This is a genomic window from Colwellia sp. MB02u-6, assembly GCF_014077095.1.
Taxonomy (GTDB): Bacteria; Pseudomonadota; Gammaproteobacteria; order Enterobacterales; family Alteromonadaceae; genus Cognaticolwellia.
The window spans coordinates 173,014-223,436 of sequence record NZ_JACGVG010000025.1 but is presented as its reverse complement, the minus strand read 5'-3'; the positions used below and the strand labels follow the sequence as shown (position 1 = coordinate 223,436).

The 50,423-nt window shown below is 39.6% G+C and carries 33 protein-coding genes, 2 pseudogenes and 1 riboswitch (1 of these 36 running past the window's edge); of the genes and pseudogenes, 15 read left to right on the top strand and 20 right to left on the bottom strand.

Going from position 1 to position 50,423, the window contains the following annotated elements; translation table 11 throughout:
- Positions 1-283: 283 nt before the first annotated feature.
- The 8 genes from H4J46_RS02265 to H4J46_RS02230 form a co-directional block, all read right to left on the bottom strand.
- Positions 284-2,992 (bottom strand): M14 metallopeptidase family protein, encoded by a 2,709-nt coding sequence (locus tag H4J46_RS02265; protein WP_182231943.1) that lies wholly within the window; start codon positions 2,990-2,992, stop codon positions 284-286.
- A 311-nt stretch (positions 2,993-3,303) separates the two neighbouring features.
- Positions 3,304-4,902 (bottom strand): glycogen synthase, encoded by a 1,599-nt coding sequence (locus H4J46_RS02260; protein WP_182231942.1) that lies wholly within the window; start codon positions 4,900-4,902, stop codon positions 3,304-3,306.
- A 137-nt stretch (positions 4,903-5,039) separates the two neighbouring features.
- Complete coding sequence (locus tag H4J46_RS02255) at positions 5,040-6,692, bottom strand: alpha-D-glucose phosphate-specific phosphoglucomutase (RefSeq protein ID WP_182231941.1); 1,653 nt, start codon at positions 6,690-6,692, stop codon at positions 5,040-5,042.
- A gap of 262 nt (positions 6,693-6,954) precedes the next feature.
- Complete coding sequence (gene glgB / locus H4J46_RS02250) at positions 6,955-9,198, bottom strand: 1,4-alpha-glucan branching protein GlgB (RefSeq protein WP_182231940.1); 2,244 nt, start codon at positions 9,196-9,198, stop codon at positions 6,955-6,957.
- A 255-nt stretch (positions 9,199-9,453) separates the two neighbouring features.
- Positions 9,454-10,725, bottom strand: a complete 1,272-nt coding sequence (glgC, locus tag H4J46_RS02245) for a glucose-1-phosphate adenylyltransferase (RefSeq protein ID WP_182231939.1) — start codon at positions 10,723-10,725, stop codon at positions 9,454-9,456.
- A gap of 68 nt (positions 10,726-10,793) precedes the next feature.
- Positions 10,794-13,256 carry a glycogen/starch/alpha-glucan phosphorylase gene (locus tag H4J46_RS02240; protein ID WP_182231938.1) on the bottom strand — a complete coding sequence of 821 codons (2,463 nt, stop codon included), beginning with the start codon at positions 13,254-13,256 and terminating at the stop codon, positions 10,794-10,796.
- A gap of 26 nt (positions 13,257-13,282) precedes the next feature.
- Positions 13,283-15,361 (bottom strand): glycogen debranching protein GlgX, encoded by a 2,079-nt coding sequence (gene glgX, locus H4J46_RS02235; protein ID WP_182231937.1) that lies wholly within the window; start codon positions 15,359-15,361, stop codon positions 13,283-13,285.
- Between the two features lie 235 nt (positions 15,362-15,596).
- Positions 15,597-15,893 (bottom strand): isoamylase early set domain-containing protein, encoded by a 297-nt coding sequence (locus H4J46_RS02230; protein WP_182231936.1) that lies wholly within the window; start codon positions 15,891-15,893, stop codon positions 15,597-15,599.
- A 368-nt stretch (positions 15,894-16,261) separates the two neighbouring features.
- On the opposite strand from H4J46_RS02230, the gene malQ reads away from it, so the two are divergent.
- Positions 16,262-18,472: a 4-alpha-glucanotransferase gene (gene malQ / locus H4J46_RS02225; RefSeq protein ID WP_182231935.1), complete on the top strand. Its 2,211-nt coding sequence runs from the start codon at positions 16,262-16,264 to the stop codon at positions 18,470-18,472.
- Between the two features lie 255 nt (positions 18,473-18,727).
- On the opposite strand, the gene H4J46_RS02220 is transcribed toward malQ, so the two are convergent.
- Positions 18,728-19,909 (bottom strand): acyl-CoA dehydrogenase, encoded by a 1,182-nt coding sequence (locus tag H4J46_RS02220; RefSeq protein ID WP_182231934.1) that lies wholly within the window; start codon positions 19,907-19,909, stop codon positions 18,728-18,730.
- 130 nt (positions 19,910-20,039) lie between these two features.
- Between H4J46_RS02220 and H4J46_RS02215 the strand changes: the two genes are divergently transcribed.
- A complete protein-coding gene (locus H4J46_RS02215) occupies positions 20,040-20,921 on the top strand; it encodes a LysR family transcriptional regulator (protein ID WP_182231933.1) in 882 nt (293 codons plus the stop codon).
- A gap of 412 nt (positions 20,922-21,333) precedes the next feature.
- Here the strand turns inward: H4J46_RS02215 and H4J46_RS02210 are convergent, their stop codons facing one another.
- Positions 21,334-21,492 (bottom strand): hypothetical protein, encoded by a 159-nt coding sequence (locus H4J46_RS02210; RefSeq protein WP_182231932.1) that lies wholly within the window; start codon positions 21,490-21,492, stop codon positions 21,334-21,336.
- A gap of 781 nt (positions 21,493-22,273) precedes the next feature.
- Between H4J46_RS02210 and H4J46_RS02205 the strand changes: the two genes are divergently transcribed.
- The gene (locus tag H4J46_RS02205; protein WP_182231931.1) at positions 22,274-22,954 is read left to right on the top strand and encodes a PEP-CTERM sorting domain-containing protein; all 681 of its coding nucleotides are present in this window, start codon (positions 22,274-22,276) and stop codon (positions 22,952-22,954) included.
- Positions 22,955-23,357: 403 nt separating this feature from the next.
- The gene (locus H4J46_RS02200; protein WP_182231930.1) at positions 23,358-23,510 is read left to right on the top strand and encodes a hypothetical protein; all 153 of its coding nucleotides are present in this window, start codon (positions 23,358-23,360) and stop codon (positions 23,508-23,510) included.
- 522 nt (positions 23,511-24,032) lie between these two features.
- Here the strand turns inward: H4J46_RS02200 and H4J46_RS02195 are convergent.
- From H4J46_RS02195 to H4J46_RS16895, 3 genes are all read right to left on the bottom strand, one after another.
- The gene (locus H4J46_RS02195) at positions 24,033-24,350 is read right to left on the bottom strand and encodes a VF530 family DNA-binding protein (RefSeq protein WP_182135439.1); all 318 of its coding nucleotides are present in this window, start codon (positions 24,348-24,350) and stop codon (positions 24,033-24,035) included.
- Positions 24,351-24,704: 354 nt separating this feature from the next.
- Positions 24,705-26,066 (bottom strand): heavy metal translocating P-type ATPase, encoded by a 1,362-nt coding sequence (locus tag H4J46_RS02190; RefSeq protein WP_259365656.1) that lies wholly within the window; start codon positions 26,064-26,066, stop codon positions 24,705-24,707.
- A 20-nt stretch (positions 26,067-26,086) separates the two neighbouring features.
- The gene (locus H4J46_RS16895) at positions 26,087-26,527 is read right to left on the bottom strand and encodes a hypothetical protein (protein ID WP_220462906.1); all 441 of its coding nucleotides are present in this window, start codon (positions 26,525-26,527) and stop codon (positions 26,087-26,089) included.
- Positions 26,528-27,255: 728 nt separating this feature from the next.
- Positions 27,256-27,341: riboswitch (cyclic di-GMP riboswitch) on the top strand.
- 64 nt (positions 27,342-27,405) lie between these two features.
- On the opposite strand from H4J46_RS16895, the gene H4J46_RS02185 reads away from it, so the two are divergent.
- Positions 27,406-28,770, top strand: a complete 1,365-nt coding sequence (locus H4J46_RS02185; protein ID WP_182231929.1) for a hypothetical protein — start codon at positions 27,406-27,408, stop codon at positions 28,768-28,770.
- 218 nt (positions 28,771-28,988) lie between these two features.
- Here the strand turns inward: H4J46_RS02185 and H4J46_RS02180 are convergent, their stop codons facing one another.
- Positions 28,989-30,011 carry a hypothetical protein gene (locus H4J46_RS02180; protein WP_182231928.1) on the bottom strand — a complete coding sequence of 341 codons (1,023 nt, stop codon included), beginning with the start codon at positions 30,009-30,011 and terminating at the stop codon, positions 28,989-28,991.
- 88 nt (positions 30,012-30,099) lie between these two features.
- On the opposite strand from H4J46_RS02180, the gene H4J46_RS02175 reads away from it, so the two are divergent.
- Positions 30,100-30,465 carry a hypothetical protein gene (locus tag H4J46_RS02175; RefSeq protein WP_182231927.1) on the top strand — a complete coding sequence of 122 codons (366 nt, stop codon included), beginning with the start codon at positions 30,100-30,102 and terminating at the stop codon, positions 30,463-30,465.
- Between the two features lie 2 nt (positions 30,466-30,467).
- Positions 30,468-31,046: a hypothetical protein gene (locus tag H4J46_RS02170; protein WP_182231926.1), complete on the top strand. Its 579-nt coding sequence runs from the start codon at positions 30,468-30,470 to the stop codon at positions 31,044-31,046.
- A gap of 1,427 nt (positions 31,047-32,473) precedes the next feature.
- On the opposite strand, the gene H4J46_RS02165 is transcribed toward H4J46_RS02170, so the two are convergent.
- Positions 32,474-33,391, bottom strand: coding sequence for a LysR substrate-binding domain-containing protein (locus tag H4J46_RS02165; protein ID WP_259365655.1), 918 nt, complete (start codon positions 33,389-33,391; stop codon positions 32,474-32,476).
- Positions 33,392-33,512: 121 nt separating this feature from the next.
- On the opposite strand from H4J46_RS02165, the gene H4J46_RS02160 reads away from it, so the two are divergent.
- Both H4J46_RS02160 and H4J46_RS17625 read left to right on the top strand, forming a co-directional pair.
- On the top strand, positions 33,513-34,766 hold the full coding sequence (locus H4J46_RS02160; protein WP_182231924.1) for a D-amino acid dehydrogenase: 1,254 nt from the start codon (positions 33,513-33,515) through the stop codon (positions 34,764-34,766).
- A gap of 585 nt (positions 34,767-35,351) precedes the next feature.
- A pseudogene (locus tag H4J46_RS17625) lies at positions 35,352-35,695 on the top strand (LysR family transcriptional regulator); the annotation flags it as partial.
- A 170-nt stretch (positions 35,696-35,865) separates the two neighbouring features.
- Here the strand turns inward: H4J46_RS17625 and H4J46_RS02150 are convergent.
- On the bottom strand, positions 35,866-36,696 hold the full coding sequence (locus tag H4J46_RS02150) for a mechanosensitive ion channel family protein (protein WP_182231923.1): 831 nt from the start codon (positions 36,694-36,696) through the stop codon (positions 35,866-35,868).
- Between the two features lie 571 nt (positions 36,697-37,267).
- Between H4J46_RS02150 and purT the strand changes: the two genes are divergently transcribed.
- Positions 37,268-38,458 carry a formate-dependent phosphoribosylglycinamide formyltransferase gene (gene purT / locus H4J46_RS02145; protein ID WP_220462905.1) on the top strand — a complete coding sequence of 397 codons (1,191 nt, stop codon included), beginning with the start codon at positions 37,268-37,270 and terminating at the stop codon, positions 38,456-38,458.
- 862 nt (positions 38,459-39,320) lie between these two features.
- On the opposite strand, the gene H4J46_RS02140 is transcribed toward purT, so the two are convergent.
- Both H4J46_RS02140 and H4J46_RS02135 read right to left on the bottom strand, forming a co-directional pair.
- Positions 39,321-41,150, bottom strand: coding sequence for an ABC transporter ATP-binding protein (locus tag H4J46_RS02140; RefSeq protein WP_182231922.1), 1,830 nt, complete (start codon positions 41,148-41,150; stop codon positions 39,321-39,323).
- Positions 41,151-41,600, bottom strand: coding sequence for a hypothetical protein (locus tag H4J46_RS02135; protein ID WP_182231921.1), 450 nt, complete (start codon positions 41,598-41,600; stop codon positions 41,151-41,153).
- A gap of 352 nt (positions 41,601-41,952) precedes the next feature.
- Here H4J46_RS02135 and H4J46_RS02130 point away from each other — a divergent pair, with 352 nt between their 5' ends.
- Positions 41,953-42,765: an alpha/beta fold hydrolase gene (locus tag H4J46_RS02130; RefSeq protein ID WP_182231920.1), complete on the top strand. Its 813-nt coding sequence runs from the start codon at positions 41,953-41,955 to the stop codon at positions 42,763-42,765.
- Positions 42,766-42,768: 3 nt separating this feature from the next.
- On the top strand, positions 42,769-45,240 hold the full coding sequence (locus H4J46_RS02125) for an EAL domain-containing protein (protein WP_310650190.1): 2,472 nt from the start codon (positions 42,769-42,771) through the stop codon (positions 45,238-45,240).
- A 137-nt stretch (positions 45,241-45,377) separates the two neighbouring features.
- On the opposite strand, the gene H4J46_RS02120 is transcribed toward H4J46_RS02125, so the two are convergent.
- Both H4J46_RS02120 and H4J46_RS02115 read right to left on the bottom strand, forming a co-directional pair.
- Positions 45,378-45,854, bottom strand: a complete 477-nt coding sequence (locus H4J46_RS02120; protein WP_259365653.1) for a histidine phosphatase family protein — start codon at positions 45,852-45,854, stop codon at positions 45,378-45,380.
- 196 nt (positions 45,855-46,050) lie between these two features.
- Positions 46,051-47,397 (bottom strand): short-chain fatty acid transporter, encoded by a 1,347-nt coding sequence (locus H4J46_RS02115; protein ID WP_404851643.1) that lies wholly within the window; start codon positions 47,395-47,397, stop codon positions 46,051-46,053.
- 265 nt (positions 47,398-47,662) lie between these two features.
- Between H4J46_RS02115 and H4J46_RS17620 the strand changes: the two are divergent.
- The 3 genes and pseudogenes from H4J46_RS17620 to H4J46_RS02105 form a co-directional block, all read left to right on the top strand.
- Positions 47,663-47,912 (top strand): annotated as a pseudogene (locus H4J46_RS17620) (LysR family transcriptional regulator); the annotation flags it as partial.
- Between the two features lie 332 nt (positions 47,913-48,244).
- The gene (locus tag H4J46_RS02110; RefSeq protein WP_182231917.1) at positions 48,245-49,240 is read left to right on the top strand and encodes a catalase family peroxidase; all 996 of its coding nucleotides are present in this window, start codon (positions 48,245-48,247) and stop codon (positions 49,238-49,240) included.
- Positions 49,241-49,657: 417 nt separating this feature from the next.
- Positions 49,658-50,423 carry the 5' portion of an alkene reductase gene (locus H4J46_RS02105; protein ID WP_182231916.1) on the top strand. Its footprint extends 326 nt past the window's final position, so the window shows 766 of its 1,092 coding nt (coding positions 1-766); its start codon is at positions 49,658-49,660; its stop codon lies beyond the right edge, outside the window.

The following is a 50,423-nucleotide window of genomic DNA, read 5'->3' as shown; positions in this document are numbered from 1 at the left end:
CTGATTACTGATTACTGATTACTGATTACTAATTATGCTGCAGAATAAAGGCCGGCAGTTTCAAGTTTTAAACAAGTATTTATAACTTGAAACTGAGTGACTAACTCAAGTGTATCGCAGGTAATATAACGAAAAAAATCAGGATGAAAAAAAGCGACTTTCGTCGCTTTAATAAAATTTACTTTAATACAGGGCTGTTGATATTTTAATAAGCCCGACTTAACCTCGCTAAGAGGTAAATACATGGCTCTATAGTTGTACTAGCTATAGAGCCATGTAACTGTTATCTCAATGGCCTAGCGTGGGCTGCGGCTCTGAAAATAGTATTCATTAACATAATATTTAGCCCATCTAAATATGCTCTAGTGGTAGGCTCTTGAGTAAAAGCGATCACCATGCCTTGTTCCATAGGTTGATGAATAAGGTAAGGTTTATAAGCCAATTGCTTTTTATTTTCTGCCCATAAATAACCACTTGCTAACACATTTTCTGCATCAGTAAACCAAGCAAGGTTTTTACCTGACGCTAGTTTTATCGGCGCATATATATCGCTGCCATAGGCAATAGCGGTAAGCTTGTTATGCACCCCAGCTGTTAGCCAATGTTCTTGATCAACTTCAATATTAGCCAAAACACCAGCAACAAAGTCAGGTTTTTCTTTTGGATTTTCACTGGCTGTCACTAGCGCATTTTTAGTGCTAAACAACTGCCCGTCAACCATAGACTCGCCTTCAACTTCTTTAACCTCTTTAACTACATTTGATTTATCGTCGTTATTGTCTTTAAACGCGCGTTCTCTTTTGACATCTAACAAGGCAATATCATGCTCTGCAGCAAATTGCGTTGCACTACCCAGTGTGATCAATACGCCACCACGCTTTACCCATTGCTTGATATTTTCAGCGCCACTGATGCCCAGCAACTCTTTATAGTCACCAGAAGGTAAAATAAGCACTTGGTAATTTGATAAGTTGGCACTTTTAAGCGTGTTGGTACGTATCGCCGTTACGGGGTAATTAAACTGACGTTCAATAACGAAGCGAGTATTACCTGCACTTAGCGAACTCACGGGTTCGTCCCATGCCATAGCAATATTGGGTGCTGTCATGGTAATGGTATTGCTACTACCAAAACTGGGGCCTTGAGTAACCCAACTTGAATTAACCCCTTTAACTTGCGCGCCTGAAGCTTTGGCTATTTCCATCACTTTCGTCGCTAAGTCATCGTCATTACTACGCTTTTCGATGATCAAGGTACCGGCATTATATGCTTGTTCAGCTAAAGTAAAAGCTTTATCCGCGCTTTTAACAATAATGTTTTGCTGCAGTGCTGCAGTTAAAAATCGACCAGCGGCCATATCACCCCAAGACACCAAATAGGCAACGCTAGCGTCAGGATTAATCACTTTGCCGATAAGTGGGTCATCACTTTTAACCCTATGGCTTGTGACTTTCACGGTTTTCGAACAGGTGTCAACATCAACATCGAACATAAGCGGTAATGACCAACCCGTAACATCGTAGATTTCATCGGCTAACTTTCTTGCGCGTCGACGCTCTTGCTCTTTAACAAATGCTGGTGCCATATCAACTTGCTTAGTAAAGGTAGTGGTAACAAAGCGACCTTTAGGCTGAGCCGTATCAATAAAATAAGCACCGGCTTGATAGCTTTTACCACACTGTTTAAAGGCATGATCGGCTTGTTTTACTTCAACGCCATGCTGGGCCATCAGTGTTGCAAGGCGATGACCTCCTGCGACATTTCTCCGGTTAGGTAAAATATAGACCCGTTCTTTTTTATTTTTTTTGCCTGCTGCAATCGCGCTGGTTTGATAATTGTAATAGTCATTAAGTAATTTATCGTGATGCTCAGCAACGCCTTCCGCTGTAGAAATTGAAGCAATAAAATGGCGTTGAACGGTATTTTTATAGGTTAAAGTTTCACCGGTCTGCTTTTTAAAGAGCTCACCTCTTGCAGAAGAAACCTCATAGGTTGACGCTGACGCACCATAAAATGTTGGCCAACTATCACCATAACCTGGGTAAAAAGCATCAAAGACTTCACGGGTAAAATAATCAAAACCTAGGCGGTCAAAATGTTTGCCATGGTTTTTACCAATAGCGGTCATGTTATCAATTTGAGTTTGCGTCATGTGTGGGTTAAAAGGCTGTGCAGCAGGTGAAAAGTAATAACTGCTGTCACCACCCATTTCATGTAAGTCAATCACCACTAATGGCCGATAATGATTCATCACACGAATACGGCCTGCGGTTTCAGGTTGCGTTATCGCTAACCAATCTCTGTTCATGTCAAATAGATAATGGTTTGAACGGCCACTTGGCCAAGGTTCGTTATGCTCGGCGCTTAATCTGTCAGCACTGTGTTGCATGCCCACCGTGGCGTAATAGCGACTGGTAAATCGGCTGCGTCCGTCTGGATTTTGTAAAGGATCAATAAAAACAATGGTGTTTTTTAAAATTTTACGATTAGTCGCTTCATTGGGCGCGGCTAATAAATGATAAGCGGTCATCATCGCCGCATCAGTGCTACTAATTTCATTGCCATGAACGCCATAGCCTAACCATACTGAAGCAGGCAGTTGAGCAATTAACTGTTTTGCTGCCTCTTTATCAGTGATACGTGGATCAGAAAGCTTTTGCATTTTATTGGCAAAATCATCTAAATTATCAATAACATCACTTTTACCAATGGCAACATAAATAAGCTTACGGCCTTCCCATGTACGACCGTATTCAAATAATTTAATTTGCTTGGGCGCTGCACGTTCAAGCGCTTCAAAGTAGCGCAGCATATCACCATAATGAGTAATTTTTTCGCCAACGTCATAACCTAAAACGTCGGTAAAAGTCGGTATTGAGTTATCATATTCACTGCCAGGCCACATCTGCTCGGTACTATTGGCTAAAAGTGTAAACGAGCAAACAAAGCTGATCAGGAGTGAAAAAAGTAATGGGGAGCATTTTTTTAGCATATTATTTCTCGTTCATGAGTCTGAATTAAGCTCAGAAGTTAAGTGTGTCGACTTAACGAAAATACTACGCGAAAAATAGCCTAAGTAGCCAATTTATCGATGAAATTTATTAAATATCAGCTGAATGCCCTTCTGACCCCATAACTCGTCGCTAAAACTAAAACCCTTAAAAATTTTTAGCTGACATGAAGTGCTTTAACCTATAGCCACTGAAAGCACTTAGTGAAGTGGCTATGTATATAATATATACCCCCTTCACTATACCGTTTTAGCGCTCAACAAAGAAAACAGATTAAGGTGCAATAACAGGCTTAATTACGGTATAAATGTTTAAGGTAGTCGTATGCAACATCACTCCACAAATATCTTGATTTAAAAGCATTAGTTGATATTTTAGTCCAATTTTTTGGGCTTTTTTGTTTTATTGCTAATACCGACTGAAAACGGCTGAGCATATTTTCAGCTTGTTGTAGCGGATTATCGCCATTGAAGGTAAAACCGTTTACATTATCGGTTATTGTGTCACTCAAGCCACCTACGCTGTGCGCTAAACAGGGTTGCCCTGCTCGCATTGCCAACATTTGACTGATACCACAAGGTTCAAATGAGCTTGGCATTAAGAATAAATCGCCGGAATTATACATACTTATCGATAACGCTTCTGAGTAGCCTTTTAAGAAAATAAAATTACTATGCTTCGAGGCTACCTGGGCTAAAAACGCTTCTAGCTTATTATCGCCACTGCCTAATAAGATAAAAATACCCTGATCAGACAATAGGGTTAATAACTGCTCTAACGCGGTTTCGCCATTGGCCATGACTTGTTGAAAAAGCCGTACCTTTTGATCGGTAATGCGTCCAACTGACGTTAACACTAAAGGCAGTTTTTTATGCTTTTTCGCGGCCAGTTGTTTTAAGCGCGTGATCGCGATTAAATGTGCGTTATCAACTAAAGGCTTATCGGCTAGCCACTTCATAACTTCCTGTTCACAAAGCGTCATTAAATCTTTTGGGTTAAGGCGAACATTGACTTTATCTGGGTATTCGCAACCATTCAATATACCCTGCAAATTTCCTGAGTCAGCGGCATGGCGCAAGTCATTTTCTAAACCTTCACCGCCATAATAGCCATGTTGATCATTACTGGGTAATAATATTTCTTTGGCGTAAGTAGGTGACACTGCATGGACTTTATCTGACAGATTAATGCCAGAGCGCATCGGGTTGTAACAGTTGTGGTATCTAGGATCCTTGATTTGGCTTTCATCGAAAGCTAAATCAGGAAACCAAGCCTTTAATGATGATTCATCGCCATCAAGGGGTCTAATACCTTGCAGTGCTATATTGTGAATGGTGTAAACGGTTTTAATGGCCTTTAAGGCTTGATATTGAGGGTCGTAAGCACGCAATACTGACACCATAGCGGTATGCCAGTCGTGTAAGTGTATTACATCAATTTTACCAAAAACATCACTAATAATCGCTTTAGCCACCGCTGCGCTAAATAAGGCAAACTTGCTGGCGTCAGACGCAAAAGGTCGATTACTGGGGTCGTTACAGTAAATTTCACCAATACCACCAATGGCAAACAAAGGATGTTCAATCACCCATTGCGTCACTTTTTTTGCTGACGTGACTGATAAATTGCCTGACACAGTCGTTGGCGATGGTGTTAATGAAATTTTGAAAATATCAACGGTTTGCGCTTGTCCACCAAACATAACCTCTAATGCCGTCACATGTTGGGCGCCGGCAAGCTTAGAAAAGCTACCATAACCTGGCATGACCACATCAACCTCTTGACCTATTTTGGCTAAAGCGAGTGGAATATCTCGAACTACGTCACCAATACCACCGACTTTTCCGCGTGGTAAAGCGTCATTTTCTGCCGCCGCCATTAATATTTTCATTTCAATACCTTTCATTTGTTCTTATATTGTTGGTTGTTTTTTTCAGTAATATGCTTATAGCTCTATAGTTAAAAAATATGCTAACACACTAACTATAAAGCTAATTTTAGTAGGTAATTGCAAGCACATTATCAACGTTATGTGATCACATCAGGTTTTTCTCTGCCGGTAAATTGTTTAATGCCTGCTACCGTTTCTGCTACTTGAATTAACTTACTAAGGGCTTGCTGTGTTTCTTGTGCTAACAGCGCGGGATCCTGCTGGTAACAATCTAAGTAAACTCTTAAAGTAGCCCCTTGCGTACCTGTACCTGAAAGCCTGAAAACAATACGTCCACCATTTTCTAAATAAAGTCGAACGCCTTGTTCAGTAGTTTTACTCTTATCGACGGGATCAATATATTGAAAGTCATCTGCAGAAGTTATTTTAACACCTGCAAATACCTGACTAGGTAAATCTGCAATTTTGGCCTTAAATTGACGGATCATTTCATGCGCATTGTCACTGTCAACCGCTTCATAATCATGGCGAGTAAAATAATCACGGCCATATTGCAACCAATGATTTTTAACAATTTCACTGACTGGCTGTTTTTTTACTGCGATTAAGTTCAACCAAAACAATACCGCCCATAAACCATCTTTTTCTCTGATATGATCAGAACCCGTACCGAAGCTTTCTTCACCACATAAGGTGATTTTACCCGCATCTAATAAATTACCAAAGAACTTCCAACCGGTTGGTGTTTCATAACAGGGTATATTCATCGCTTTGGCTACTCGATCAACCGCTCTGCTGGTTGGCATTGAACGAGCAACACCTGCAATACCTTCAGCGTAAGCCGGTATTAAATTAGCATTGGCCGTTAATATTGCTAAACTATCGCACGGATTAATATAAAACTGCTTACCCAACACCATATTGCGATCGCCATCACCATCTGAGGCGGCGCCAAAATCAAAGGGGTCATCACCATATAATAAAGCTACAAGCTCATGAGCATGCACTAGGTTAGGATCAGGATGACCACCACCAAAGTCGGTTAATGGCACACCATTAATGACAGAGCCAGCAGGCGCACCTAAACGTTTTTCAAGTATTTCTTTGGCATAAGGGCCGTTAACCGCATGCATGGCATCAAAACATAGACGAAAATCGCCTTGTGTAAGCAAGCGTTTCATAGCTGTAAAATCAAACATCGACTCCATCAAATCGGCATAATCATTAACGGGATCAATAATATCAATTTTACACTGTGCTATTTGCACTGTACCTAGTTGGTCAAGTTCAATATCAGTAGCGTCAATACTCAGGTATTGCTCCATAGATAAGGTTTGTTGAAAAATTGCCTCAGTTAATTTTTCAGGCGCAGGTCCACCATTTTCGCCATTAAATTTAATCCCAAAGTCTTCGTCTGGTCCTCCAGGGTTATGACTAGCGGATAAAATAATACCACCGCAGGCTTGGTTTTTTCTGATCACACAAGAGGCGGCCGGTGTTGATAAAATGCCGCCTTGACCGACCAAGATATGAGTAAATCCATTGGCCACCGCCATGCAGATAATCACTTGTATCGCTTCACGGTTATAAAATCGTCCATCTCCGCCTAATACCAACTTTTTGCCAGTACAAGGCGCAATGGTATTAAAGACCGCTTGCACAAAATTTTCCAAGTAACCTGTTTGCTGGAATTGAGTCACTTTCTTTCTTAAGCCCGAAGTACCAGGTTTTTGATCGGTAAATGCTTGAGTCTTTATTTGCTTGCTTTGCTTTACTTGCTCAGTGGTCATAACTTACCCTTAAAAATAATCTGTCTTTGCCTAGAATCACCTGTAGATTAAACTTTAGTCCATCAGGTTAAATAAAATTTGTCTGCTCTGCTATCAATGCTGGTCGAAAAAAATCGCTATAATTTTTTCGCCCAGCATATTAATGTCCTGCTTAACGGTTGACGGACTGAAGTCCGACCTACAAAACACTTGCCCAAAGCTACATTATCACTCGTCATCACCAGAAAGTAATGATAACAGCCCATCAATTTATGACGGCAACTTAGTCTTTTGCTTGCCATTCAAAAATCATGGTCGCTAAAGGAGGAACAGACATAATAAGTAGGTTTTCTTGACCTGCGTAAGGCTCATTTACTGAGTAGACACCGCCGCCATTGCCGATATTACTACCGCCATAGTTGCTGCTATCAGTGTTTAAACATTCTCGATAAAAACCTGACAAAGGCACACCGACACAAAAGTTTTCGTAACTGCTGGGTGTCAAATTAACAACAACTAAAGCGGGTGCTGTGCCTGCTTGCCCTTTTCTTAAATAAATCAAGATTGATTGTTTATTATTTTGTGAGTCTAGCCATTCAAAACCGTTATTATCGCAGTCAAGCTCATGTAACGCTGAAATATTTCGATAAATGTGATTAAGATCTTTAATCAGCGTTTGTACGCCTTTATGATTAGCATGCTCAAGTAAATGCCAATCTAAACTTTGGTCATGATTCCATTCTTCACGTTGAGCAAATTCACAGCCCATAAACAATAATTTTTTCCCAGGATGGGTCCACATAAAACCGTAATACGCGCGTAAATTGGCAAACTTTTGCCAATCATCGCCCGGCATTTTATTGAGTAGTGAGCCTTTACCATGCACGACTTCATCATGACTAATAGGCAAAACAAAGTTTTCACTAAAACTGTAAACTAAGCCGAAGGTCATTTCGCTGTGATGATGTTGACGATGAATGGGATCACGAGCCATAAATTTTAACGTGTCATTCATCCAACCCATGTTCCATTTAAAGCCAAAGCCTAAACCACCAGCGTCAACCGGTTTAGACACACCGGGCCAAGCAGTTGATTCTTCAGCAACCATCATAACACCAGGATGTTTGGCATAAGAGCGAGTATTAACCTGTTGTAACAATTCAATCGCTTCTAAATTTTCTCGGCCGCCATGAATATTAGGTAACCACTCGCCCGCTTCTCGGCTGTAATCTAAATACAACATAGAGGCAACGGCATCAACGCGTAAGCCATCAATATGAAATTGGTCTAACCAATAAATAGCATTACTGATCAAATAGCTTTGTACTTCTGCGCGACCGTAGTTATAAATAAGGGTCTGCCAATCAGGATGGAAACCTTTGCGAACATCTTCGTGTTCATAAAGACAAGTGCCATCAAACTGACCCGTACCATGCTCATCAGTTGGAAAATGTCCCGGTACCCAATCCAGTAGCAAACCAATACCTGCGCGGTGACAACAATCAACAAAAAATTTAAAGTCATCGCTACTACCAAAACGTGCCGTAGGTGCAAAAAGTCCTATCGGTTGATAACCCCATGAACCATCAAAAGGGTATTCACTTACCGGCATAAGTTGCAGATGGGTAAAGCCCATTTCTACAACATAGGGCACTAATTGCTCAGCTAATTCACGGTAAGTTAAATAATTCGGTGCGTGCGTATGATCAACATTATTTTCTTGGTTTCTTTTCCAAGAGCCTAAATGCACTTCGTAAATAGAAACCGCGCCATTATATTGATTAGATGACGTGTCGCGTTCATTTATCCACTGCTCGTCTTGCCATTGATAGTCACTATTTTGCATAACTTTCGACGCAGTTTCAGGGGCAAGTTGCATAGAAAAAGTATAGGGGTCGGCTTTTAAAGGTTGAATTTGAAAGTTTTGATCGGCTATTTCGTATTTATAACTGGCATTAGCAGCAACATTAGGGAGAAATATTTCCCAAACGCCAGAGCTTAGATGTTTGCGCATGACATGACGTCGACCATCCCAAAAGTTAAAATCGCCCACTACAGAAACACGAGACGCGTTAGGCGCCCACAAAACAAAATGTGTTCCTTGGACATTATCTACTGTAACTTCATGCGAGCCCATCCATTGATAGGTTTGTTCGTCAGTACCTTCACAAAAAAGGTATAAGTCTTGTTGCGTTAATAAAGAGGGATAACGATATGGGTCATCGACAATAATGCTTTCATTTTTATAATAAACGCGTAAACGGTAATCAAATGTATTTCTTCTTCGACCTAATTTTCCTTCAAAAAGTCCAGCTTGATCAACTCTATTTAGTGTTGCCACCAATTTATTATTTTTGCTATCGATTACCTCGACACTGAGTGCCTCAGGTAAAAAAGCTCGCACAATTAATCCGCTCACTGTTGGGTGATTATGCATGCCTAAGACAGAAAAAACATCTTGATGTTGTAGATTAACTATTGCTTTAACCAACTCGTTATCTAACAAGCTTTTTGCTAGGTTATTCATTGTGTCTTCCTAGTATATCGTTAACTCTTTATGTGATTACTTTTACCAACCTAGATTTCATGACTTTAAAATAAATCATTAAAAAAAAAGAGATTAATTGTAATTAATCAAAATAAAATCTAAAGTTTACTCACGATAATTCATGACAAACTAACATGTATAAACTGCTATAAAAGTTAAGTAAAATTGATAATAACTAAGGTAATTTCATCTATATTAGAAATTACCTGTTAAATTAATCCTGCTTATCACTAACTAGTTAGTAGGCTTCTCTAGTTTTTCAAGCATATCTCTAGTGACTAGAACCACGCCTTTATTAGTAACCCTGAAGCCATTCGCACGGTCATCATCATGATTTATGCCAATTTCCATACCTTCTGGAATAACACAGCTTCGATCGATAATGGCTTTTTTAATTTTACTGTTGCGATTAATAATAACCCCAGGTAAAACAACCGACTCATCAATGTCACAATAAGAGTTAACTCTTACTTTTGAAAATAACAAAGAGCGTTTCACAGTAGCACCCGAGACAACAACGCCGCCAGATACTGTAGAGTCGATCGCTATACCACGACGATTGTCTTGGTCAAAAACAAATTTAGCTGGGGCGGTTTGTTCTTGAAAAGTCCAGATAGGCCAGTTTTCATCGTACATATTAAGTTGAGGCTCAGGCTCAACTAATTCCATATTAGCTTCCCAAAAAGAATCTAAAGTACCTACATCACGCCAGTAAGGTTGTTTTTCGCTATCAGGGTCTTTAAATGGAAAAGCAAATACCCGATGAGATTTGATTATTTTAGGAATAATGTCATTACCAAAATCGCCACTTGAGCCTGCTTCTGCGGCATCTTTTTCTAGTTGCTCAAATAAGAACTCAGTATTAAAAACATAGTTACCCATTGACGCTAAGGTAACACCGGGTTTACCAGGCACTTCAGATGGATTGGCCGGTTTTTCATCAAATCGACAAACACGACTGTCTTCATCAACGGTCATTACACCGAACTGACCCGCGGCTTCTTCAACCGAGGTTTCAATACAACAAACGGTCATATCAGCCTCATTAGCAACATGCTCGGCCAGTAATGGACCATAATCCATACGATAAACATGATCACCTGATAAAATCATGACGTATTTTGGCAATTCATGTCTAATGATATCAATGTTTTGAAAAACAGCATCTGCCGTGCCTAAATACCAACCATCACCCTTTTGCTGCGATGCCGGTAAAATTTCAATTGACTCACCTAATTCTTTTTTAAAGTGTCCCCAACCACGGTTGATATGACGAATCAACGAGTGTGATTTATATTGAGTTGCAATACCAACGCGCCTAATGCCTGAATTAATACAATTAGATAAAGGAAAGTCGATGATCCTAAACTTACCACCAAAAAATGTTGCTGGCTTAGCTCTTTTGTCTGTTAATTCATACAATCGTGAACCTCGGCCCCCCGCCAAAATCAACGCGTAAGTCTCTTTTGTTAAATTACTTATTCTTCTTTCTACATTATTGGGCATAACTTGTCCTTTATAAACATTAATTAACGTTCAAGAAATAGCGTTTTACTTATTAAGTAAGTAAATCACTAAAGCTTCCATATTTCATCTCGATATTGCCTAATCGTATGATCGCTCGAAAACACACCACTAGCCGCAGTGTTTAAAATACTCATTTTGGTCCACAAGGTTTGATCGTTATAAGCTTTATCGACAAGGCGTTGAGCTTGAAAATAACTGTCAAAATCATAAGCGGTTAACCACATATCATGCGGGTCACGAATAGCATTAATAATTGAATCGAAAATACAGGGTTCAAATAAATTAAAGTGACCACTTTCTAACAAGTGCATTACCGCCGATAACGTTGCGGAATTAGCGATAATGTCGTTAGGTTGATAATTTGCTCGAATAGCTGAAATTTCATGAGCTTGAGCGCCAAATAAGAAAAAGTTTTCTGCGCCAACCGCATCTCTAATTTCAATGTTTGCGCCATCTAATGTCCCTATGGTTAGCGCACCATTCATCATAAATTTCATGTTACCCGTACCCGAGGCTTCTTTACCTGCCGTTGATATTTGCTCAGACAAGTCGGTTGCAGGACAAATAATTTCCATCGCAGAAACATTGTAATTTGGTATAAAAGCAACTTTTAAGTACTTAGCGGCTTTAGGGTCTAAATTAATGGTGTCAGCGACATTATTAATCAGTTTAATGATCTCCTTGGCCATAACATAGCCTGGAGCCGCTTTACCGCCAATAAGAACACAACGTGGTGTAATATCAGCGGTATCGCCTTTACGAATACGATCATATAAACCAATAACATGCAAAATATTCAGTAGTTGACGTTTGTATTCATGAATACGTTTAACTTGCACATCAAACATCATATCAACACCAAACTTAACACCTGTTGCTTGTTCTACATAGTCAGCTAAAACAGCTTTATTAGCCTGTTTACTTGCTCGCCATTTTTCTTGAAAAGCGTGCTCTTCAGCAAATTTACTTAATTGAGCTACATGAGCAAAATCAGCAACCCAGCCTTTATCAATTTTACTTGAAATAAGTTTAGCTAAACTGGTATTACAATGAGATAACCAACGGCGTGGAGTAACACCATTAGTTTTATTATTAAATTTTTCAGGCCAAAGTTGGTAGAAGTTATTAAATAGTCCGGCTTTTAACAGTTTAGTATGCAAAGCCGCCACACCATTAACTGAATAACTACCCACAATCGCTAAGTGTGCCATACGTACTTGTGGTTCATGGCCTTCTTCAATTAATGACATTGCTTGTTGCTTACTCGAATTTCCAGGCCATGCAACAGCAACCTGTTGAAGAAAGCGGGCATTAATTTCATAAATAATTTCTAAAATACGCGGGATTAGCTTAGCAAATAAACTTACAGGCCACCTCTCTAACGCTTCAGGTAATAGCGTATGATTGGTGTACGCCATTGTTTGTGAAGTAATATTCCAAGCGTCATCCCATGACATAAAATAGTCATCCATCAAAATACGCATTAATTCAGCGACAGCAATGCTTGGATGGGTATCGTTGAGTTGAAAACTATTCAGTTCAACAAATTGATCAAAGTTGTCACCACAGTTTTCAACATAACTATTAATCGTATCTTGCAGGGATGCTGAAGATAAAAAGTACTGTTGTCTTAGGCGCAGTTCTTTACCATTTTCACTACTGTCGTTTGGATAAAGTACCATAGTGATTTGTTCAGCTAGATTCTTTTTAGCGACCGATTCAGTATAACTACCGGCGTTAAATTCTTCTAAATCAAATTCATCTGTCGCTTCAGACTTCCATAATCTTAAGGTATTAACAATACCATTTTGATAGCCAGGAATCGGCATGTCATAAGGTACGGCAAGCACATCTTGAGTATTATTCCATTGGCGATGCTGCTGCCCATTGCGCTCTTTAATCACATCAACATGACCAAAAAATTTAACTCTGATGGTTTTTTCAGGTGCGGCAATTTCCCATGGATTACCATTACGTAACCAATTGTCAGGATGCTCAACTTGCGCGCCATTTTTAATTTCTTGATTGAACATGCCGTATTCATAACGAATACCGTAGCCTATAACGGGTAAAGACAAACTTGCACAGCTATCTAAGAAACAGGCCGCTAAACGTCCTAAACCACCGTTACCTAGGCCAGCGTCATGCTCTGCTTGTTCAACATCTTCTAAATCACAGCAATAACCTTTTAAAGCATCACGAACGGTATCATCTAAATCTAAATTTAAAATAGCGTTATTAAGTGTGCGGCCCATTAAAAATTCTAATGAAATATAACCCACACGGCGCTGATGACCTCGAGATTCTCTAGTTGCTCGCCATTGCGCCACTAAACGATCACGAATAGTGATGGCGAGCGCGTTATAAAGATATAAGTGCGACTTTTGCATCTTGTCACGACCTAATGAAAAATGAAAATGTCGGGCTAAGTCTTCTGAAAAGGTGTGTTCATTCATCAGAACACTACCATCCGATGCAGTAATTTCACATTGAGTATTTTTTTTATTCATCAATCAGTACATCCTATTTATTATAATCAATTATTTAATAAAACAATGGTTGAAAATGGTGCCATAGTAATCAGTCGTTCTGCCGGTATATTTCGTACTTCTGCTTGCTCACTGCTCGACGTTGAATCAATCATGACTTGCCAGTGCTTTATGGTCTCAATCTCTGGCAATTGAAATTCTATCGGCTCTGCTCCCGCGTGAAACAGGCATAAAATAACCGGAGTATCTGGCGCTTTCTCTTGTATCAAATAACCTAGTGTTGCCGCATGATGAGAATGCCAATGATCTTTTTGCATGGCAAAGCCTGACGGATGGAACCAGGTGATATCCACGGAAGATTTTTTATCATCTTTATGAATAAACCGATTATGGCTTAACATAGAAAAGCGTTTTCTGAGTGCAGCCAAGCTAGCGGTAAATGACTTAAGTTCTTGCGCATAGAGCGCGTTTTCATCCCAATTTAACCAATTTATTTCATTGTCTTGGCAATAAGCATTATTATTGCCCTGTTGACTACGTCCTATTTCATCTCCTGCCAGCAGCATAGGTACGCCTTGAGACAACATAAGTGTTGCCATCATGTTTTTTATTTGCCGTAATCTAAGCGACAAAATAGCCTCATCGCTAGTTTCACCCTCTATGCCGTGATTATGGGCAAAATTATCAGAATGACCATCGCGATTGTTTTCACCGTTGGCTTCATTATGGCGGTCTTGATAACTGACTAAATCACGTAAAGTATTACCATCATGACTACAAAGAAAATTGATGCTAGCAAAGGGTTGACGACCACTGTGTTCAAAAATATCACTTGAGCCATGAATTCTGCGGGCAAACTCAGGCAATAAGCCTTTATCGCCTCGCCAATAACGTCTCATGGTATCTCGATAACGGTCGTTCCATTCAGACCACGGCGATGGGAACCCGCCTAATTGGTAGCCTCCGGGACCAATATCCCATGGCTCGGCAATCATTTTTACACTATTGAGAATGGGATCTTGTAAAACAGCGTCTAAAAAGCCATTACTTTTATCAAAACCATGTAGCTCTCGCCCTAAAATAGTGGCTAAATCAAACCTAAAGCCGTCAACACCCATCACCTGAACCCAATAACGTAAACTGTCCATCACCATTTGCAATACACGGGGATGACTGATGTTCAGGGTATTCCCACAGCCAGTGTCATTAATATAATATCGGGGTTCAGCAGAATTTAAGCGATAGTAAGAAAGGTTATCTATACCTCTAAAGCTTAGCGTTGGCCCTAATCTATTTCCCTCACACGTATGGTTGTAAACCACATCAATCAGCACTTCAAAACCGGCCTGATGCAGTTCATCAACCATGCGTTGAAAGTCAAGTATTTGATGTTGGTTTAAATAATCTTGATGGGGCACAAAAAACGCCAGTGAGTTATAGCCCCAATAATTGGACAGTTTTTTGTCCGTTAAAAATTGCTCTGAAATGAATTGCTGTACCGGTAGTAATTCTATCGTTGTGATACCAATAGCACGATAATGAGCGATCATCGCCGGATGACTAATACCTAAAAAAGAACCGCGTAAGTGGTCAGGTACTTGAGGGTTAAGTGCCGTTAGTCCTTTAACATGGCCTTCGTAAATAACGGTGTTTTTCCACGCGATGGGCTTTCTTTGCACAAGCGTTGCAGAGACGTCGGTAACCACAGCTTTGAGCATGACATCGGCATTATCTCTAGCATCAAACGATAAATCTTTTTTAGGATCATTAACATTGTAAGCAAAGTGACGATCTGACCATGAAAATTTACCCGTTAATGCTTTGGCATAGGGATCTAACAATAACTTATGATGATTAAAGCGATGACCCAACTCTGGATTATAAGGCCCATAAACGCGATAACCATAAACTAACCCGGCTTTAGCGCCTTTAAGAAAACCATGCCAAATATCATGCTCACGCTGGGGTAAAACAAAGCGTTTTAATTCTTTGCTGCCATATTGGTCAAAAATACACAGTTCAATTTTTTCAGCATGAGCTGAAAAAATAGCAAAATTAACCCCAGTTTCGGTAACAGTGGCGCCTATTGGATAGACACTGCCGGGCTCCATTCTATAATGTTCCATGTTGCTCCAGTAACATAAGACAGATAATTATTGTTTAATTTATTACAGAATGCCATCTTGATTAAAGTAATAAATTAAAGTTTCTTATAAATTAAATCATCAAAAGCTAAACTTGAACTTGACATTAGCTCTTGATTTTATTCTATTCTATTAAGATAGTGTTCGTCATTTATAAAGTAAAAGACAAAGGCTTTACTCAATACTTATCCATCATAACCATAATTTCAGTTACATTTTAAGGAGTAGTGACTACTACACTATTTTCACTGCCAAATTCATTGGGTAAGTATTGGTCAGCTTGATAATCGTTTTCCCACTCAGTCGCATTTAAGAGGTAACGAAAATGAAAAATGCCCCCCTTAGGTAATCTCAGCTTGGTTTTAAAACTCTGTGTTTTTTTATTAAACTTCATTTCAATGGCTTGCCAGTCATTAAAATCACCAACAAGTGCGGCTGTTGTTACGTTACTTCTATTAAATTCAAAAGTAACTTCAGTTACATCTTTGGTTTTAAAAAATTTCTTAGTTAGCATTGTTATTCTCCATAAATAATGCACTAATTGATCTAACATCAGTGATTTCACTTTATTTAAGTGCTAAATTTTACAACTAATTGCCAATAATGTGTGTTGTTGATTGCAATAGTCATTTATATATCGCCATGATAGAAAAATATAAATCGAGTCAATTATAAAAACTAACCGGCATTATTAAAGTAACTTTACTATTTTGCTTACAATACAACTTCATTTTTGTTGCAAAGTTATGTAAAAAAATTACATTTAATAATTTAACAGCTAAAAAAGTACTGTAAAAAGCTTTTACTGCTGTAATTCTAAACTATAAATTGTTAAAATTACAACAGTATGTAATTTTATTTCATAATAAAAAGAGAGTTTACATGAGTCTCATCGAACAGTTAGCCGATATAGTGGGTTTTCACTCAAGTTACACAGGGACATTCGGCGATCAAGTGCATGCTAAAGACCAGGCGAAACGCGCGTTGTTAAAAGCAATGGGGTTCGAATTGGATGACAAGTCATTAACTGAATCAATCGCTTTTTTAAAGCAAAGTCAGTGGCTTAATATATTACCTGTTGTTCATATTGCCAAACTTGAAGAACAACAACATGTGATTAGAGTAAGTCTGCCTAAAATGGGTAAGTTATTACTCAATTGGAAGGTAACACCTGAGGTAGGCAGTGAAATAGCCAGTGAAATAGCCAGTGAAGTCATAGGCTCGATTAACGTTGACGACATGAAAATTATTGCTGGGGAAAAAATAGCTGAAACACAATATTACCAATATTTACTAGTTTTACCTAAGGTTGAGCAAGGTTATTACCAACTGACGATAAGTTTTGGTGATGTTCAAGCCAGTTGTCCGCTGCTCTATGCACCTAAAAACTGTTACAGCGCTCAAGCAGCTTCAGTGAATAAAATCTGGGGCTACACTGCCCAGTTGTACTCACTGCGTAGTAAAAATAATTGGGGGATAGGTGACTTTACTGATTTAGCTAAACTTGTTGAAACCTCAGCGCAGCAACAAGCCTCTGCTATTGGATTAAATCCATTGCATCCGCTTTATCAACAAAATCCTGCTCATCGCAGCCCTTATTCACCATCAAGTCGTTGCTTTTTAAATCCACTTTATATAGATGTCACCAAGGTCGCCAACTTTGAATACTGCGAACTTGCACAACTAAAAGTAAAAACTAAAACCTTTCAGAAAAACATTACTGATGCTAAAGCCAGTAATTTGATTGATTACTCTGCGGTTGCAAAACTTAAGTTTGACATCACCGAGTTGTTGTTTGAAGATTTTTATCACTACGATACCAGTACTGATAAAACCGATTGTTATAAAAAAATGTCAGTCGAGTTTGATCATTTTAAACAAATAAACGGTCAAAAATTACAGCGTTTTGCCACCTTTGATACTTTATATGAGTATTTTAATATAGCGGATAAAAATGCTTATGGTTGGCAAGATTGGCCAACCAACTTTCAAGATCCAGATAGTGAAGAGGTGCATAGATTTCAACTTGCTCATGCTACACGTATTGAGTACTTTTGTTTCTTACAATGGATAGCTCATCAACAATTGAGTGCCGTCACTCAATATACAGTCGACAAAAATATGGCGATTGGCTTATATCTTGACTTAGCGGTAGGCTGTGATGGCTCAGGCTTTGATGTTTGGTCTGATAAAGAACTTTATGTTGCTGGTGCTTCAATTGGCGCACCACCCGATGGTATGAACTCGCTAGGACAAAACTGGGGATTAACGCCGATTAACCCTGTCGCATTACAAAAACAGGGCTATCAGCCATTAGTAAAAGCACTTCGTAGCAGTATGCAATATGCCGGTGCTTTACGTATTGATCATATTTTAGGCTTAATGCGTCAATATTGGGTAGCGCCAGGCATGGCAGCAAATGAAGGTGTTTATATTAATTTTCCTTGGGATGATATTTTACGGGTGATCGCCTTAGAGTCTCGTCGTAATCATTGTGTTGTGATTGGCGAAGACCTAGGTAATGTGCCTGAAGGATTTAGCGAAACTATTCAAAATGCAGGTCTTTTATCTTTCAAAGTATTGTTTTTTGAACGCTGGGAGTCTGGTTTATTCAAACGCCCTGAAAACTTCCCCCCTCAATCAGTGATAACGGTTGCTACCCATGACACAGCAACATTAACGGGTTGGTGGCAAGGGCGAGATTTACAATGGCGTCAACAACTTAAACTTTATCCTAATGTTGAAGCCGAACATGCTGATAGAGATGCACGCGCCAGTGAACGTGAAAACCTGCTTGCAGCTTTAAACGATCTGCAAGTAATCGATATGAGCAAAGCGCCACCACTTGAACCCGCTCTGATGAATACCGAGCTGAGCATTGCTGTGCAAAAATATTTAGCCGCTTCGCCAAGTCATATTCAACTCATTCCATTGGAGGATGCCTTAGAAATATCTGAACAAGTGAATATTCCAGGTACCATTGATCAGCACCCTAATTGGTTACAAAAATTACCAATAGCGCTAGAGGATTTTTCTCAAACCAGTTCAGTGATAAAAATAGTTCAAGCTATGAATAGCGCGCGGCCAAAATAAATAAATTTTTATAGCACATTAATCAACAGAGTCTTAATTGTCATAAAATTAATAAGGGCATGTCAACTCTCATTGACATGCCCTTAACTTATTCTGTAGCCGTTGTTATCTAGCTAATATGCTTATACCAAGTTCACTCATTATCTGATCATTTTTACTGGTTAAAATAACTTACTACTGCGTTATTTATTTAATAATTAGAACCACTAGTAATTAAAATAAATGCCTTATATTTGGTTATTTATGCGCTAATCGTTAACAAAAAGCCTGAAGGCCTGTAATGGCACGACCTAAAATTAGTGCATGAACATCATGTGTACCTTCGTAAGTATTAACCGCTTCAAGGTTCATCATATGACGAATTACGCCATATTCATCACTAATACCATTGCCACCGTGCATATCACGAGCAACACGAGCAATATCAAGTGATTTACCACAGTTATTACGTTTCATTAATGAGATTAATTCAACCGGACATTGATCCGCATCCATTAAACGACCCATTTGTAAGCAGCCCTGTAGACCAAGCGATATCTCAGTTTGCATATCAGCCAGTTTCTTTTGAATGAGCTGATTAGCCGATAGAGGACGACCAAATTGTTCGCGATCTGCGGTGTAGTTTCTCGCTGAATTAAAGCAAAACTCTGCCGCGCCTAATGAGCCCCAAGCAATACCATAACGCGCTTTATTTAAACAACCAAAAGGCCCAGCTAACCCTGTAATTTCAGGGAACATATTTTCAGCAGGCACGAACACGTTATCCATTACAATTTCGCCGGTTATTGAAGCACGTAAAGAGAATTTACCTTCAATTTTTGGCGCAGACAAACCATCCATACCTTTTTCAAGGACAAAGCCACGAATTTTACCCTCAAGTTTTGCCCAAACCACAAAAACATCCGCGATGGGTGAATTCGTGATCCACATTTTATTACCCGTTACACAATAGCCACCCTCGACTTTCTTAGCGTGAGTGGTCATAGAAGCTGGATCGCTACCTGAATTAGGCTCAGTCAAACCAAAACAGCCAACCCATTCACCTGAAGCAAGTTTAGGTAAATACTTCATACGTTGTTCTTCACTGCCATAAGCATAGATCGGGTGCATAACCAATGACGATTGCACACTCATCGCGCTGCGGTAACCACTATCAACGCGCTCTACTTCACGAGCAATTAAACCATAGCTGACATAATTGATTTCACTGCCACCATATTGAGCGGGTAAAGTAGCACCCAATAAACCTAACTGACCTAACTCACGCATTATTTCGCGATCAAAGTGTTCATTTCTATTAGCTTCAAGCACACGTGGTTGAAGTTTTTCTTGGCAATAGTCATGGGCAGAGTCGCGGATCATACGCTCTTCTTCAGTGAGTTGACCATCAAGAAACATCGGATCTTGCCAGTTAAAAGCAGTTAATTTTTGACTCATAGGATTACCCTGTATCTACTGTTTTGCAGTAATAGTTTGATTTATGATTCTACTCTATCCTTAAAACATAAATAAATATAATATATAGTTATTATATTTTTCATAATTTTTACTTATAGCACTTACTGATATGAATTTGAAACGTCTCGAATATTTTTGTCAATTAGCCGTACTGGGCAACTTTACGCGGGCAGCACATAAAATAGGTATTGCTCAACCCGCATTAACTATCGCCATTCAAAAGCTAGAACAAGAAGTTGGGCTAAAGTTAATTAACCGTGCGGAAAAAAACGCTTTATTAACTGCTGAAGGTGAAGTGCTATACAAATTGTCTACCCAACTATTAAGCCAAGTAAAACAAGTTGAATTAGAATTAGAAGAGTTAAAAAATATCGAACGGGGCACCATTCGTTTTGGCGTTTCAGCCATGATGGGCTCTTACTACTTCCCAAAAATATTGACCGCATTTAAACAAAAACATCCAAAAATAAAAATACACTTAGTTGACCAAGGTACCGCAGCGCTGGAAAAAATGTTGCTGAACGGCGAACTTGATTTAGCGCTGGTACGTGGTGATTTAGAAAATTCACAACTGCGTTACACTGAGCTGATTAATGAGGAAGTTGTTGCCGGCATGGCAAAGTCGCACCCACTAGCTGCTGAGAAAACCCTATCACTGGCACAGTTTTGCCAACAGCCACTGGTATTATTTCATGAAGGCTATTTTTTACGTGAAGTGGTTAGTCAGTATGCAAAAAAACATCACTTAGCATTAGATGTTCGTATGGAAACTAATCTTATTGAGCTGCAAAAGTCATTGGTTCGCAATGGCGTTGGTATTACCACTTGTCTAGCGCGTATTTTACAAAACGAGCCGCAGATGACCTCCATACCTTTTGAGCCAAAAATTGAATTTAAATTAAGTTTAGCGTGGAAAAAAAATCATTCTGTTTCTCAAGCCAGTAGGGCTTTTATGACTTATTTAAGCTCAATGGTTGAGCCTTTGGATTAAGTTTAACTATTTTTATATCACTTAGTTCATCTTAAAAGCAGTTGTAAGTACTGAAGCTAATGTACTTTACTCATTAACACCATGAAACTAATGAAAGATTCATACTGCTTTGCTGCAACGTGAACTAGCTCATATCTTTGCTACTGTTGTGGGTACTAGATAAAGTTGGGAACCGTTGAATAAAGTCGAAAACTGTAATTATTATGTTTAGGTACGAAAATATCTTCCAAAAAATTTAAATTAACTTTGATCTAGAGTGGACACAGCTGAACAACCACATTGAGTTAACAGTCTCCTGATAGCCCACGTTACCCATAAATTGAAATATATGTTTTTTAATGGAAGTCTTGTCATTGAGTCATCTAGACTGACACAGGGGGGACAACTAAGCCAAAGCAGTCGTTAACATCAATCATTCGCTTATGACTTTTGATCCGACATTGCGGACATTAACATCAATAATTTTTTGAATTTCTTTACTATTCAGAAAGTGTTTACCTAGCTCTATATTAATAGACAACAAAGCCACCATATAGTCATTCATCATAGACAGTGCTAACTTTGTACGCATTGCAGAAGTTAGAACATCGTTATAGATAACGTCCGCTGCAAGCCTTGAGTTTCATCACTTGATGTTGATTTCTAATATTAGACCTTCATTAACAACGGGGGAATACTAATTTAGTTAGGAGATTCATATTTTTTTACCACATTTGATGTTAATTACATTTATATTAATATCATCATTTTCATACATGAAACCAATGGGTTGAGTGTTTTATATAACAACGGGCGACATATGAATACCACTGATTACAAGTCACTTGCTAGGTGGTCGTTATCTGTTGAATATATTGGTTTGTAGGTCCCATCCAACTTAAATCATCTAATTATACTGAAACTGATTTAAGTCAGTTTGATCTGACTTTATTTACTATATATTACAAATTGATAAACACCATAGTGAAAAGTTATTGTTACTTCATTAGTGTTTGTGTAAATCATCATTACTTTGAAATTGTTTAGTATTTTAAGTTTGATATGTTCTTTGTATCTAATTACGTATATTTATAGCATAACTATTTTAATGGTTGACAACGAAAACTAACGATAATGGATTAAAAAGGAAGAGAATATGAAATTACGTCTATTGCACGCGGGTATAGTACTTATCGCGAGCTTGGTCTGCGTTTCTGGCGCACAAGCGGGAGTGTTCTCTCAGCGGCAGTGCTGATTTATTTGATCAGACAGGCAATATCTCATTTACCGCTTCACAGCTGGGTTTGACGGTAGGTGATGACATTGACGCAATGTCGGCCGGAGTAATGGGGAACTGTTGCCGGCATTTCAGTGTGGATAAAGCTTCCCAAGGTCAGCCGGGCTCCGACGTTAACGCGCGCTTTTCACTCGGCGATGCCGCATCAGCCTTATATTTTGAGAGTGAACTTGCAAACAGTCATTTCTTGCAAAATAATTTTACTTGGGTTCCCTTTTTAGATCAGGACATCAACGCTGCATTTTTACAGCCAACTGATTTGCAGCTAGTTGATCCAACGTTTTATCAAACACTATTCTTCTCCCTAACGGCTGGGTCCTCTTCTTTACAGACGGGCGGAATTCTTGCTGGATTCTCACCGGGAGATATTTTCCAGACATCTATAGGGGCCTCAACTGCACCTATATTACACAGCTCCCATACCAGTTTTGGTCTAAACGCTACCGATGATATCGACGCACTGAATCTGCAGATAGATTCTATTGACGGTTCAATGATCAACAATGAATTCTCGTTGACAGCTGGCAATTCTCTGAGCGCGTCCGCAGCGGATATTTTGCGCTCAACCAGTTCCTTGAATATCAATGGTATCGGCAGTGCGTCTTCCATTGGACTTCTTCCTAGCGACAACCTGAATGCGCTAGGCCGACTTTTTATAGACATTCCCCCAATGCCCGTGCCTGTTCCTGCCACGGTGTGGCTGTTTGGCTTAAGCCTTCTCAGTTTAATCACAATAGCAAAGAAACGTAAAGCGTAGTCACTATCCCAGCATAACCAACAACGGTTCCTTCGGGGGCTGTTTTTGTTTGGCGCTGAATGGTAATTTTGGCCGTTCTTCTAGCATAAGATGGTTATTCATCTTTGTCCGCTTAGGCTCATAGTGACCCAAAATTTCGTCAAAACTTATCTATGCTAAAGACCGCTTACTGACTTACTGCTGTCGTTAAGGTACTAAAACCTAAGGACAGCGAAGTGGCATAAGTGACAGTTAAGCCAAGTCCCCCAAGTAATTGCCATTTGGCCTTAATAATTATTTATTGTTAACGACTTTTCAGTTCGCATTGAAGACATTAGAATAGTTAGCCTTAATGGAAATTATTCTCAGCGAAAAATAAAAATAATTAAAAAATAGTCTTGCAGGAGAGACATTAAATGAAGCCGTGGTTAAAAAAATCTCTTTTATTGTTATCGTTTTTCTCATCATGAGTTTTGCTGTAGATACTATTTCACAGCATTACCCTGTTTACAGTATTGCCATGCAATCTGGTAATAATGAGACACTAAAAAAACACATGGAAATAGAAAGTTATTAATTTAATGTCATTAACGACGATAATAATCGCATAGCAACTTGTTAGGTGTGCAAGTTACTCCATTAGTATTGGTGATTGACCAAGGTGAACTCGTTCACTTCACAACAGGTTATGTGAGTTTATTTACTTTATGGTGGCGCATTGCTTTTTAAATAGCTCAGGGCATAGAGCGGAATGTAGCAGCTATAATGTAGCCATAACTTAGCAATAATTTTTCTAATGCTTTGTTTTTTATGCGAGGTGGGATATATACTTTTATCCTAATGTGATGATTTTTTCAGTCATAAACGTTTAAACTCTAAGGGAAGTATCGATGGTCATACATCAAAGGCTTGACCCCACAGGCTTATTGGCAATGGCAGACAATCCCTGAAATTTCGGGACTGTCGCAAAAACAACATACTGAACAGGACCTCTTTAGTCACGCTGACGCAATGAGAGTAGATTATCTCGTTACTGCTTGGCTTATTAGCGTTGTAAACAGTGATAGTCGAATCCTTTAAATCACGTCTATTAATTGTCCTATGTTGGCCAAACAAAGGGAGCGGGCTTGGTGGACGTTGTTTCTGATACGGCTGTTTTCTGAGAGAGTATCCCTCTGATTACTTTCCCCGTAGCTTTATGCTTACTACAAAATGTTTTTAGATATAAAATTTCAACTCTACTGCGAGCCCAAGGGGTTGTACGAAGAAATTTCAAACTTGATTTAAGACGTGGTTTATTAGTGAAACAACGAATATTAAGTAATTCACCCATCTTATCCCAACCAACTTCCTTCTCCAGTTCGGTTAGAATCTGTTCAAGTTTAATGCCATGTAGAGGCTCATTACTGTTATTCATAGACCACCTAAAATAAAAAATAGCATTGTAACAAGTTTCCTAAATATTGACAGACTTATGCGTTTAACTCAGGTAAAGCTATACCAAATGCCTATCTATGGTTTTTTTAAGTTTGGATGACACAAAAAATCTAACCCAAACTGAAATATCAACTCAATTATTAATGTTTCGAATGTGGCAAAAGTTAGCGTTTTAAGATGACTTACCACAGACAGCTAAGAGTGTTCAAAAGACGGTCAGAAACGACGACTTCTATAACAAACTCACTGTGTTAGCGGTCACTCACAAGTTACTTAAAACACTTGATAATAGTTTCATCTTAATCCGACCTCAAATCCACATAAATGGCCTGTGTTATGTGTTCAAATCTGTTGCTATTTTAAAGCCTAAGCTCAAGCGTAATGCATTGGCGATGGCAATAATATCAATCACTTCCTGCAATAGAGCACCGGTAACAGGCGTGATGTAACCCGCTGCGGCAAAACCCATCGCAATGACACTTAATGTCATGCCACCAATCGCACTTTGCAGCACAATTCTACGCATGGCTGAGGATATATGAAGTAGTTCATCGACCTTCTCCAAGGTGTTTTCCATGATGACTGCACCCGCTGCTTCAGCGGTCACAGAACTGTGTTGACCAAACGCAATACCCACAGTCGCGGATGCTAGCGCGGGAGCATCATTGATACCGTCGCCCATGAATAATGTGGGCGCTTTAGCCGTTTCCCTCCGCACAATGGCAACTTTTTGCTCAGGGTTCTGCGATGCCAGAGTTTCTTCGATACCCAGTAAATCTGCTAGATAGGCTACTTCTGATTCGCGATCACCCGATACTAGCATGACTTTGTTGAATTGGTGTGAAGGCCCAAGATGGCTAATGAATGATTTGCCATCCGCACGTGGTGTGTCTCGGAAGCGGAAGGTGGCTACATAGTGACCGCCCATCATAATAATACATTCCAGCCCTACCGCTGTTGGGGGGAGTGTATTGGCAATGTCTGGTGAGTCTTTCAGGAGTTTTTTACGATGGGTGACAAAAATTTCATGGCTGTCGACGGTGCCGACAAGCCCTTGCCCTGGTTTTTCAAAAACGCTGACAGCTTCCATCAATGCCAGACTGTCTTTTTCTGCCGCCTGAATAATCGCATTGGCGAGCGGATGTTTGGAGTAACGCTCCAGACTTGCCGTCTGTTGCAGAATTTTATCTCGTTTAATACCATCTACTAAAATAATTTCCGTCAACTCTGGCTTGCTTAAGGTTAGTGTGCCAGTTTTATCAAAAATGGCCGTACGGCAGGTTGGTAGAAGTTCCAGCACAGTTGGGTCTTTGATGATGATTGCCTGCCGTGCCGCCATAGAAATCGCGCTAATCAACGTGATAGGAATAGCAATCAACAACGGGCATGGCGTGGCAACCACCAACACGGCCAAAAAACGCGTTGAATCGCCGGTAAAATACCATGCAGCAAAGGCAAATAATAAAGCAAGTGGCGCAAATACAGCGCCGATCTGATCACCAATACGTCGCATGCTCGGACGTTTCTGCTCTGCTTCCTGCATAACTATCATAATTTGGGCATAGCGGGAATCATGCGCCAGTTTATCAGCACGAATGACGATCACCGCTTCACCATTAATGGCACCAGACAATACAGACGTGCCGGGTGCCTTAGATACTTGATAGGGTTCACCTGTGAGATATGCTTCATCCATCGAGCCGTTTCCATCAATGACTACGCCATCCACCGGTGCAGTTTCATGCGGAAAATCACAATTTCGTCGCCAATAGCAATATCGGCCAGCGCAATACCTTCCACCTTTTCGCCGCGTCTTCGGTGTGCTGTGGAGGGTATGCGCTCTGCCAGTGCAAGTAACACTGAGGATGCCTTACGCATGGCGAAGACCTCCAACGCCTGACCACCGGAAAGCATAATAATAATCAGCACAGCAGCAAGGTATTCATCCAGCCATGTGGCAGTCACCAACACCAGAACAGCAAGTAAATCAGCGCCAATATCACAATGCAGAATCTTAAGTAAAATCTGTAGCACTAGGGGGATGCCGCCAATGGCAACAACTATTAGTAATGGAATATCCGCAGCATTAACCGCGCCAACAAGCGGAAGATTGCTCCAGCGGAATGCAAAATGCAGCACTACTGCAAGCAGGCTCAAAATCAATAACGCCCAATGCCAAGATGAGGCTGAGGGTAGTAAAGGTGAATGTTCAGATACGAGTCGCCGCCGGCAGACTATAATGAGCTTGCAGCAGCCATAGAGATTATTCTCGTTCTACAACTGTAGCTAATTTTTTGATCATGATATTGGTCTAAAAATCAATTTTTGGAACGGTTGCTATGCCAATCATTATCAAGTTAACTTTCGACCTGCTTAAGTCAACTAAAGGGTGTACAGTTGACTTCTACCTATACAAAGAATTTCAAAATTTTTCTTCTGCTTTTGCGCACCAAGAAGTCAGGTTACAACTTTATTTGGAATGTTTTTGATACTTTTTTAATAAATAAAACTTACTGCCCACTTTGTTTCTATCTTTATTCACAAAAATATTCATAAAAACCCATTTATGCTTAACGGCACAAGTAGCCTTGCATGGGATTATTGATTCGATCTTTATTTAGCTTATAAAACCGTGATAACTAATTGATAAACCGGACCAGACGCAGATTAAATGACAGTTTATTTTGACCGCATTTATTGCTTCGTTGTCATTTTACTGGCTACTAACATATCAACATGATCAATCATCCGCTCAACCTCTTTTGTGAAATTGAACCATGGCTAACAATCTATTCCATAATTTTTCTTTCTATAATAGCTAGAGCCAGTACTTTTAATGACGAGTATAAATTACCTTGATTTTAATTTACCTTACAGTAGACTCGTGAAATAACTGGCAACTATTAATGAAAATCAATAGGCGCAAAACTACCAGCCTAAGTGCATTGCATAGGGTCGTGGGGTTGCAATTTATATGGATATTTTTACAACCTTTACTGTGATTTATTAATTACATCATTTATTAGAGGTTGTGGATGTTTTTCTCAAACAAGTATTTTATTCAATTCGTTGTTATTTTTCTCCTAAGTGCCTGTGGCGGAGGTAATAGTAGCGATACCGTGTTAAATCCACCACTAGTAACAACGCCGCCTTTAACGGCTACATGCGTCAATCCTCATTCTGCTGACTACCCTGAATCATATAAGGGTAAATTTGAAACCCCCTCCCCCAGAGGTAAACTTTCTAGCCATATAGTGAGAGGTATTAGTTTTAAAGACTACTCCCCTAGTTGGATTTATGATGGCCTATCCCAGTCTCAACGCGATAATTGTTCCAGAGATGAATATGTAAAATTAATGTATCTTGAAGCATTACAAGCAATGAATGCTTCTGGTGCACAAAGGGTTTGGGTTTACAATTATGGTCAGTGGAACGATAGCCAAGAACCATGGGTAGTAGCCGAAGCTAATTATCATACGCCTAAAAAATATGTAGAATATATTGTCGAGCAAGCACGTTTGCTCAACATCGATATTTATTTTTCTTGGCAGTTTACTCAAAACAATGTCGATGGCGATATTATTGTTGAGCAAGGTGAGAAACTCACGTTGAACAAGCTTAAAATTATATTGGATGCACATCAAAAAAATATGATTATTCAGGCAAAACATGCCCAAAAAATAGCTATAAAAGGGATTTCAGCTGACTGGAACGCGATGTGGCTCACCTTGCACACCGACGAATTAAAAGAATATTATATTGAGCGGTTTGCCGAAATTATCGATGATATCAGAGCCAATTTTGACGGTAAGATTACTTGGGGGCAAATAGGGACTGTAATTAATGATCAACGAATATTTTCCAGAGTAGATAGTATTTTAATCAATGCGTTGCAGTGCTGCGGAAATCAATTTAACGCCGAAGAAGATGCCAAGCTAACAACGGAACTAGTAAAGCAGAAAACCTTTGAATCACTGACCAATCAGCATATGCAAATATATTGTGGTGATATTAACCAACCATGCTGGCACGGTACGTCAAATATAGAATTACCGGTAACACTTATTATTCAAGTGCAAAGCCGTGAAGACTTTTTTCTCAATGGCTGGAAAGAAGATGGTTTCTGTACCCCAGGAAGTTTAGAAGATGGGACTGAAGTCAGTTGTATTCAAGAAAGTTTTGTCACTGACTTTTCTGTGCAATCAGTGGGGATAGAAGGCATTATGCAAGCGATTGAGGAGCAAGATACCTTTATGATTAACAGCGTCGATATTCATACCGGCTATTGGCTTTCACCCACGTTAACTCCCAATTTTGAAGGTTTCCCTAACACCTCTCAATCTATCCGCGGTAAACCGGCAGAGGATATTGTTAAGTATTGGTATACCGGACAAGAATAATTCACCTCATGTTAACGTAATGGCCGGTAAATTTACCGCTCATTACTTCTACACCCACAATGAGCTAGAAGTACATAAAAATCGACTGTGGATTATTCTTAGTCATTTTATCCGCGTAAGTAGAACGAATTATCCATCATGCGCTTAACCTCACCTTTAACACTTAGCCATTAATAGTGATTGAATTGCCATTTTTATAGATACTATTTAAGCAGCGACTAAAAAACAAACGGAGAAACATACTCATCGTAAATATAAACTGCAATTTCTAGTCCGCCAAATACGATAGCGATATCACGTACCAAAACGAGTGTTTTATTTTCTTTATTTGCATTAATCTCTTCGTCCAGTGGTATTGGGAATAGTTCGTCAAGATGATCAAAATCCACATATTTACCTTCCGCATTAATAGCCAGTAGCTCTTCTTGTTTTTTTAAGGTGAGGTCATTGTTTGCGTCTTTAATCCAGCTGTTAATGACATTTAAAGGTATAGTCATTACGAAATAAGTAATTATGAAGAAAAATATCGTTTGAATTGCTCGCCATACTTCAGGCCACCAGCCCTGTGAAACGTCATATGATAAGGTGGATACCACCCCTGCTAACGCCATGAAGTAAATGGCGGTCCAAGGTACGTAAATGACATATTTTAATCGAGTGAAATACTTTATAGCATCTTCATGAACCCAATATTGCTCACGTATCTTTTCAGCCGTCTTAGCTAAAAGAGCCTTTTTTTGATGCTGTTCAGCAAGGGCATGGCATAATTCTGAATTTAATTTGATATAGTCCGCGCATCCTCTCCCATATGCTGCTTTCATAGCCACATCTTGAAATGGCGGATAAATCATAGAAATAACGTCTCCAGCATCGTTAAAGACAAAATGCACTTTCGGTTCTGCTCTATAAGTGAAGGTAAATCCTTTTGTTTCATGACGAATAAAAAAAGATGAGTGGCAGGCTTCATCAACTCCAGCGCCGTAAGCCGTATCAAGCATATACTGCGACGTAGCACCCTCAATATATTCTTGGGCGATTCGGGCAAGAAAGCCATCAATTATCAACTGCCTTACTTGGGCATGATAAATATGGCTAGGCCTACAACTATATGTAAGGCTGCCATCTTCGTTTAGAATATAGTTATATTGGGCAACGTCATATTCTATATTATAGCCCCAGCCATATGCGTACTGTAGCTGTTGTTGCACGGCATCATAATGCCGACGGTCTTGCACGTCCAATATGCTGCGACGGCAAGCAGGACAATGATCCCACAGGTTGCCTGAATAGTTGCAAAAGTATGAATCACAGCAACGTTCGCAGTTTCTCATGTGGGACAAAGATATGCTCAACTTTGTTATTATAGAATTATCTAGCACTGATTATAACGCAACTGTAAGCACCAGACATCCAATTTTTTGTAAGAGCTATTGTTCCATAATTTGCAAATTAACAACAAAGGCGGTGCCGGATGCCTCCATTGCAGTATTGCCCTTTGTGAATATGTCATCAGATAGCGAACAAGAATATTTCTCAGACGGTATCTCTGAAAAAATACTCAACGTGCTGGCACAGGTGCCAACACTTCACGTGACCTCCCGCTCTTCAGCCTTTACCTTTAAAGGCAAGGTATCAGTCTGCCCGAGGTGGACAATATACTTGAGGGCAGCGTTAGGCGCTCAGGTAGCAAAATAAGAATGACCGCACAGTTAATCGAAGCGACAAGTGATAAACATCTGTGGTCAACCACCTACGACAGAGAAATGCTTGACATTTTTGCGGTACAGGACGAAATTTCTACCGCTATTATCACAGCACTTAAAGAAAAATTGGGCTTAAATGCTACCATTCCTAGCAGAGACACCCGTGAAATTAACGTGGCCGCAGACAACGAATACCTCAAAGGCCGGTATTTTATTGTGCGCAGAACCCCTGACGACATTGAAGCAGCATTGGCGCATTTCGTCAAAGCCACCGAACTAGACCCTTTATATGCCCAAGCTTGGACGAACGTTGCCCTGGCTCAATTTTTATTGGGTGAAACCAATTACGGCCAAACGCCTCAGTCTATTACCTTTCGGCAGGCCAATATCGTCATCGACAATGCAATGGCAATTAACCCAGAGCTCTCCGCGGGGAATGGGCTAAAGGGGCTGATACACATCAAAAATAATAATGCTATTGCCGAAAAATTTCTGACTAAAGCAATCACGCTTGATGGCAGTAATGCGCAGGCCCATGGCTGGCTTGGGGCGCTATTATATTTAGGTGGCTAGTATCAGCAAAGTTCACTGGCCTTGGAAAAATCCGTAAAACTTGACCCGCTATCGATAGCCTTAAGTAGCATGTACGCAACAGCTTTAGCGCATTAAGGCCATTTTACGCAAGCCGAGCAGCAAGTAGAAAAAATTCTGGGCTTAAATACTAATAACCCGCCGGCCTACGAACTTCTGTCGGATATACGAAGCCTGCAAAACCGCCAAGGCGAGGCGGCCTGATTGCTGCACAAGTCGCTGCAGTTGTCACAGGGTAAATTCACTGGTAACGACTACAATTCTACAACACGGGCGATGATGAAACTCAATCTGGGCGAGACCGCAGCGGAGATCCTTAAAACAACCCCATATGACTACCTTGCACTATTGGCGCTGCATCAATGGGATGAATATGCAGCGACTGTCCGAGTTATATTTCCCCGCAACGATAATGATATATTAGGGTTATCAATACTGGGTAACGCAGAGGCCATGGTGGCGAATACGCCGCCGCGGTGAGATGGTTTGAAAAAGTAACTTTTGATAAAAAAGTATAAGATTTCTCCGAAATATACAGCTACCTTAGGGAGGGTCTTACACGATTGGCAATCAATATTTAACAGTAGCCTTGGCTAAGCTTAGATCTGCCCAGAAGGTTGGATTTAACACTGTTACTGTTGCGGCAGAGCTGAGTTATCTACAAGGCGATATTGATAAAGCCATTAGCATCCTTGAAATCGATATTAATGGTGCTGCTGTATACAGATTGACTATAGATACCATCCCATGTATGAAACGCTCAGGGGCCACCCTAACTGGCCCACTCTGCTTATTAAATCTGAATTGACAGTGATAAAACAGCAGGCTATTTATTGGCAATTAAGCGAACAAGACGCAACGGTTGCCTATGTCTTAGCACGGTCAATATAGAGTTGATCATTGCAGGAAAAAAGCATTTACCTGCACAAGAAAGAATAGCAAACGCTAACAGGCCAAGAGCATGGGTAAAAATAAAATGTCATTTTTCATAAAGTGACGATACGAGTTGCTTCATATTTTCATCATTGACGTCTCTTTTAAATCCTTGAGGGTACGAAATACTGAGATTTCTCGTCTATTACTCAACTGTTTTCACATAGTTTAGCATTCAAAAAAACGTCTCTCACTGTTGTGCTAACAAGCTGTGAATATTGCTTGTTTATGATACTTAACGGCTTTTATTCAAACAGAATTATTTGAGGCGGTGCTCTACTTTGTGCGGGCAAGTATATTATCAAGCTAAACCGCTCTTTGTCTTACACTGCATGGCTTAGTTGAGCAATGCAATAGCTATTATTTTTGGCTACCTTTTAGTGACTGTTATAGTTTCATTCATTGTGAAGTCTCTTCTACTATTTATTTATATTTTTTAGTTAACCTGAATTCTGATTGGTTAGCTTGAACTTTGGTTAGTTAATAAAGTTTTGTTTTTCATCTAATAACCATTGCTTAAAGCAGTTAATGGCTGAAGAAGAATGATGTTGGATCAGGTAATAACCTGCATTGGCTGCTATGGGATTAAATGGCGAAACCAGCTTTCCTTGTTTAAAATCGTCTTCAACTAAGGCATATCGAGCCATGGCTATACCTATTCCTGCTTCGGCTGCCGCCATAGCCATATCAGTTCGATTAAAATAATGCCCCTGCTTACTGTCTGCTTTAATGCCCATGTGCTTGAACCAATATTGCCACTCGGTATTTTTGGTTGCGCCATGCCATGGCTGAGCATCATGTAATAGCGTGACTGACTGCCAAATAGTTTGTTGGTTTTCGGCAGAGGTATCTTGCCAGTTAAAGGCTTTAAAATATTCAGGACTCATCACAGGAAGCAATTGTTCAGATAAAAACAAGGCACTTTTTTGCTGAAAATTAGCCGATTGGCTGTAATCAATGGCTAAGTCAAAGTTATTGCTTTGATGGTCAACTAGCGCACCTTCAGCAAATGTTTGAATGCTAATATTGGGATAACGATTGTAGAATATCTCAAGGCGAGGCACTAACCATTTGAAGGCAAAAGAAGGCGTTAATTTTAATCTTACCTCGCCATCGAAATTTTCTTCTTGATGTAACGCTGCAATTACCTCGCTTATATCTTCAAGACTGCTTTTTACTACTTTATATAATTGTTGGCCCGCTTGAGTTAATCGAACGCCTCGCGAGTGCCTTTCAAATAGGGTTATTGAAAGTTGTTCTTCTAGTAAGTTTATCTGCTGACTTATCGCACCTGTTGTAATGTTTAAATAAATGCCAGCCTGAGTAAAACTGCCTAATTCGGCCGCTACCTCAAACGTCACTAAACCCGATGCTATGTTACCTTTTAATTTCATCAATACTCATAGCCTTTAGAATTACTAAACACAGATATTAATTAATATCGATTGTAGAAGATAGGTTTTTTTTACATAGTATTTAACTATTTTGTGATTTAACAACATTTAAGTGATCAGTATGAAAGTTATCGTTTTAGGCGCTGGCGTAGTCGGGCTAACCTCCGCATGGTATTTGGCTCAAGCAGGACATCAGGTAACGATTGTTGATCGCCAAAGCCGAAGTGCTGAAGAAACCAGTTTCGCCAATGCAGGCCAGTTATCTTATGGTTATTCATCTCCTTGGGCTGCCCCGGGTATTCCACTAAAAGCGTTAAAATGGTTAACCCATAAACATTCGCCACTTATTGTAAAGCCAAGTGCTTCACCGATGTTTTATCTTTGGCTGATGAATATGCTGAAAAACTGTAATGAGAGTCACTACCAGGTTAATAAGAACCGTATGTTGCGCGTGGCGAATTACAGTCGAGAATGCTTGTCTGATTTAGCTAAAAATCATGCCATAAAATATCAAGGTCGTCAGCGAGGAACGCTACAAGTTTTTCGTCACCATGCACAGGTTGAGGCAGTGCAAAAAGATATGAAGTTATTAGCAGAGAGCGATGTACGATTTAATCTATTAAATGTTGATGAGTGTGTTAAAGCTGAACCAGGCCTTGCTTTGGTTAAAGATAAGCTTGTTGCTGGGCTGCACTTACCCGATGATGAAACGGGCGATTGTTACCAATTTTGTCAGCAGCTTACTGACATGGCTAAAATGGCGGGTGTTGAGTTTAAATTCAATGTTCAGGTAAATAAATTACACCTTGATAATACTAATATTACGGGGGTAGATACCTCTATTGGTGAGCTTAAAGCTGATGCTTATGTTGTCGCACTGGGTTGTTATTCTATGAACTTATTGAAGCCAGTAGGTATTAATTTACCTGTTTACCCTGTCAAGGGCTACTCACTCACTATTCCAATGACCGATGAACAATTTTCGCCTGTTTCGACCGTGATGGATGAAACGTACAAGGTTGCTATAACACGTTTTGATAATCGAATTCGGGTGGCAGGTACGGCAGAATTAAACGGCTTTAATTTAGATCTACCTGAAAAAAGAAAAGCCACTATCGCTATGGTGGTTCAGGACTTATTTCCGAAAGCAGGTAACTTAGCCGAGGCAGAATTTTGGACGGGGTTACGCCCTATGACGCCGGATGGCACGCCTATTATTGGTAAAACTAAGATAACTAATTTATATACCAATACTGGGCACGGTACACTGGGTTGGACTATGGCTTGTGGCTCGGCAAAACTATTAGCGGATATAGTATCGGGCAATGAACCTGATATTGACGCGAGTGGATTAGATTCATTTAGGTATGTGTAATAGCAAGGGCAATAGTCGCTGCTAAAAATTAGTAATGTAAAAAGCAGTGCCGGAGCATAGGTAAAAATAAAACATAATTTTTTATAAAATGAAAATACATCATGCCTCATATTTTCCATATTAACAGTTCACTTACATCATTAAGAGAGTGAAGGTCGGCGACTTCTAGTCTATTACTCAACAGTTTTCATAGAATTAAAAACAAGCGCTTTATGCTATTGTGCAAACCAACTCTAAATATTATTTATGATGATGCGGTGCCTAAGGCTGTTGGTGGCAAGCAAAGTCTTTAATAAAAAAACAGTCAAAACTGGGCATTTGGTGGCAGGTAAATACAACCCCCCTCTGCCTTACCTGGAAATTAAATACCTTTGATATTTTTCTTACAAATATCAGCGTTTTTTTATCCTAGATCCTCAAAAAATAAAAAATTCTGTTAATATCTTCGACCACATCATCCCTTCAAATTTTCAGTGAGTCGAATAATATGATTGATACTTCGAACATAATTTTTTATTTTTTCGGCAATATATATAGCCAAACCACTTGAAGATTATAAACCATCATTTGGCACAATAAGAAACATTAACTATCGCCATTCAAACGCTAGAACAAGAAATTGGGCTAAAGTTAATTAACCGTGCGGAAAAAACGCTTTATTAACTGCTGAAGGTTAAGTGCTATATATATAAAAGTTGTCTACTTAACTATTAAGCCAAGTAAAACAAGTTGAATTAGAAGAGTTAAAAAATCTCGAACGGGGCACCATTCGTTTTGGCGTTTCAGCCATGATGGGCTATTACTACTTCCCAAAAATATTGACCACATTTAAACAAAAACATCCAAAAATAAAAATATACTTAGTTGACCAAGATACAGCAGCGCTGGAAAAAATGTTGCTGAACGGCGAATCAAACACCCACATTATTAATGAAAGACAAGTGTTGTGGGGAGTAAAGTAATATTGCCATAAGTGACTGCCAACGATCCCTTGTTGGCTGCAATGCTTTGGATTAAAGGCACTTGGTTCCAGCGCCACTAAATGTCAGTTTAGTGGCGCCTGTACAAAATTCGAATAATGCAATAGGTTCACTAATCACTAAGACTTATAAATATGCATGTCTCGTTGAGGGTAGGGAATGGTAATACCTTCCTTATCGAAGGCTTTTTTCACTTTTTCATGCATATCCCAGTAGTAAGGCCACAGGTCATCGGTAGCAACCCAAGGTCGGAACATCAGATTGACTGAGTTATCGCCGAGGCTGCCAACACAGATTATTGGATCTGGATCTTTCAGGGAGCGTTCGTCCTCCTCAAATAGCCGTTGGAGAATGGCCTTCGCTTTGTCGATGTCGTCGTCGTAGTGTATCCCAAAGGTCATGTCGCAGCGACGATTTTTGTAAATACTGACATTTACCAAGGTGGCATTAGATAAGCTGCCATTTGGAATGACAATACGTCGGTTGTCAAAAGTATCCACCACAGTATAGAGAATCTGGATTTCGGTGACCGCACCATGAAAACCTTGAGCTTCGATTGTATCGCCCACTTTGAAAGGTTTAAAAATCAGGATCAGCACACCGCCAGCAAAATTGGCTAGGCTTCCCTGTAACGCAAGTCCTATCGCCAGACCAGCAGCACCGATCACCGCAATAAACGAGGTCGTTGCAATACCGATCATCGAGGCGACTGAAATAAGTAGCATAACTTTCATGACTGCACTAGTTAGTCCACACAGAAACTTATTCAGTGTTGGGTCTTTAGCGCCAATTTTTTTGTCTAGAACTCCAACAAAGCGGTTGATCAGCCATAGACCAACAACCAATGTAATAATAGCAAGCACAAACTTAGGTGCGTAAGTGATCACCAGCGATATACCTTGATCTATTAACTGCGAAACATTTATGTTTGTTCCAATAATTTCTTCCATTCAGTGGTTCCCTGCTTGAGATGAGTTACTATTTGAATATTATAAGGACAAACACGGTAACACATCTATGCAACAGACCCAGACTGTAGTGAGTTTAGAGTATGTAACCTAATGATTAAAACAAAGTCATAAAAAGTAAGATCTGACGTTAAATAATCTTGTAGCTTAGTATGGTTAGAAACACGTGAATTACGCTGAAGAGGTATATTAACAGCTAACTTACATCATTAAGAGAATTAAGGTCGGCGATTTATAATCTATTACTCAACAGTTTTCACAGAATTAAAAACAAGCGCTTTATGCTGTTGTGCAAACCAACTCTAAATATTATTTATGATGATGCGGTGCTTGAGGCTTTTGATGGCGAGCACAGTCTTTAATAAAAAAACTGTCACAACTGGGCATTTGGTGGCAGGTAAATGCCCCCTCTGCCTTACCTGAAAATTAAATACCTTTGATATTTTTCTTACAAATATCAGAATTTTTTTATCCTAGATCCTCAAAACATAAAAAAATTCTGTTAATATCTTTAGCCATATCATCCCTTCAAATTTTCAGTGAGTCGAATAATATGAGTGTTTCAATTTTTGGCAGTGCAAAAGCGAATAGTGCGACAAAAGCCCTTCTTTTAGGCTCGGGAGAACTAGGTAAAGAAGTTGCGATTGAATTGCAACGCTTCGGTATTGAAGTGATTGCGGCAGATAGTTATAAAAACGCACCGGCAATGCAAGTCGCGCATTCGTCCCATGTGGTCAGTATGCTAGATGGTGAGAAATTAGCCGAAATTATTCGCGCCGAAAAGCCTGATTTTATTATCCCAGAAGTAGAAGCAATCGCCACAGATACCTTACTTGCCTTAGAAGCAGAAGGTTTTAATGTGGTACCCACAGCCCGTGCGGCAAAACTCACCATGGATAGAGAAGGTATTCGCCGCCTCGCAGCTGAAACATTAGGTATAAAAACGTCACCCTATATATTCGCAGACAGCAAAGAAGAATATTTATCCGCAGTTGATAAAATAGGTAAACCTTGTGTGATAAAACCCGTCATGAGCAGCTCTGGTAAGGGCCAGAGTGTTGTAAAAAGCGATGCTGATGTAGACAACGCATGGACCTATTCTCAAGTTGGCGGTCGTAGCGGTGAAGGTCGTATTATTATTGAGGGTTTTGTGCCCTTTGATTATGAAATAACGCTATTAACAGTGAGTGCCGTTGACGGTATTCATTACTGCGCCCCTATTGGTCACCGTCAGGAGGATGGCGATTACCGTGAATCTTGGCAACCACAAGCAATGTCAGCGCTAGCACTGCAGCAAGCACAGGATATCGCGAAAAAAATAGTCACTGAACTGGGTGGATATGGTTTATTCGGCATGGAGTTTTTTGTCAAAGGCGATCAGGTTTATTTTAGCGAAGTCTCCCCTCGTCCTCATGATACTGGATTAGTGACCTTAGTGTCACAGGATGCTTCAGAATTTGCCTTGCATGTTCGCGCCATTTTAGGTTTTCCTATTGGTCGTATTATTCAGTATGGACCAAGCGCATCAAGTGTAATTTTAGGCAATGGCGTATCCAATGATATTAAGTTTGCCAACCTAGGTAAAGCACTTGGCAGCGTCGCCGGTGCGCAAATCCGATTATTTGCCAAACCAGATATCAATGGTCATAGGCGTTTAGGTGTCGCAATTGCACGTGGTGAAACAGTTGAAGAAGCCATTGATAATGCCAAGACTGTCTCGAATAACGTTAATATTATTTATTAAATAACACCGCTTAAATTTTTCTTCAGTATTTTTATTGACAGTATAAAGGGTAACTTAGGTTACCTTTTTATCTGCCTGCCAACTCACAAAACACAGCTATCGCTTAATAAAAGTACAGATTCAGCATGAAAAATTTGAAAAATAACACACAACCACGACTTATTTTATAAAAAATTTAAATACAGTTGCTTACATGAAAAACACCCACATAAAAGCTAAAATAGTATCAACTCAGCAGATAATGAATCACAACAATTAAGCCACAAAAACCACCTCAATGTCAGTTATAATTTAGCGAACTATCATGCCATATTCAATGCCGTCAGTCAGGATAGCGCGAGTCGTATCGTCAAGTATTTAAATGAAAATGGTTATATCGTTTCTATTCAAAATCTTATCGACAAGCCGCTTGATCCTCCTTTTACACCTACCATCTCTATTATGAGATCGCGCTGGGGGCATTACATGATTACGGAAAAATTAAGATGTTACAGCAGGCAGACTTATTACTATTTTAGAGCAAGTAAAATTCACCAATACAGACCGGTGTTATAGGTAAAATAAAATGTTATTTTTCATAAATTCAAAATAGATCATGCCTAATATTTTCCATCTTGCCCAGTGGCGACCACCATTTCGCTTTACTCTCAACATCATCAAATCATCTGATAAAGCACCTTTATTTTTCCGATAACGTCTATCAATTTTTTTGCTATTTGATAAGTCTCTAACTTTGATAAGTCTATAATATAGTCGCTTAAGTTAGATTCAGTTATCTCGATAAACAGTAATGAAAATGCCACTCATTGTGTGAGTGGCATTCGTTAGCAGAGGTTAATTTGAAGCTTATCTATTGTTGGTTTTAATCTAATCCCAAAAAACCACCCGTTTGGTGAGCCCAGAGTTGCGCATAGATCCCCTTGGTATTAATGAGCTCTTGATGGGTGCCTTGTTCAACAATACGGCCTTGATCTAATACAATGAGCCTATCCATGGCCGCAATGGTCGAGAGTCGATGAGCTATGGCTATCACCGTTTTTCCTTCCATTAATTCATACAATGACTCTTGAATCGCCGCTTCAACTTCAGAATCTAATGCTGAAGTGGCCTCATCTAATAACAAAATAGGAGCATTTTTTAATAACACACGGGCAATGGCAATCCGTTGACGTTGGCCACCTGATAGTTTTACCCCACGTTCACCGACTTGAGCATCAAGCCCTTTATTACCAAAGGGATCGGATAAACTTTCAATAAAGTCAGCCGCTTGTGCTTGAGTGATTGCCGCCATTAATTGCTCATCACTTGCATCTGGATCGCCGTAAAGGATATTCTCACGGATCGAACGGTGCAACAACGATGTATCCTGAGTCACCATACCAATATTTGCCCGTAATGAATCTTGAGAAATATCGGTTATAGGTTGATTATCAATGAGTATTTGACCTTTTTCGACGTCATAAAAACGCATTAATAAGTTCACTAAAGTCGACTTTCCTGCTCCGGAACGCCCGACAAGACCCACTTTCTCACCCGCTTTAATATTCAGGTCTAACTGCTCAATGACGCCCGTTTTTTCGCCATAATGAAAACAAACCTGATTAAATGCTATTTTACCTTGATTAACAATAATGTCTTTGGCGTCGGGTTTGTCTTGGATAGCAATGGGTTTAGACAGAGTACTCATACCATCTATCACAGTGCCTATATTTTCAAACAGTGAACTGATTTCCCACATGATCCATTTTGACATGCCGTTTAGGCGTAAGGCTAAACTTACCGCAATAGCAATGGCACCGACAGTAATCGCACTGTCAGTCCATAACCAAATAGACACAGCGGTAATGGTAAATGCTAAAAGATAATTGATGAGTTGTACCAAGACATTAATGACAGTGACCAAGCGCATTTGACTATAAACGGTTGTTAAAAAACCCATCATACTGTCTTGAGCGTAGTCAGCTTCTTGGCTGGTATGTGAGAATAATTTCACCGTTGATATATTGCTATAACTGTCAACAATGCGGCCAGTCATGTTTGAACGCGCATCGGCTTGTTCTGTTGATATCACTTTTAGCTTTGGGACTAATTTCCATTGGATCAATACGTATGCCACGAGCCACGCGAGCATGGGTAACATTAAACGCACATCAGCAGCGGCAATCATAACCAGCATAGAAGTGAAATAGACTAAAATATATATCAGTACATCCAGTAACTTCATGACCGTTTCACGCACCGCAAGTGAGGTTTGCATGACCTTTGTGGCAATTCGGCCAGCAAAGTCATCTTGATAGAATGACACACTTTGCTTGAGTAAATAACGATGCGCTTGCCAGCGAATGGCCATGGGGTAGTTACCCAAAAGCGTCTGATGCACGATAGAGGAATGTAACCAAACAATCACAGGAATGACCACTAATACCATCACCGACATAGCGATAAACCTTGTGCTTTCATCTTGCCACAATGTTTGCGGATTTTTGGTCACTAACAAATCCACTAGTTGGCCCATAAAACCAAATAGCGACACTTCTAAGATAGCGAGTACCGCCGTAAGTAACGACATGATAATTAATGGCAAACCAAATCCGCGGGTATAATGGCGGCAAAAGGCATATAAGGTGTTAGGTGGTTGGGTGGGTTCTTCTTGTGGTAATGCTTGGGTCAATGATTCAAAAAATTTAAACATCTAATGCTCTGACTTCATGATGAAAATCTTGGCGCCTAGGATAACGTAAAATCGCCACATGTAATGGGTTAAATTGTTACTATATACGAAACAAATGAGTTCCGTTTCCCGCGAGTCGTGGTGGTTGTGCCGCTGTAAGGTAATAATATTAATACGCAGTGCAGAATATGTTGTGATGCCTTGACCAATAGCTTCAAAAAATTGCAACTCTCTGTCGGTCAGTATCTGTATGTTGACAGCATTTTTAGAGGTTATTGTTCGTGATGGGTTTTTACATGTTTTTTCAAGAAGTTCTGCTTTAACAAAAATTTTATTTTTCATTACTTGTTTTATGCCAAGGAGTAATTTTTGAGCTGACTCTTGGTTATTAATATAACTTAGCGCAGTACAATTTAATGCTCTTTCTGCATACAATTCATCATCGTGCATTGATAAGACGATAATCCCCATTTGTGGTCGCCAACAATAAAAACATTTTTTACTTTTAGTCCAGACACTGACAAGATGGAAAGCATGAAGAATCATATTTTGTATTAACTTATGAAAAATAACGTTTTATTTTACCCATACGCCCTGTAGGATTTTTAAAATAAATATTTTGGTAGTTTTGTGTTTTAATTATTTGCGCTATAATTTTTATATACATAGCACCGACACACGGGATGGCAGAAGCACTTCAACTTACCAAAATATATTTTAGCAAAAAAAACACCCTTCACACTAGATTTTTTATGTAGCTTAGAGACCAACGATTTGTAAAATAGATGTTTATGCTCCTTTCAACAATGAGGAAAAAACCACAATGAATATCATCACTAGGAACAATGTCAGAGTATGCGGTAAAGGCGCTAAAACAATTGTCTTTGCACATGGCTATGGTTGTGATCAATCTATGTGGCGAAGAGTCAGTCCGTTCTTTGAAGATGAATATAGGGTGGTATTATTTGACTATGTCGGCGTAGGTTTGTCTAATGCTGATGCTTATGATCCTCTGCGTTATTCAAGTTTGGCGGGTTATGCCAAAGATATTGTTGAGATTTGTACAGCACTTGATTTGCAAGATGTGATCTTAGTAGGCCATTCGGTCAGCAGCATGATTAGCCTGTTAGCTGCAATCGAAGTTCCCCATAGAGTCTCAAAGTTGATCATGATTTGCCCAACCCCACGATATTTGAACGACCGACCCGATTACATAGGTGGCTTTGAACATGCCGATATTGAGGGTTTGCTCGATACAATCGATCGCAATCAACCAGGTTGGGCAAGTCATCTCGCCGGTATTGTTGTAAATAACCCCGATCAAGCAGAATTGGCACAAGAACTGGAAGCCAGTTTTTGTGCCATGGATCCTGCCATAGCTAAGCGTTTTGCCAAAGCAACTTTTTTGGCGGATAACCGTTCTGATCTGGTTGGTTTTGACAAGCCCTGTTTGATCCTTCAGTGTCAGGAAGATTTAGTTGCACCGAATGTCGTAGGCCATTATTTACATCAACATTTGCTTAATAGTCACTTGCAGCAGATGAAAGCGACCGGACACAGCCCTCATATGAGTCATCCGCTTGAAACCATCACATTGATCCAAAAATACCTTGCCAGCAATGTAAAGCAGAACTAAAAAGTGGATATTTCAAAATTTAATCTTATGGAGGCACCCTGCGGCTTGTTTATCTTTGATGACAGCTTAAGGTTAATGACGGTTAATCAAACCTTAGCCACTATGCTTAACCTTACTATACAAGATTTAGTGGGGAAAAATTTGGATGTAATACTGACATCATCCAACCGTTTGCAGTTTCATCTGCAAGTGATGCCAATACTGCATCTTCAGGGGCATATTGAAGAGATTTCTATGTCTCTGGCTGACGCGAAAGGGATCGAAATCCCAGTCATTTTTAATGCCATGCAACGAGAAGTTGAGGGGAATGCCTATACTGAATGTGTGGTCATGGCTATGAAAGAACGTAAACGTCTGGAAGATGAGTTGTTTAATATAAAAAAAGCAACTGAACAAGTGCCCGGTTCCCTTTATCAATTTCAGCTTTTTGCCGACGGGAGTACCTGCTTTCCTTACACGAGTGAGGGAATACGTGATATCTATGAGTTAAGCCCGCTACAGTTAAAAAAAGACGCAGATTTAGCGTTTAAACGCATTCACTTGGATGATATAGAGGTGCTCAAACAAGAAATTATGGATTCTGCCAAAAACCTCACTGTATGGCATCAACAATATCGTGTGATTTTACCCAAAGCGGGCATCCGCTGGCTAGAGGGTAATGCCACCCCTGAAGCCCGTGCCGATGGCAGTACATTATGGCATGGTTATGTTGACGATATTACCGAGCGAAAAGCGTTAGAAATTTCGTTGTCCAACGAATTTGAACGCACGCGAGTGACGCTAAGTTCCATCGGCGATGCGGTTATTACCTCCAATGAGCGCCAAATGGTCGAATACATCAACCCCATTGCAGAGCAATTAACTGGCTGGAAATTAGCCGATGCCATAGATCAACCAGTATCTAGGGTATTTAACATCATTAATCAACATACTCGGCTGGTGGCAAAGAGCCCTATTGCTCATGTTTTGGACGATGGCACCATTGTTGGGCTGACTCGCGACATAGTATTGCTCAGTAAGGATGGTAGTGAGTATTCGCTGGAATTCTCTGCAGCGCCAATTTTTACCCTTGGTGATATAATAACGGGTATCGTTATAGTTTTTCGTGATGTAACTGGCCAAAAAAAACAGAGGGAAGAAGTGGAGCATCATCGTGCCAGTCATGATCATTTGACTGGACTGGCGAACCGCAGAGAGTTTGATCATAAATTACTTGAAATGTTTGAGTCATCAATTTCTACTGGTGTTGCACATGTATTGTGTTCCATCGATTTGGATCAGTTTAAGATAATCAATGACAGCTATGGACATTCTGCTGGAAACACACTGTTAAAAGAAATTTCGGCGATACTTACTCTAAACTTGCGTGACAAAGATCTGGTGGCGCGAACCGGGGGGGATGAATTTTCTCTTTTACTTGAGGGTTATGATCTCAAAACGGCTCAACAAATAGCACAACAGGCTTGTGACAAAATTGCGAACATTCGTTTTTATCACAAAGGTAAGTTTGTTCACGTGAGTGCCAGCATAGGCGTAGTAGATTTCGATGGGAAATGGGAAAATGCCCAGGCAGTGCAACAAGCTGCCGTTAGCGCCTGTTTAGCTGCGAAACATCAAGGTGGCGGTCGTGTGCAAATATATTCAGATACAGATTTAACTGTAATGGAGCTGCGAGGTCAGATGCAATGGGCTTCTCGCTTGCAACAAGCCATTGATGAAAATCGCTTTGAACTTTTTGCCCAACCCATCATGGCACTTGATGAACAAGCAGAACAAGGACTACATTTTGAAGTTCTATTGCGCTTACGTGATACAGATGGAAGCCTGATCTCGCCTGCATTATTTATGACTTCCGCTGAACGATTTGGTTTAGCTGGGAAAATCGATCGTTGGCTAGTAAATCGAGTCTTAAAGTGGATGAAAACCTATGCCCATGAGTTGGATAAAATTAATATAATCGCAGTAAACTTATCAGGAAAGTCGGTTGGTGATCGTGATTTTCATCACTTTTTGCTCGAGGCATTGGATCACGCTCAGGTACCAGTACAAAAAATTTCATTCGAAATTACTGAAACAGCAGCAATCGATAACCTAGATATCGCCACTGAGTTTATTACTATGCTGCATCAGCGCGGTGCGAAAATATCCCTCGATGATTTTGGCAGTGGTATGTCATCAATGGCTTATCTTAAAAAACTTGCGGTTGATTATTTGAAAATTGACGGACAGTTTGTAAAAGATATGACAAACGACAGAGTTGATTGTGCGATGGTTCGTAGTATTAATGAAATTGCGCATTTAACCGGAAAAGTCACTATTGCTGAGTTTGTTGAAAATGCCGATATATTGATGTTATTAAAAGATATAGGTATTGATTTTGCCCAGGGATATCACATTGGCAAACCACAGCCAATTAATGAAATTTTTGCCTGGAAAAATATAACGAATACAAGACTAAGCGGTGAAGATCAGTAAATGGAGTTTTCGTCGACAACGGGGTAATAGCGTTGAACGTTGTTAACCCGCTACTTTAACGTTTCTGACCCTGTTGATTATTGAAGATAAACCCTGTGTTGATAGACATTGAAAATATTGTTAACGCATCTAGATAGTCATTCAACCGCGACTCGAACCGCCTTGTGTGTTCGTGTGTTGTAGGCAACAATCTCGCCGGACGAAGCCCCAATTCCAGATATAGCCTGGATTACCACTTGATGCGTGACCATTAGTGTAAGACTATTTTGGCTGAGCGCTGCAAGCTTTTTTTGCAGCAACTTAAGTGTTTCATTGCGATCAGCATGCCCTTCAAAAAATGAGTTAAGACCAGCAAATTTTTCAACTTCGCCAAGTTGTAGAAGTTTAGCTGTTTCGAGACAACGACACCAATAGCTTGAATAAATTTTATCAATCACTATAGCCGACTGCTTTAACTGCTGCCCTAATGAGATAGCTTGACTTCGACCAACGGCATCCAGATTTCTCTGTGTATTGTATTGGGTAATAACAAAATTAGCGGGATCACCAAAACCCGGAGCAATAGCATGGCGCATCAATAGTACGTTGGCATCGATTTTCCGTAGCTTATCCATAATAGAATCAACATTTGTCGTGGCAAACGCGTTCTGCACGCTAGCTGATAATATGACAAGAACTAATAATAAATTACCTACTAGCATGTGTTTTGAGCCACTGTTGGTTAATCTTATGATTAATACAGTCACCTGATGTAACATATATTACATAAAGTGACTTAACACCGAATTTGAAACAGTTTATAGAATCCCTTTATAAAAAAACCAATCCTAATGATATAACAATGCCAGAATAGACAAGTATAACTAAACAATAGCCCATAATATCTCTTGCTCCAAGTTTAGCAATCCCCAATAATGGTAAAGCCCAAAATGGTTGTATCATGTTTGTCCAAGCATCACCCCATGCAATTGCCATTGCCGTTCTGGCAGTATCTACGCCAAGTTCAATGGCTGCTGGCATCATAATAGGTGCTTGAACAACCCACTGTCCGCCCCCCGAGGGGACAAAAAAGTTCACAACGCCTGCACTTAAAAAAGTAAATAAAGGAAAAGTATCTACTGTAGAGATATTAACAAAACCTTGTGAAATATATCCAGCAAGTGAAACACCATCCGGACCCATAAATTTCATCAATCCCATTATTCCAGCATAAAAAGGGAATTGTAATAAAATACCACCGACATTTTTAGAGGCATCAGCCACTGCACGTACTACTTTAATCGGGGTGCCATGTAAAATAATGGCAGTAAATAAGAAGATAAAATTAATTATATTCAAATTTAAAGCAAATCCATTTTCGATAAAATAAGAGAAAATAAAACTATATCCTAAAACACCCAGTGCTCTATTTATCCATTTTGAATTTTCAAGCTTTTGGGCTGGCGTCATATTATTTTTATCTAATGTTTCCACTATTTCAGCTTCAAATAAGTTGGTATCCACTTCAATGGTTTTTTCTTTTGAAGGATGCATAAACTTTAGAATAAAAGGTAATGTAAGTACCAGTATTGCGACAATAATTAAGTTATATGACGAAAATATGGTTTCGCTTGTTGGAATAGCTTGTGTTAATGCACCATTTGTTATTTCTGCTAGACCAGTAGATGAGGCAATCGTTAATGGAATAGAGCCTGAAAAGCCTGCATGCCAAATCAAAAAACCTACATAGGCAGAAGCGATTAATAATGGATAATGAACACCTTTTACTTTATGAGCGACTTCTCTCGCAAAAATTGCCCCAATAACTAAACCAAAGCCCCAGTTAATAAAACTGGCAACCAATGCAACAAAACTGACCAGAAGTATCGCTTGTCCTGGTGTTTTTGAAAATCCAGCGAGTTTAGATAAATATTTTTTAAACACATCGGTTGTTGCTAATATGGTGCCAGTGACCAGAACCATTGCCATCTGCATTGCGAATGACAAAATAGACCAAAAACCTCCATACCAAGCTGTGACCAAATCTATAGGAGAGCTTTGTGTAAGAGGTATAGCGGCAATAAACACAACAAAGGTCAATATAACGGCAAAAACAAATGGGTCAGGAAGCCAATTCTTCACCAAACTAACAGAGCTGTCAGTAAACTTAACAAATATGTTTTTCATGTTATTCCTTTTTTTAATATCCGATTTTTAAGCACTTAACAAATACCACTATTCTTCGCCCTTCACTCGAGTTTAGTGTTACTTCGTATCAAGCTGGTGTTACATTTTTGACATTCTTAAAGCTAGCAGAGTAGATACTTGATACCAAGTGCTTTGGTAATTTCTTTAACAACAACTAATTGATACTGCCAATATAGTGTTTTATTTTTCGCGGCTATATCTATAGCCAAACCACTTAAAGATCATAAACCATCATTTGGCACAGTTTTGCCAACAGCCACTGGTGTTATTTCATGAAAAATATTTTTACGTGAAGTTGTTAGTCTGTATGCAAAAAAAATCACTTAGCATTAGATGTTCGCATTGAAACTACTTTTATTGAGCTGCAAAAGTCATGGGTTCGCAATGGCGTTGGTATTAGCACTTGTCTAGCGCGTATTTTACAAAACGAGCAGCAGATGACATCCATACCCTTTGAGCCAAAAATTGGATTAAGCTTAACGGTTTTTATCTGCTTAGTAGAGAGCGCTATTTGAGGTTTTCTACACTAAAAACCAATATTTATGATAGAAAAATAATATTAATTGATAACAAGGCTTGAATATCTAGCTATTAATCTACATTTAATATGAGCCTATTACCCAGAGCTCTACAGCACTAGTATATACCCTAAGTATTCAGCCTATGCCTTATCTATTTATTTTTAATAGCTTTCGCTGACATCAGAATTTTTAATCACTTTCACTGGTCTTATAAATAATATTATGATCTTAACCGCAAAGTTTTTCGTATCTTGCGATTACCTTTAAATTACTGATAGAACTATAAAGGAATACAAATGACGCATAACCTCATCACCTCAAACCTTACTGCTTTTTTTCTCCTGGCAGTTGCTACTGCAACCTCGACTGCAGTTGCTAGTGACAAAAAAATTGAAGCAAATGATTTAGTTGAAATATTCGAAAAGTTAGGTGGTAAACATCCGGGCTATAGAAAAGCACATGCTAAAGGTCTATGTGCCTCTGGTACTTTTGTGCCAGTACCCAATAAGTACTTTACAGGAGCTGCCTTATTATCGAACGGTGAATTACCCGTATCTATGCGTTTTTCAGTAGGTGGTGCTAGCCCAAGTAGTGATGAGAAAGCCCCTGGCACGCGTGGTATGGGCATGCAAATTCAACTACCTGATGGCGCTTTACATACTTTTACAGGTAACAACTTCCCCGTATTTGCCGGCAAAAACCCAGAAATTTTCCATGGCTTTTTATCGACTTTACTGCCTGATGAAAATGGCAAAGCTAACCCCGCTAAAACCATGGCATTTGTCCAACAGAACCCTAGCTTACAAGCTCACGTTATGTGGAATAAAAACGCTAAAACAGCCGCGTCATTCGCCAATACTGAGTTTTTTGGTTTGCACACCTTTTACTTTGACCAAGCCAATGAACAACAAACTAAGTTTCGATGGAATATTAAGCCAAGCTTAGGGGTGAAAACACTAGAAAAATCTGAGGCTGCTAGCATGCCAACTGAATTTTTAGCTGATACTTTTGCGCAACAACTTAAAGATGAAACCATTAGTTTTAGCATTATGGCGAGCTTAGGTGAAGCAAAAGATAGCAACATTGATCCTTCGCAACAATGGCCTAGTGATCGCCCTCAAGTGACACTTGGTACGGTAACCGTTAAAACAAGTGGTGGCGATGCCTGTAAAAATACTAACTTTGATCCTAATGTTATGTCGGCAGGCTTTACACCCAGCGCTGACCCTATATTAAGAATGCGTTCACCGGCTTATGCTATCTCTTTTGGTAAAAGATTGAGCGGTCAATAAATGATTTTCTAAGTGTTAAAAGTGTTAAATATAAAATCGCGGTGCTGAAAAATGAAGGGGGGCTAGTTTATGCTCCCACCCCTTTACTCTTAAAACTCAAGATTTAAGAGTAAAGGATGATGGCCGCTTTTAAATAAATTAACAGCGAGCTATAAAAAATCCAAAATGTATCTTGGAAAATTGAGTGGAAAATGAAAGTGACTTAGTCAATTTAACTCGCACTTAACATTACATTTCAATGCGAATGCTGCATTTACATATCACTACAAGTTATTACAAAATATAAAAATAATGTTTTTATATTTTATGAGACAATCATATTAATAACTAAGATCGACATCTAGTGACCTATTAACGTGACCTATGAAATAGGTTTCTACATAAATTATCTTCATAAATGAACAAGGAGACAAAAACTTGTCTACACCTACACTTTTTTCGACGGCAACCTTCGCTAAAAATTCCCTCAAGAATCGTTTTGTTCTTGCCCCGTTAACCCGCGGTCGTGCAGGTCCAACTCGCGTCCCTAATGAATTAATGGCAGAGTATTATCAGCAGCGCAGCACTGCTGGCTTAGTGATGGCAGAAGCGACCACTATATCTGCAGAAGGCAATGGTTGGGTAAACTCACCAGGTATTTATACTCAGGAAATGGTCGAGGGTTGGAAGACAATTACTGAGCGTGTACATCAGCAAGGTAGCCAAATTATTCTTCAGCTTTGGCATACCGGACGAGCATCTCACAGTGACTTTCATGACGGTGAATTGCCGCTATCAGCTTCAGCAGTAAAAATTAATGGCGATCAAATTCATACCCCTGAAGCTAAAAAAGACTATGAAGTGCCGCGCGCTATGACAGTGCAAGATATCAAAAGAACCGTTGAAGACTTTCGCAAAGCAGCTGAAAATGCAAAGGCAGCAGGCTTTGATGGCGTTGAAGTTCATGCCGCAAACGGCTATCTCATTAATCAGTTCCTTGATGCTAGCACCAATCAGCGTGACGATGAATATGGCGGTAGCATTGAAAATCGTACGCGCTTTTTAAACGAAATACTTGAAGCGGTATTAACGGTATGGCCTGCGGAAAATGTTGGTAGCAGAATTTCGCCCAATGGCATATTCAATGATATGGGCTGTGATGACTACAGAGAATTATATACTCATGTTATAAAGCGTTTTACTC

Bases quoted from the DNA above. Each gene is read 5' to 3' on its own strand.
- H4J46_RS02190 (WP_259365656.1), bottom strand. From the start codon at position 26,066: ATGGATGAAGCATATCTCACAGGTGAACCCTATCAAGTATCTAAGGCA.
- H4J46_RS02195 (WP_182135439.1), bottom strand. From the start codon at position 24,350: ATGAATAACAGTAATGAGCCTCTACATGGCATTAAACTTGAACAGATT.
- glgC (WP_182231939.1), bottom strand. From the start codon at position 10,725: ATGCCCAATAATGTAGAAAGAAGAATAAGTAATTTAACAAAAGAGACT.
- H4J46_RS02130 (WP_182231920.1), top strand. From the start codon at position 41,953: ATGAATATCATCACTAGGAACAATGTCAGAGTATGCGGTAAAGGCGCT.
- purT (WP_220462905.1), top strand. From the start codon at position 37,268: ATGAGTGTTTCAATTTTTGGCAGTGCAAAAGCGAATAGTGCGACAAAA.
- H4J46_RS02150 (WP_182231923.1), bottom strand. From the start codon at position 36,696: ATGGAAGAAATTATTGGAACAAACATAAATGTTTCGCAGTTAATAGAT.
- H4J46_RS02255 (WP_182231941.1), bottom strand. From the start codon at position 6,692: ATGACCACTGAGCAAGTAAAGCAAAGCAAGCAAATAAAGACTCAAGCA.
- glgX (WP_182231937.1), bottom strand. From the start codon at position 15,361: ATGGAACATTATAGAATGGAGCCCGGCAGTGTCTATCCAATAGGCGCC.
- H4J46_RS02120 (WP_259365653.1), bottom strand. From the start codon at position 45,854: ATGGATAAGCTACGGAAAATCGATGCCAACGTACTATTGATGCGCCAT.
- H4J46_RS02170 (WP_182231926.1), top strand. From the start codon at position 30,468: ATGACCGCACAGTTAATCGAAGCGACAAGTGATAAACATCTGTGGTCA.
- H4J46_RS02265 (WP_182231943.1), bottom strand. From the start codon at position 2,992: ATGCTAAAAAAATGCTCCCCATTACTTTTTTCACTCCTGATCAGCTTT.
- H4J46_RS02160 (WP_182231924.1), top strand. From the start codon at position 33,513: ATGAAAGTTATCGTTTTAGGCGCTGGCGTAGTCGGGCTAACCTCCGCA.
- H4J46_RS02175 (WP_182231927.1), top strand. From the start codon at position 30,100: ATGTGGGACAAAGATATGCTCAACTTTGTTATTATAGAATTATCTAGC.
- H4J46_RS02215 (WP_182231933.1), top strand. From the start codon at position 20,040: ATGAATTTGAAACGTCTCGAATATTTTTGTCAATTAGCCGTACTGGGC.
- H4J46_RS02220 (WP_182231934.1), bottom strand. From the start codon at position 19,909: ATGAGTCAAAAATTAACTGCTTTTAACTGGCAAGATCCGATGTTTCTT.
- H4J46_RS02230 (WP_182231936.1), bottom strand. From the start codon at position 15,893: ATGCTAACTAAGAAATTTTTTAAAACCAAAGATGTAACTGAAGTTACT.
- H4J46_RS02140 (WP_182231922.1), bottom strand. From the start codon at position 41,150: ATGTTTAAATTTTTTGAATCATTGACCCAAGCATTACCACAAGAAGAA.
- H4J46_RS02185 (WP_182231929.1), top strand. From the start codon at position 27,406: ATGTTTTTCTCAAACAAGTATTTTATTCAATTCGTTGTTATTTTTCTC.
- H4J46_RS02110 (WP_182231917.1), top strand. From the start codon at position 48,245: ATGACGCATAACCTCATCACCTCAAACCTTACTGCTTTTTTTCTCCTG.
- H4J46_RS02135 (WP_182231921.1), bottom strand. From the start codon at position 41,600: ATGGGGATTATCGTCTTATCAATGCACGATGATGAATTGTATGCAGAA.
- H4J46_RS02210 (WP_182231932.1), bottom strand. From the start codon at position 21,492: ATGCGTACAAAGTTAGCACTGTCTATGATGAATGACTATATGGTGGCT.
- H4J46_RS02165 (WP_259365655.1), bottom strand. From the start codon at position 33,391: ATGAAATTAAAAGGTAACATAGCATCGGGTTTAGTGACGTTTGAGGTA.
- malQ (WP_182231935.1), top strand. From the start codon at position 16,262: ATGAGTCTCATCGAACAGTTAGCCGATATAGTGGGTTTTCACTCAAGT.
- glgB (WP_182231940.1), bottom strand. From the start codon at position 9,198: ATGAATAACCTAGCAAAAAGCTTGTTAGATAACGAGTTGGTTAAAGCA.
- H4J46_RS02260 (WP_182231942.1), bottom strand. From the start codon at position 4,902: ATGAAAATATTAATGGCGGCGGCAGAAAATGACGCTTTACCACGCGGA.
- H4J46_RS02240 (WP_182231938.1), bottom strand. From the start codon at position 13,256: ATGAATAAAAAAAATACTCAATGTGAAATTACTGCATCGGATGGTAGT.